This window comes from Micromonospora sp. NBRC 101691 (assembly GCF_030269285.1).
Lineage (GTDB): Bacteria > Actinomycetota > Actinomycetes > Mycobacteriales > Micromonosporaceae > Micromonospora > Micromonospora echinospora.
The window spans coordinates 1-57,671 of the sequence record NZ_BSTB01000030.1 but is presented as its reverse complement, the minus strand read 5'-3'; the positions used below and the strand labels follow the sequence as shown (position 1 = coordinate 57,671).

The window sequence follows — 57,671 nt, the reverse complement described above, 5'->3', positions numbered from 1 at the left end:
CCTCAACGTCGCCCTGCGCACCCTGGCCGACCCGGTGCACGGCCTCGGCGCGAGCCAGGCCGAGCTGGAGTGGGCGATCAACTCGTACACCCTGGTCTTCGCCGGGCTGCTGTTCAGCCTCGGCGTGCTCGGCGACCGCTACGGCCGACGGCGCTTCCTGCTGGCCGGACTCGCCGTCTTCGGGCTGGGTTCGCTGCTGTCGGCGTACGCCCGCGACCCGGTGCACCTGGTCCTGGCGCGGGCGGTGATGGGACTCGGCGGTGCGGCGATCATGCCGGCGACCCTGTCGGTCATCGCCAGCGTCTTCGACCCCCGCGAACGGCCCCGGGCGATCGGGTACTGGTCCGCCTCGGTCGGGCTCGCCGTGGCGGTCGGACCGGTCCTCGGCGGAATCCTGCTGACGCACTTCTGGTGGGGGTCGGTCTTCCTGGTCAACGTGCCGGTGGCGCTCGCCGGGCTGGTCGCCGGGGCGCTGCTGGTGCCCGAGTCGCGGGACCCCCGCCCCGGGCGGATCGACCTGCCCGGGGTCGCGCTCTCCGTGGTCGGCCTGGTCGCCCTCACCTGGGGGGTGATCGACGGCGGCGAGCACGGCTTCGACCGGCCGGTGGTCTGGGCGGCGGTGTCCACCGGACTGGCCGTGCTGGCCGTCTTCGGCTGGCACGAGCGGCGCACCGAGCATCCCGCGCTGGACGTCCGGCTGTTCCGGGTGCCCCGGTTCGCGGTCCCGGTGGCCCTGGTCGGCCTGGTCTTCTTCGCCGGAGCCGGGGTGATGTTCGTCAGCGCGTTCCACCTGCAACTGGTCCGGGGCCACTCACCCCTGTACACCGGCCTGCTCTTCCTGCCGTTGGCCCTGACCCAGCTCGTCCTCGCCCCGCGCAGCGCCACCCTGGTCCGCCGCTACGGCGCCCGGACGGTCTGCGGCGGCGGGCTGGGCCTGGTCGGGGTCGCGCTGGCGGGCTGGGCCCTGGTCGACGAGGCCACGCCGACCTGGGTGGTCGCCGTGCTGCTCGGGATCCAGGGCGTCGGGATGGCGCACATCACCGCCCCGGCCACCGAGTCGGTCCTGGCCGCGCTGCCCCGGGCGAAGGCCGGCGTCGGTTCGGCGGTCAGCAACACGGTACGGCAGGTGGGGGCCGCCCTCGGGGTCTCGGTGCTCGGCGCGGTGCTCGCCGCGGTCTACCGGGCCCGGGTCGCGCCGGCCACCACGGCGCTGCCCGACGGGGTCCGGGAGACGGCCGAGGGCTCCCTCGCCGGCGCGTACGGCGTCGCGCCCCGGCTCGGCGACGCCGCCGCCCTGCTGGCCGAGGCGGACCGCGCCTTCGTCGCCGCCCTGCACGTGGTGGCGCTGACCGCCGCCGCCGTGGCCGGTGTCGGGCTGCTGGCGGTGCTGCGCTGGATGCCCGGCCGCCCCGCCGTCGCCCCCGACCCGGGATCCCGCGACCCGGCGCATCCCGACCAGGGGAACCCCGACCAGGGGCATCCCGGTCCGGCGTCCCCCGACCCGGCGGGATCCGGTAATCCGGTTGCCGGCGTCCGTACCGTCGAGACGTGATCGACGTGTCCCGACCGGAACGGACGGAGTCGCTGGCCCTGCCGGACGGCCGGCGGCTGGCCTGGTCGGAGTGGGGACCGCCGGACGGACGGCCGGTGCTCCTGTGCGCCGGCGCGGCCATGAGCGGATCGCTGGGCTTCGGCGTCGACCTGCTGCCCCGGTCGGGGATGCGGCTGCTCGGCGTCGACCGGCCCGGTCTCGGTGGATCCACCGCACATCCCGGCCGGACCCTCGCCTCGTGGGTCGACGACTGCGCCCACCTCGTCGACCAGCGGGGGCTGACCGATCCCGTAGCCGTCGGCTTCTCGCAGGGCGCGCCGTTCGCGGTCGCGCTCGCCGGGGCCGGCCTGGTGCGGGCGCTGGCGGTCGTCGCCGGTCAGGACGACCTCGCCGCGCAGCGGGACCTGCTCGCTCCCGAGGTCGCCGCGCTGGTGGGCGACGTGCAACGGGACCCGGACGCCGTGGAGCGCCGCTTCGCCGGCCTCGCCACCGCCGACGGCATGTGGGAGCTGGTGATCGGGATGAGCGCGCCGCACGACCGGGCGCTCTACCAGCGGGACGACTTCGCCGCCGCCTACCGGCGGTGCCTGGCCGAGGGCTTCCGGCAGGGCGCCGCCGGCTACGCCCGGGACCTGCGGATCTGCCTCGGCCCCTGGCCGTACCCGCCGGAGCGGGTCGCCGTGCCGGTCGACCTCTGGTACGGGCGACGCGACGCCAGCGGGGTCCACTCACCGGACTTCGGGGTGGCCCTGGCCCGCCGCTTCCCCGACGCCCGGCACCACCTTCTCGACGACGAGGGTGGGTCGATCCTGTGGACCCGGGCCGGCGACATCCTCACCGCCCTGCGCGAACGGGCCGGCTGAGCGCCGGAGCCGGCCGTCACGACGCCGACGGAGGTGGCCGGCCTCAGCGGTCCGGGTCGCGCAGCCGGTGCAGGCGGAGCGCGAGTTGCACCTCCAGCGCCCGGTCCGGCTTCTGCCACTCCGCGCCGAGCAGTTGCCCGACCCGCTCCAGCCGTTGGGTGACCGTGTTGACGTGCACGTGCAGCTGCTCCGCCGCCCGGGCCAGACTGCCGCCGACCCCGAAGTACGCCTCCAGCGTCTTCACCAGCGCCGTTCCCCGCCGCGCGTCGTAGTCGACCACCGGGCCGACGGTGTCGGTGAGGAACCGGGCCACGTCCCGGTCGCCCTGGTCACCGACCGCGCCGAGGAGCAGCCCGACGAAACCCAGCTCCGCGGTGCTCGCCCCCTGACCGGTCCGGCCCAGCGCGCCCAGGGCGGTCAGGCAGCGGTCCGCCTCCCGGAACGTCACCGCCAGCGACGCCGGCCCGCGTGCCGGACCGCTGGCCCCGGCGGTCACCGGCCGGCCGGTCACCCGGGACAGGTCCCGGGCCACCGCCCGCGCGGCGGCGCCGGCGTCCTGGCCGGGCAGCATCAGCACCACCCGGCCGTCGCGCGCGGCGGCCAGCCCGCCCCGGGTCGAGGCGTACGTGGTGGCCCAGGAGACCACCCGCTGCCGCGCCGACCCGGTGGACGCGATCACGTCGTCGCCGACCGCCACCAGCACGTGCGCGGCGTCCAGGTCGACGCCGAGTCGCCGGCCCCGACTGCGCAGCGCCTCGGCGTCGGCCAGCGGCCGGGCGATCAGGTCGTCGAGCAGTTCGCCCCGGACCCGGCCCTCCGCCTCGGCGACGGTCCGGCTGAACAGCAGCAGCAGCGCGGTGACCAGGGCGGCCCGTTCGAGGATGCGCTGGTCGGCGTCGACCAGCTCGTCCTCGGGGCGCAGCACCAACGCGCCGAGGTTCTCCGCCCCGGCGACCACCGCCGCGTACCAGAGTCGGCCCCGCCGCACACTGCGTCCCTCGGTGCGCGACGCGGCCACCGCCTCCACCATGTCCGCGCGGTCCGGTTCGTCGATCTCACCGACCCGGGTCAGCAGGCGACCCTCGGCGTCCATCGCCAGCAGCGCGCCGTCGAGCACGTCGGTGACCGCCGCCGCGACGTCCTCCACCCCGCCGCCGCGCAGCACCAGCGCGGTCATCCGGTCGTGCGCCGCCGCCGCCCGCTCCACCGAGGCGCTGTGCGCCCGGATGGTGGTGTTCGCCGCCGACAGCTCGGCCAGCGCCGCCCGGGTCTCGGCGAGCAGGCGGGCGGTGTCGATGGCCACCGCGGCGTGCGCGGCGAGCGAGACCAGCAGGGCCACCTCCTCCCGGGCGAACGGCCGGGCGGAACGGTTCGCCGCGTAGAGCACCCCGATCGAGGTCGACCCGAGGCGCAGCGGCACGCCGAGGATCGCCACCAGGCCCTCCTCGCGGACCCCGGCGTCGATCTCGCCGGTGTGGTGGAAGCGCTCGTCCTCCGAGTAGTTGGCGGTGACGTAGGGGGTGCCGGACTGGGCCACCAGCCCGCCGAGCCCGGCGCCGATCGGCAGCCGCAGCCGCTGGAACCGGGCGGAGACCGACCCGTCGGTGACCCGCATGTACGTGTCGCCCCGGTCGTCGTCGTTGAGCGTCATGTAGGCGACGTCCGCGCCGAGCAGGGTCCGGGCCCGGTGCACGATGGCCCGCAGCACGTCGTCGGAGTCGCGTAGCCCGGCCAGGTCACTGGCGGTGTCGTAGAGCCCGGAGAGTTCGGTCTCCCGGCGGCGGCGGCGCTCCAGCAGCGCGCGGACCCGCAGCGCCACCACCTTCGCCTGCTCCAGCTCGGCGATCCGGTCGGCGGGCAGGCCGGCCGAGCGCGCGGCGACCAGCGGTCCCTCGAACTCGACGGCTGCGGCCTCCCGGGCGAGCAGTTCCAGGAACTCGATCGGCGACGACATGAGCGCCATTGTGCTGGTCACCCCTAGTTCGCCGTCCAGCCCCCGTCGAGGGCGATCGAGGATCCGGTGATGAACGCGGCCGGTGGGGAGCAGAGGTAGGCGACCAGTTCGGCGACCTCCTCCGGCTCGATCAGCCGCTTGATCGCCGCCCGCGCCAGCATGATCTTGTCGATCACCTCGTCCTCCCCGATGCCGTGCTGGGCCGCCTGCTCGGCGATCTGGTTCTCCACCAGCGGAGTACGCACGTACGCCGGGTTGACGCAGTTGGCGGTGACTCCGTGCGCCGCTCCCTCCAGCGCGACGACCTTGGACAACCCCTCCAGGGCGTGCTTGGCCGAGACGTACGCCGACTTGTACGGCGAGGCGCGCAGCCCGTGCACCGAGGAGATGTTGACGATGCGCCCCCAGCCCCGGGCGTACATGTGCGGCAGGGCCCGCCGCACGATGACGAACGGCGCCTCCACCATCACCCGGTGCAGGTGGGAGAAGCGTTCCACCGGGAACTCGGCCACCGGCGCGACGTACTGGAGGCCGGCGTTGTTGACCACGATGTCGACCTCGGCGTCGAGCCGGGCGACCGCCTCCGGGTCGGCCAGGTCGACGCCCTCGGCCCGGCCGCCCGTCTCGGCGGCGACCGCCTTGGCCGCCTCGACGTTGCGGTCCACCACGGTGACCGTCGCCCCGGCGGCGGCGAGCCGGACGGCACAGGCCCGGCCGATACCACTGCCACCACCGGTAACCAGGGCGGTACGACCGGTGAGGTCGACCTGGACTACGTGGGGGGAGACCACGGGTTCAGCCGTCATGGCGCAGAAGTTACGAGTTGCGTGGCCGATGGCACATGGTTGCCCCGCACATACTCCGATGTCCGACTATGTGGCCCGGGAGGTGGCCGGCGTGTCCCCGGCGGCGGGTGTCGGAGCCGAGCAGTAGGGTGTCGAACACACGTACTGCCGGTGCGTCGGGGAGGAGGCGGCGTGCGGGTGCTGGGCGTCGACCCGGGGCTGACCCGGTGCGGGGTCGGCGTGGTCGAGGGGGTGCCGGGGCGGCCCTGCACGCTGGTGGCGTACCACGTCGTGCGCACCGACCCGGACGACGAGCTGCCGCGCCGGCTGCTGCTGCTCGACCGGGCGCTGACCGAGCTGGTCGCCGAGCACCGGCCGGAGAGCGTCGCCGTGGAGCGGGTGTTCAGCCAGCACAACGTCCGCACCGTGATGGGCACCGCCCAGGCCAGCGGCATCGCGGTGCTCGCCGGCGCGCGTGCCGGCCTGCCCGTGCAGACGTACACCCCGAGCGAGGTGAAGGCGGCGATCACCGGCTCCGGTCAGGCGGACAAGGCGCAGATGACCGCCATGGTGACCCGGCTGCTGCGCCTGGCCGAGCCGCCGAAGCCGGCCGACGCCGCCGACGCGCTCGCCCTGGCCATCTGCCACATCTGGCGCGGCGGCACCCGCTCGAAGCTGGCCGCCGCCGCCGACCGGGTACGACGAGGAGGAGCACGATGATCGCCAGCGTGCGCGGCACGGTGACCGCGACCGGCCCGGACCACGCGGTGGTGGAGGTCGGCGGGGTCGGCCTGGCCGTGCAGTGCGCCCCCGGCACCCTCGCCGACCTACGGGTCGGCCAGGAGGCCCGGCTCGCCACCAGTCTGGTGGTCCGGGAGGACTCGCTGACCCTCTACGGCTTCGCCGACGACGACGCCAAGGCGCTGTTCGAGCTGCTCCAGACCGCCAGCGGGGTCGGTCCCCGGCTGGCCCAGGCGGTGCTCGCCGTGCACACCCCGGACGCGGTGCGCAGGGCCATCGCCAACGGCGACACCGCCGCGCTGACCCGGGTGCCGGGCATCGGCAAGAAGGGCGCCGAGCGCCTGGTCCTGGAGCTGCGGGACCGGATCGGTCCGGTCGCCGTCGGGCCCGACGGCGCGGCCGGGGTGACCAGCGGCAACTGGCCCGAGCAGGTCCGCCAGGCGCTGGTCGGGCTGGGCTGGACGGCCGGTCAGGCCGACCAGGCGGTGGCCGCCGTGGCGGAGACCGTGGACGGTCCGACCCCGCCCGTGCCGGTCCTGCTCAAGCAGGCGATCCGACTGCTCGGCCGGACCAGGTGACCGACGTGCGCGCGGACGGCCCCGGGGAGGGCACGCCATGACCGACGGTGGTCTCGTCTCGGCGTACGTCCAGGACGCGGAACGGGACCTGGAGGTGAGCGTCCGGCCGAAGCGGCTCGACGAGTTCATCGCCCAGGACCGCGTCCGTGACCAGCTCGACCTGCTGCTCAAGGGCGCGATGCGACGCGGCTCCCCACCCGACCACATCCTGCTCTCCGGGCCGCCCGGCCTGGGCAAGACCAGCCTGGCCAACATCGTCGCCGCCGAGCTGGGCTCGGGCATCCGGGTGACCAGCGGCCCGGCCATCGAGCGGTCCGGGGACCTGGCGGCGATCCTGACCAGCCTCGCCGAGGGCGACGTCCTCTTCATCGACGAGATCCACCGGATCGCCCGGCCGGCCGAGGAACTGCTCTACAGCGCCATGGAGGACTTCCGGGTCGACGTGGTGGTCGGCAAGGGGCCCGGTGCGACCGCCATCCCGCTGGACGTGGAGCCGTTCACCCTGGTCGGCGCGACCACCCGGTCCGGCCTGCTCACCGGGCCGATGCGGGACCGCTTCGGCTTCGTCGCCCACCTCGACTTCTACTCCCCGGCGGACCTGGAGACCCTGCTGCACCGCTCGGCGCGCATCCTCGGGGTGCCGATCACCGCCGACGGCGCGGCCGAGATCGCCGGGCGTTCCCGGGGCACGCCCCGGATCGCCAACCGGCTGCTGCGCCGGGTGCGCGACTTCGCCGAGGTCCGGGCCGACGGCGTGGTCACCGTGGAGACCGCCCGGGCCGCCCTGACCGTGTACGACGTGGACGCGCTGGGTCTGGACCGGCTGGACCGGGCGGTCCTGACCGCGCTGGTCGACTCGTTCCGGGGCGGACCGGTCGGGCTCTCCACCCTGGCGGTGGCGGTCGGCGAGCAGCCGGACACGGTCGAGGAGGTCTGTGAGCCGTTCCTGGTCCGGGCCGGTCTGCTGGCCCGGACGCCCCGGGGTCGGGTGGCGACGGAGGCGGCCTGGCACCATCTGGGGCGAACTCCACCGAATGGTACATTTGGTGGCAGCGCCCCTCCGGTGCCCGATCTCTTCTCCGTCGAGCCCGATCAGCCGTGATGTGAACGTGATCCGTGCGGCGTTCGGCGTTCTCAGGTGCAGGGATTAGACTCGCCGCGGTCTGTACAGGACGTGAGAACACGCCTCCGCTCCGGCGCCCCCCGTCGGGCCGGGAGCCAATGGGAAGGTCTTTACCGTGCTTTACGCAGCAGAGGGCGGTGGGGGAGCCGGCGGTCTGACGCCGATCCTGATGATCGCTCTGCTCTTCGGCGTCATGTACTTCATGATGATCCGCCCCCAGCAGAAGCGCCGCAAGGAAGCCGAGGCGATGCAGTCCGCCCTCGGCCCCGGTGACGAGGTGGTCACCATCGGCGGGCTCTACGGCACGGTCACCGGCGTCGCCGACGACACCGTCCTGCTCGAGGTCGCCCCGGGTGTCCAGACCCGGTACGCCCGCCCGGCCATCGCCCGCGTGGTCAGCCAGGCCGACCGGAGCGAGTCGACCGACCAGGTCATCGAGGACGCCGACGTCAAGGAGTGACCCGCGGGCCCCACGGGGCAGCGCGCGGATCGAAATAAGTGGATAGTAGGTCGACGTCGGTGTCGACCCGGACGAACGCGACGACGGCCCCGGGCCGGCTTCGTGCCCGTCCGGGCCGGCGCCGACGTACACCCTCGACACGTGTGGCCGGAACACCGGCCTGACCCTCGCCGCCGACCACCAGCGGCGCGACCGCAGCAGGGAGACAGGACAACCGTGGCACCACCTCAGGGACAGATGCGACCGGGGCGGCAGCTCGCCGTGCTCGGCGTCATCTTCGTCGTCCTCTATCTTTTGGTGTTCTTCGCGGGCGGTGCCAGCGGTGGCTGGAAGGACCGGCTCGAGCCCAAGCTCGGGCTGGACCTGGTCGGCGGCACCCGGCTCACGCTGGAGGCGACCAACACCGTCGACGGCCGTCCGCCGAGCGCGGAGAGCCTCGAAGAGGCCCGGACCATCATCGACAACCGGGTCAACGCGCTCGGTGTCGCCGAGGCCGAGGTGGTCACCGAGGGCGACCGGAACATCGTCATCTCGCTGCCCGGTGAGAACCGGGACCTGACCGAGGTGGGCAGCGCGGCCGAGCTGCGGTTCCGCAAGGTGCTCAAGGTCGCCGACGGCAGCGGCGCCGCCGCCACCCCGCCGCCGGCCACCCCGGCCCCGTCCGGCAGCCCCGCGCCGGCTCCCTCCGGCAGCGCCGCTCCCGCCCCGTCGGGCAGCGCCGCCCCGCAGGTCTCCGCCTCGCCGAGCACCGGCGGTCAGGGCGGCGGCGCGCCCGCCCCGTCCGGCAGCGCCAGCCCGGCCCCGAGCGCCTCGGCCAGCGCCCCCGCGCCGGGTGCCAGCGCCGAGCCGGCCCCGCAGGGCGTCGAGGAGCAGCGCAAGGCCGTCGAGCAGAAGGTCGGCGCCGCCGCGTGGCAGGCCGCCAACGGCCTCCAGGCCCCGGCCAACGTCGCCGCCGACCCGACGCTCGCCGAGCGGCTCAAGCCCTTCGGCACCCTGACCCCGCGCGAGGTCGCGGTGCTCCCGGCGACCGTGCAGTTCAACGTGCCGACGATCACCTGCGAGCAGCTCGACAAGCGGCCGGCCGGCTCGATCAGCGACCCGGAGCAGCAGGCGGTGGCCTGTGAGGCCGGCGCCAAGTACCTGCTCGACATCGCCAAGGTGCAGGGCACCGACGTCGAGGACGCCGACCCGGCCCTCGACCAGACCGGCCAGTGGGTGGTCAGCCTCAACTTCTCCGGCGACGGCCAGGGGAAGTGGACCGCGCTGACCCGGGAGGCCTTCAACAACGAGGGCCAGGCCTGCGACGCCACCGCGCTCGGTCAGGACGGCAAGTGCCGGGTGGCCGTGGTGCTCGACAACCAGGTGATCTCCTCGCCGGAGATCCAGGGCGTGCTCACCGGTGACTCGCAGATCACCGGCAGCTTCAACAACCGCACCGCCAGCGACCTGGCCAGCCAGCTCCGCTACGGCGCCCTGCCGGTGACCTTCGAGCCGCAGGAGCAGCAGAACGTCTCCGCCACCCTGGGCGAGAGCCACCTGCGGGCCGGTCTGCTCGCAGCCGGCATCGGCATGCTGCTGGTCATCGTCTACGCGTTCTTCTACTACCGCCTGCTCGGCTCGGTGATCTTCCTGAGCCTGGTGCTGTCCGCGCTGCTGGTCTTCGGCGCGCTGGTCTTCCTCGGCCGGCAGATCGGCTTCACGCTGACCCTCGCCGGCATCGCCGGCATGATCGTCTCGCTCGGCGTGGCGGCGGACTCCTTCGTCATCTACTTCGAGCGGCTCAAGGACGAGATCCGCGAGGGCCGCAGCCCGCGCAGCGCGGTGCCGCGCGCCTGGATCCGGGCCCGCCGGACGATCATCTCGGCGAACGCGATCACCATCCTGTCCGCCGTGGTGCTCTACATCGTCTCGGTCGGCGCGGTGAAGGGCTTCGCCTTCGCCCTGGGCCTGGCCACCGTGCTCGACCTGGTGGTGGTCTTCCTCTTCCGGCACCCGATCATGGCGATGTTCGCCCGCACCCGGGCCTTCCTGTCGCCCCGGGTGAGTGGCCTCGGCCGGGTGCTCCCGGCCAAGGGCGACGAGCAGCCGACCACCCGCAACCCGCGCGTCAAGGAGGCCTGAGATGGCTCGTAGTGGTCTTGCGACCCGGCTGTACCGGGGCGAGGCCGGTCTCGACGTCGTCGGCCGGCGCAAGCTCTGGTTCGGCGTCGCCGGGGTGCTCGTCCTGCTCGCCGTGCTCAGCTTCCTGGTGAGCGGCTTCAAGCTCGGCATCGAGTTCAGCGGTGGCAACTCGTTCCAGGTGCCGGCGAGCGTCGGTACCCTGGAGCGGACCGAGACGGTCACCGAGGAGGCGCTCGCCAGCGCCGGCGGCGGTGCCGAGCTGGTCACCGCGCAGGAGGTCGGTGGCCCGAGCGGCAACTTCTACGAGATGCGCACCTCGGAGCTGGACGCCGAGGAGGCCGAGGCGGTCAAGACCGCGTTGGCCGAGGAGTTCGGCCTCAACGCCGACCAGATCAGCGCCAACCGGGTCAGCTCGGCCTGGGGCAGCCAGGTCACCTCGCGCGCCGTCCTCGGTCTGTTCATCTTCGTCGCGCTGGTGACGGTCTACCTGGTCCTGCGCTTCGAGTGGCGGATGGCCGCCGCCGCGGTCGGCTCGCTCTTCCTCAACCTGGTGCTCACCGCGGGTATCTACTCGGCGATCGGCTTCGAGGTGACCCCCTCGACGGTGATCGGCTTCCTCACCATCCTCGGCTTCGCCCTCTACGACGTCGTGGTCGTCTTCGACAAGGTGCAGGAGAACGTCCGGGGGATCACCGCCAACAACAACCAGACGTACGGCGACGCCGCCAACCTGGCGGTCAACCAGAGCCTGATGCGGTCGCTGAACACCTCGGTGGTCGCGCTGCTGCCCGTCGGTGGTCTGCTCTTCATCGGTGCCGGCCTGCTGGGGGCGGGCACCCTGAAGGACCTCGGCCTGGTGCTCTTCGTCGGTATGGCGGTGGCCTTCCTGACCTCGATCCTGGTGGCCACCCCGCTGCTCGTGGTGCTGAAGAACCAGGAGCCGCGGATCCAGGCGCACAACAAGCGGGTGCTGGCCCGGCGCGGTGCGATCGCCCGGGGCGAGGGCACCCCGAAGGGGACCCCGAAGTCCACCGAGAGCGGCGACGAGCCGATCGACCCGGAGTCGGCGGCGCTGGCCGGCTCGGCTCCGAAGGTCGGCGCCCGTCCGGCCGGCAAGCGGCCCACCGGCGCGCGGGGCGGCCGTCCCGCCGGTGGCGGGGGCAACCGACCCGGCGGCAAGCGCCGCTGACCTGACGGGTGGGGCGTGACGCCCCACCCGCCGACTGGCGACGTTACGGCGTCCTTCATGCTGTGCGGGCAGCATTGAAGGACGCCGTGTCGTTGAAGGGGGCAAACGTGACGCAGACCCACACCGGGGTACGCGGGGACAGCGGTCCCGCCGTGGCCGAACTGGTGGCCGGTCGGGTACTCGACGTACCGGACTTCCCGAAGCCCGGGATCGTGTTCAAGGACCTGATGCCGCTCTTCGCCGACGGCGCGGTCTTCCGTGAGGTCGTCGACGGGATCGTGGCCCACCACGGGCGGGACTCCTTCGACGTGGTGGCCGGGATCGAGGCGCGCGGCTTCGTGGTGGCCGCCGCCATCGCGTACGCCACCGGTGTCGGGGTGGTGCCGGTACGCAAGGCCGGCAAGCTGCCCCGGGCCACCCATTCGGCCTCGTACGCGCTGGAGTACGGCGAGGCGACCCTGGAGGTGCACCAGGACGCGTTCACCGCCGGGCACCGCGTTCTGGTGGTCGACGACGTCCTCGCCACCGGGGGCACCGCAGGGGCCACCCTGGACCTGGTGGAGCGGGCCGGTGGCACGGTGTCCGGGTTCACCGTCCTGATGGAACTGGCCTTCCTCGGTGGCCGGCAACGGTTGGCGCCGCGTCCGGTCCATGCCCTGCTGACTGTTTGATCCGACGGCCCGTCGGACGGGCCCGGCGCGGGCCGTCCGGCGGAGCGGCACACCAGGTCCCCGGCGGGTAGCATTGCCCTTTGCTGACCGGAGGGTTACCCGCCGGGCGGCGTACTCGGGCGACCGGCTACGGTCGGCTCTTTCCGGCGAAGGGTGAGGAGGCCGGTGTCCTACGATGTCGTTCCTCCGGTGGAGGGCACGGTGCATCCGACAGGCGACGCGGACAACTCGGCGGCCGACCAGACCGGGATCGGCCCGACCCGGCTTCCCGACGGCAGTGCCCCGGCCGGCGGGTCCGGGCTGCCGGTGCCGCTGGGCGGCGACGGAACGGCCCCGATGGCCGGTTCGCTGGTGGCCGACGACCCGTCCGACCCGACGTCGGGCGGCGGGTTCGCCCTGGCCAACGCGCCCACCGGCCGGCGGGTCCGGGCCCGGCTGGCCCGGTTCAACGCGCCCTGGCAGACCTCCCAGGTCAGCGAGGTGCTGGAGCCGCTGATCTCCACCCACCGGGAGAACCACCCGAAGGCCGACGCCCGGCTCCTCCAGCGTGCCTTCGACATGGCCGCCCGCTGGCACTCCGGGCAGTACCGCAAGTCCGGTGACCCGTACATCACCCACCCGCTCGCGGTCGCCACCATCCTGGCGAACCTCGGCATGGACACCACCACCCTGGTGGCGGCGCTGCTGCACGACACCATCGAGGACACCGAGTACACCCTCGACCAGATGCGGGCCGACTTCGGCGGCGAGGTCGCGCTCCTGGTCGACGGGGTGACGAAGCTCGACAAGGTCAAGCTGGGCGACGCCGCGAAGGCGGAGACCATCCGCAAGATGGTGGTCGCCATGGCGAAGGACCCCCGGGTGCTGGTCATCAAGCTCGCCGACCGGCTGCACAACATGCGTACCCTCACCTTCCTGCCCCGCCCCAAGCAGGAGCAGAAGGCCAAGGAGACGCTGGAGATCCTGGCCCCGCTGGCCCACCGGCTGGGTATGAACACCATCAAGTGGGAGCTGGAGGACCTGGCCTTCGGCACGCTCTTCCCGAAGCGGTTCGAGGAGATCAACCGCCTGATCGGGGAGCACCAGCCGCAGCGCGAGGCGCTGCTGCGCCAGGTGACCCAGAAGGTGCAGACCGACCTGAAGGTCGCCAAGATCAAGGCCGAGGTCACCGGCCGGCCGAAGCACCTGTACTCGATCTACCAGAAGATGATCGTGCGGGGTCGGGACTTCAACGACATCTACGACCTGGTCGGGGTGCGGATCCTGGTCGACACGGTGCGGGACTGCTACGCCGCGCTGGGCGTGATCCACGCGAACTGGCAGCCGGTGCCGGGCCGGTTCAAGGACTACATCGCGATGCCCAAGTTCAACATGTACCAGTCGTTGCACACGACGGTCATCGGGCCGACCGGCAAGCCGGTCGAGATGCAGATCCGCACGTACGCCATGCACCGCACCGCCGAGTTCGGTATCGCGGCGCACTGGAAGTACAAGGAGCACAAGGGCACCCAGATCGTCGGCCCGCCGGCGCACATCGACGAGATGACCTGGCTTCGCCAGCTGCTGGACTGGCAGCGGGAGGCGGCCGACCCGAGCGAGTTCCTCGACGCGCTGCGCTTCGACCTGTCCAGCCAGGAGGTGTACGTCTTCACCCCGAAGGGGGACGTCATCCCGCTGCCGACCGGCTCGACGCCGGTGGACTTCGCGTACGCGGTGCACACCGAGGTGGGGCACAAGTGCATCGGGGCGCGGGTCAACGGCAAGCTGGTGCCGTTGGAGTCGACGCTCTCCAACGGCGACGTGATCGAGATCTTCACCTCGAAGTCCGACACCGCCGGCCCGACGCAGGACTGGCTCGGCTTCGTCAAGAGCCCCCGGGCGCGGACGAAGATCCGGCAGTACTTCAACAAGGAGCGGCGCGAGGAGGCGATCGAGGCCGGCAAGGACGCGATCGTCAAGGCGATGCGCAAGCAGGGCATGCCGTTGCAGCGGATGCTCACCTCGGACGCGCTGATGACCATCGCCCGGGACCTGCACCTGGCCGACGTGGCCTCGCTCTACGCCGCGGTGGGGGACAGCCAGGTCTCCGCGCAGTCGGTCGTGCAGAAGCTGATGGCCACGTACGGCGGCGAGGAGGGCGCGGTCGAGGACATCGCCGAGACGGCGGTGGCGACCCGGCCGCCGCGCAGCCGCGCGTCCAGCCACGATCCGGGTGTGGTGGTCCGGGGCGTGAGCGACGTCTGGATCAAGCTGGCCCGCTGCTGCACGCCGGTCCCGCCGGACGCGGTCTTCGGTTTCGTCACACGCTCCGGCGGCGTGAGCGTGCACCGGGACGACTGCGCCAACGCCGAGGACCTCAAGGAACAGGTGGAACGCGTGGTGGAGGTGAGCTGGAAGCTCACCTCGGCCTCCACGTTCCTGGTCGCCATCCAGGTGGAGGCCCTCGACCGGCACAAGCTCCTCGCCGACGTGACCCGGGTGCTCTCCGAGGAACGGGTGAACATCCTCTCCGCCACCGTCACCACCACCCGGGACCGGGTGGCGGTGAGCCGGTTCAGCTTCGAGATGGCCGACCCGAAGCACCTCGGTCACCTGCTGGCCGCCGTCCGCAAGGTCGACGGTGTCTTCGACGCGTACCGGGTGACCTCGGGCGCCTGACCCCACATCGCGGAAAGAAACACCCTGGTGGCGCTGACCAGGTGAGTCAGCGGCCGGTCCGGTGCTGCTCGCTGCCGCGCCGGCAGGAGCCGCTTCCGGGATGTACGCGAAACGCCCGCCGGACGGACCGGCGGGCGTTCGGCGGAGCGGGTGTGTCAGCTCTGGATCTCGCTCATGGTCAGCTTGTTGATGACGACCTCCTTCTTGGGGTGGCCGCCACCGGCCTGCTGGCCGAAGGCGTTGTCGTGCCCGGCCGCGCCGACCTGCTTGACGATGTCCATTCCCTGCGTGATCGTGCCGAGAACGGTGTAGTCCGGGCTGAGCTGCGAGTCGCCGTACACGATGAAGAACTGGCTGCCCGTGCTGCCCGGCTCGGCGGACTTGGCCATCGCGATGACGCCCTCCGGGTACGGCGGACGCTCGTCGGTGGGCAGGTTCTCCTCGGCGAACCGGTACTGCGGGCCGCCGGTGCCGTCGGTCTCCCGCCAGCCCTTGCCGGTGGCGCTCGGGTCACCGCACTGCAGCACCTTCAGCCCTTCGGTCACCAGCCGGTGGCACTTGCTGTTGTCGAAGAAGTTCTTGCTGGCCAGGTGGGTGAAGCTGGCCGCCGTGCAGGGCGTGTCGGCAAGGTTGACCTTGGCGGTGATCGGCCCCAGGTTGGTGTCGATCGTCATGGTCTGGGTGCCGACGTTCGGCTGCTGCGTACCGGGCAGGCCGACGTCCTTGGTCTGCGGCGACCGCTGGTCGGCCGGCGCCTCGTTCCAGACGCAGAGCGAGGTGCCGGCGGGCGTGGCGGTGGTGTCGGTGTCCTCGTCGTCGCCGAGGCTCGCGACGAGCCACACCGTGCCGGCGACCACGAGCAGCAGGGCCGCCCCCGCCCCGACGATCGCCTGCATCTGCCGGCGCTTGCGGGCCTTGGCCGCGCGCTCGGCCATCTCCCGCTCGAGTCGGGCCCGCGCCGCCGCGCGCTGCCGCTCTCTGGTGGACGTCACGGTCACTCCTCGTCGTGTCTCGGCGGTCAGTTGCCGCAGATGTGGTGTGGGCTGGTGGTCAGCCCGCGCTCGGAGTCGCCGACGGCGCTGCGGCCGGGCTGCTCGGAGCGGGGGCCGGCGACCCCGCCGGCGTCGTTGCCGACTCGCCGACGGTCAGGCTCTGGATCACCACGTCGGTCTTCGGCTTGACCTTCGCCCCCGACCCATTGTCCACGGTCTCCAGGGCGCCGACCTTCTCCACCACGTCGAGTCCACCGGTGACCTTCCCGATCACCGAGTACGCCGGCTCCGCCGGGTTGAAGTCCTTGAAGAAGATCAGGAACTGGCTGCTGTTGGCGCCGGGCGGGCTGGCGAGCATCGCCACCGTGCCCTTCGGGTACGCCGGGGGCTGGTCCGCGGCCGGGCTCGGCGACGGCGCGGCGGGGACGTTCTCGTCGTAGAACGAGTAGGTCGGCCCGCCGAGGCCGCTGCCGCTCGGGTCGCCGCAGCGCAGCGCGCCTTCGGTGGTGATCTCGTGGCACGTGGTGTTGTCGTAGAACGAGCGGCCCGCCAGGTGGCTGATGCTCGCGGCGGCGCACGGCGCGCCGGCCAGGTCCAGCTCGACGGTGATCGGGGCGCCCTGGTTGGTGGTGACCGTCATCGGGCGGGTGCCGGAGGTGGGCAGGCCCTTGGTGGGCGGTGTGCCGACGTCCTTGAGGTCGGCGTTGCCCTCGGCGTTCTGCGGCGTCCAGGCACAGACGTCCGGCTCGGCCAGGTTCTCCTCCGGATCCCGGTCGAAGCCACCGAGCGCCCAGACCGAACCGACCACGACGAGCGCGAGCACCACCCCGGCGCCGACACCCGCCTGGATCTGGCGGCGGCGCTTGGCGCGGGCGGCCCGCCGGGCCATCTGCCGGTCGAGCTTCTCCCGTGCGAGCTTGCGCTGCCGGTCCCTGCTGGAAGCCACCCGCGCTCCCCTTCCTCTACCCTGGTCGTCATGGCGGACGGGCGCCGGGCGCCGCCGGGCGCAAGTGCGCCACGCCACACGCCCGCAAGAGTGTACGGGTAGCGGCTGGGAATGTGGTGTACCAGGTCGGCCAAGGGTTCTATCGTCAACTTTCACTGGCCGTACGGCCATGCCCACCCGGGGTGGCCGCGACGACCCGCCCGGCTAGGCTGCTGACCGGGTAGGCATCGACGAGGAAGGGGAGCGGACGTGCTCGTGGCCGGCTTTCCCGCGGACGCCTTCGGCACCAACTGCTACGTGGTCGCCACCGCTCCGGGGGAGCAGTGCGTGGTGGTCGACCCGGGCATCGGCGTGCTCGACCGCCTCGACGCGCTGCTCGCCGAGCACCGCCTGCACCCGGCCGCCGTGCTGCTGACCCATGGTCACCTCGACCACACCTTCTCGGTCGCCCCGGTCTGCGGGGCGCGCGGCATCACCGCGTACGTCCACCCCGACGACCGGGAGCTGCTCGCCGACCCCGCCAAGGGCCTCTCGATGGACCTGCGCCAGCTCTTCGGCGGTCGCCTGCCGTACACCGAGCCGGAGGACGTCGCCGAGCTGACCGACGGCGCGACGCTCGCCCTCGCCGGGTTGGAGATCACCGTCGACCACGCCCCGGGCCATACCGGCGGGTCGGTGCTGTTCCGGATGCCCGGCGCCGGCTCGCCCTGGGAGGCCGAACAGATCTGCCTCTCCGGTGACGTGCTCTTCGCCGGCTCGATCGGTCGCACCGACCTGCCGGGCGGCAGCATGCCCGCGATGGTGACCAGCCTCCGGGAGAAGATCCTCCCGCTGGCCGACGACACCGTCGTGCTGCCCGGCCACGGCCCCGCGACCACCATCGGTCGCGAGCGTGTGAGCAACCCGTACCTCGTCGAGGCCGGCGGCGCGAGCCCGGCCGCCCCCACCCGGGGCTGGTAGTCCCCGCACCCGCGCGGCGCGCGGGCGGTCCACGTCGTCCCGCACCACGCGCGGGAGTTCAAGGAGCACCCATGAGCAAGCCCACGCCCATCTCCGGCTTCCCGGAGTGGACGCCGTCGCAGCGCATGATCGAGCAGTACGTCCTCGACCGGCTCCGTGACACCTTCGAGCTGTACGGTTTCGCCCCGCTGGAGACCCGCGCCGTCGAGCCGCTGGACCAGTTGCTGCGCAAGGGGGAGACCTCCAAGGAGGTCTACGTGATCCGGCGGCTGCACGAGGAGGAGGGTGCCGCCCCCACCGCCGACGACACCCTCGGCCTGCACTTCGACCTGACCGTGCCGTTCGCCCGGTACGTGCTGGAGAACGCCGGCAAGCTCCAGTTCCCGTTCCGCCGCTACCAGATCCAGAAGGTGTGGCGGGGCGAGCGTCCGCAGGAGGGGCGCTACCGGGAGTTCCTCCAGGCCGACATCGACATCGTCGACCGGGACGACCTCGCCGCGCACCACGAGGCGGAGATGCCGCTGGTGATCGGGGACGCGCTCGGTGGCCTGCCGATCCCGCCGGTGCGGATCCAGGTCAACAACCGCAAGGTCTGCGAGGGCTTCTACCTCGGCCTGGGGCTGACCGACCCGGAGGCGGCGCTGCGCGCGGTGGACAAGCTCGACAAGATCGGCCCGGACAAGGTGGCCGAGCTGCTGGTCGCCAGCGCCGGGGCGACCGAGGCGCAGGCCAAGGCGTGTCTGGCCCTGGCGCAGATCAGCGCTCCGGACGCCGCGTTCGCCGCCGAGGTGCGCGCCCTCGGGGTCTCCCACCCGCTGCTCGACGCCGGGATCGAGGAGCTGACCCGGGTGGTGGAGACCGCCGCGGCGCACGCGCCCGGTCTCTGCGTGGCCGACCTGCGGATCGCCCGGGGGCTGGACTACTACACCGGCACCGTCTACGAGACCCAGTTGCAGGGCTTCGAGCGGTTCGGCTCCATCTGCTCGGGCGGTCGGTACGACAACCTGGCCGCCTCCGGCGCGAACCGGTTCCCGGGGGTGGGCATCTCGATCGGGGTGAGCCGTCTGCTCGGCCTGCTCTTCGGCGCGGACCGGCTGACCGTCTCGCGGAGCGTGCCGACCTGCGTGCTGGTGGCGGTGCCGACCGAGGAGCGGCGGACGGAGACCGACCGGATCGCGCAGGCGCTGCGCGGTCGCGGCATCCCGTGCGAGGTGTCGCCGACCGCCGCGAAGTTCGGCAAGCAGATCCGGTACGCCGAGCGGCGCGGCATCCCGTACGTCTGGTTCCCGGGGGTCGACGGGGCGCCGGACGAGGTCAAGGACATCCGCTCGGGCGAGCAGGTGACCGCCGACGCGGGGGAGTGGACCCCGCCCCGGGCCGACCTGAAGCCGCTGGTCAGCTAGGACGTTACTGGCGCGTACGCGATAGAGTCCCTACGGTGGCGTAGGTTACGCCACCGTAGGGAGAACTCGTGACCGCCAGCACCGCTCTCAGCCAGACCGCCCTGCTCATGGAACTCGAGCCCGTCGTCGAGAAGAACCTGAACCGCCACCTGAGCGTGGCGAAGGAGTGGTTCCCGCACGAGTACGTGCCGTGGAGCGAGGGACGCACCTTCGACGGGCCGCTGGGCGGGGACGCCTGGTCGGAGTCGGACTCGAAGCTGCCCGAGATCGCCCGGACCGCGCTGGTCGTCAACCTGCTCACCGAGGACAACCTCCCGTCGTACCACCACCAGATCGCCACCCTGTTCGGCCCGGACGGGGCCTGGGGCACCTGGGTGGGGCGCTGGACGGCGGAGGAGGGCCGGCACGGCACCGCGATCCGGGACTACCTGACGGTGACCCGGGCGGTGGACCCGGTGGCCCTGGAGCGGGCCCGGATGACGCACATGACGGAGGGCTACTCCAACAACCACGACCACGAGATCCTGCACACGCTGGCGTACGTGTCGTTCCAGGAGTTGGCGACCCGGATCTCGCACCGCAACACCGGCAAGGTGACCGGCGACCCGATGTGCGAGGCGCTGCTGGCCAAGGTGGCCGCCGACGAGAACCTGCACATGGTCTTCTACCGCAACCTGCTCGCCGCGGCGTTCGAGCTGGCCCCGGGGCAGGCGATGCGCGCGGTGGCCGACGTGCTGGCCGACTTCCAGATGCCCGGCGCCGGCATCGAGGGCTTCGCCCGCAAGTCGGTGGCGATCGCCCTGGCCGGCATCTACGACCTGCGTCAGCACCGTGACGAGGTGGTGGTCCCGGTGCTGCGGCAGTGGGACGTGTTCAACCTCTCCGGGCTCGACGCCGACGGCGAGATCGCTCGCGAGCAGGTCGCCGCCCAGCTGGACACGCTCGAGCGGCAGGCGTCCCGGTTCGAGGAGCGCCGCGCGGCCCGCGCCGCCCGGCGCGCCGCCACCTCCTGACCCGCCGCGCGTCACCTTTCGCCGCCGCTCGTCCCGGACGTCCCGGCCGCCCCGTGTGGCCGGGAACGGGCGACGGCACGGCGGTGGCCGGTCAGGCCGGCGGCGGAACGGCCGGCGCGCCGGGCAGGTCGAACAGGAGGCAGGTGGAGGTGGCGTGGGCGACCAGGCGTCCCCGCGTGTCGGTCAGCCGGGCCTCGGCCAGGGCGGTGCGGCGGCCGCGTTGCAGCACGGTGCCCTCACAGCGCAGCAGGCCGGAGTCGACCGTGGCCGGGCGGAGGAACCTCGCGTTCAGGTCGAGTGAGGTGTAACCGACCCCGGCCGGCAGGGTGGTGTGCACGGCGCACGCGGCGGCGGTGTCGAGGAGGGTCGAGATGACCCCGCCGTGCACGGTGCCGAGCGGGTTGTAGTGGAACTCCTGGGGGGTCAGTTCGACGGCCACCCACCCCTCCTCGGCCTCCATCCGGGCCATGTCCATCAGCTGCATCACCGGCGGTGGAGCCAGCTCACCGGCGATCATCGCCCGGAGCAGCTCCAGCCCGCCGAGTCGTCCGAGGTGGTCGACGCCGACGGTCGGGTCCGACCAGGAGAAGGTGCGGCTGCGTGTCGATTCCTGGGTCTGTGTCACGGACTCAGCCTCGCAGCTCCGCGAGCCGTACCGGGAGCCGGGTGCCCGGGTGCCCGGGTGCGGCACGAGTACCGCCTGACCCGGCTGGGCGTCGACCTGGTGCCGAGGCCCGGTCCGGGGGCGCGTCACCGGGTCGACTGAGGGCCGGTTCGTGGGCGTGACCAGAGTGTATAGACGATCTTCCCTGTCAACAATGTTGCCGTGTTATGACCCAGGTGATCGGTGCGCCGGCTCTTGCAGATGAACTTAGATATGTGAATACTTCAGCTCATCCGATCGGCTTCCCCCAGGTCGGTCCGGTGCTCCCGGGTAACGCCGAACGGCGTGCCCCCGCCTCTCTTTGGAGGATGTTCATGCGACCCACGAGGTCTACGCTCCGCCGCGCCGCCACCGTCGCCGTGGCCGGCACCATGGTCGCCGGCTCGCTCCTCGGCGCGCCCGCCCAGGCCGCCCCCGTCTCGCCTGCCTCCCCCGACGCCGCCACCAGCCTGGCCGAGCGCCTCGGTGACCGTTCCGCCGGTGCCTACCTCGACGCTGCCGGCAAGATGGTCGTCACCGTCACCGACGCCTCGGCCGCCCGCCAGGTCACCGCCGCCGGCGCCACTCCGAAGATCGTCAAGCGGGGCGCCGCCGAGCTGGCCCGCGCCACCGCCGAACTGGACCGCTTCGCCAAGATCCCGGGCACCGCCTGGTGGACCGACCCGGTCAGCAACCAGGTCGTGGTCTCCGTCGACAGCACCATCACCGGCGCCAAGCTGGAGAAGGTGCAGACCGTCGCCGCCAAGTTCAACGGCACGGTCCGCGTCGAGCGGGAGGCCGGCGTGCTGAGCACCCGGATCTCCGGCGGCCAGGCCATCTACGCCGGTGGTGGCGGTCGTTGCTCGCTGGGCTTCAACGTCCGCAGCGGCACCACCTACTCCTTCGTGACCGCCGGCCACTGCACCAACATCTCGGCGAGCTGGTACAGCAACTCGGCCCAGACCAGCCTGCTGGGCAGCCGGACCGGCACCAGCTTCCCGGGCAACGACTACGGGATCGTCCGGCACAACAACTCGGCCAACGCGACGGGCAACGTCTCCCTCTACAACGGCACCTTCCGCGACATCACCGGCTCCGGCAACGCCGTCGTCGGCCAGTCGGCGCAGCGTTCCGGCAGCACCACCGGTCTGCGCAGCGGCTCGGTGACCGCGCTCAACGCCACCGTCAACTACGCCGAGGGCACGGTCACCGGCCTGATCCGCACCAACATCTGCGCCGAGCCGGGCGACAGTGGCGGCTCGCTGTTCAGCGGCGGCACCGCCCTGGGCCTGACCTCCGGCGGCAGCGGCAACTGCCGCACCGGTGGCACCACCTTCTTCCAGCCCGTGACCGAGGTGCTCAGCCGCTACGGGGTCGCCGTCTTCTGATCCCGCCTGCGGGATGATCCGGTAACGGAACCCTGAAAAACGGGCCGTCGGCACGCCGACGGCCCGTTTTCCGTGCGCACGACCCGGCGTACCTGGTCACGCACCGGGTACCGTGCGCCCGGTGAGCGTCTCCGCACCGAGCACGTCGGCCTGGGCCCCGCTGCGGCTGGCCGCCTTCCGCAGCCTCTGGCTCGCCGTGCTGGCCAGCAACGTCGGCACCTGGATGCAGACCGTCGGGGCACAGTGGCTCCTGGTCGACCAGCCCGGGGCGGCCACCCTGGTGGCCCTGGTACAGACCGCGAGCATGCTGCCGGTGCTCCTGCTCGCGCTGCCGGCCGGCGCGCTGGCCGACACCTTCGACCGCCGTCGGCTGCTCATCGCCGTCCAGTGCTTCCTGGCCGCGACGGGCGTCCTGCTCGCCGGGCTGACCGCCGTCGGCCGGATGCCCCCGGCGCTGCTGCTCACCCTCACCTTCGCCATCGGCGTCGGACAGGCGCTGACCCTGCCCGCCTGGCAGGCGGTCATCCCCGAACTGGTGCCCCGGGAACAGCTCGTCTCGGCCTCCGCGCTCGGCTCGATCAGCATCAACCTGGCCCGCGCCGTCGGACCCGCGGTCGCCGGGGTGCTGGTGGCGCAGGCCGGCGTCGCGGTGGTCTTCGGTCTGAACGCCCTCTCCTTCGCGGTCTTCGCGGTGGCCCTGCTGAGGTGGCGGCCGGAACATCCCGGGGGCGACCCGATGCCGGAGCGGTTCACCGCCGCGCTGCGCGCCGGTGGCCGCTACGTCCGGCACTCCCCGGTGGTCCGTCGGATCCTGCTGCGCGCCGCCCTCTTCGTGGTGCCGGGCAGCGCGCTCTGGGCGCTGCTGCCGCTGGTCGCCAGCCGCCGGCTCGCCCTGGGCTCCAGCGGGTACGGCGTCCTGCTCGCCGCCCTCGGCCTGGGCGCGGTGGCCGGCGCGGTCGTCCTGCCCCGGCTCCGGCGTCTGCTCTCCGACAGCCAGCTCCTGCTCGCCGCCGGGCTGGTCTTCGGTGGCACGCTGCTCGTGCTCGCCCTGGTGCCCCGGGCGCTGCCGGTCACCGTGGCGCTGGTCCCCGCCGGGATGGCCTGGATGACCGTGATGTCCAGCGTCAACGCGGCGATGCAGCTCTTCCTGCCCGCCTGGGTGCGCGCCCGGGGGCTGTCCATCTACCAGATGGTCTTCGCCGGTGGGCAGGCGCTCGGCGCGCTCGCCTGGGGCGCCCTCGGCGCGCTGGCCGGGCTGGAGGCCGCGCTGGTGACGGCCGGCGTGGCGATGGCGGTGTGCGCGGCGAGCGTGCTGCTCTGGCCGTTGCGGGACACGCGGGGCGTGAACCGGGAACCGGCGGTCTACTGGCCGGAGCCGCACCTGACGCTGGCCGCGCACCCGCGTACCGGCCCGGTGGTGGTGACGGTCGCGTACACCGTGCCGCCGGAGCGGCAGGAGGCGTTCGTCGAGGCGATGCGGGCGGTGGGGCGGTCCCGGCGGCGTACCGGGGCGATCCGCTGGGGACTGTTCCGGGCCGGCGAACGGGAGCACGGGTTCGTCGAGGTCTACCAGGTCCCGTCCTGGGAGGAACACCTGCGCCAGCACACCGGGCGGCTCACCGGGGCCGACCGGGCGGCCGAGGAACGCGCCCGCGCCCTCGTCGACGGTGACCCCGAGGTCACCCACCTGCTCCCGGCCGCTCCGGACTGACCGGGGCGGCGCGGCAGCGCAGCGTCAGCGCGACCAGCAGCGGAACGAGCGCCTCCGCGCCCGCGGCCACCCGCTCGGCCAGTCCGATCCGGGGACCGCCGGTGACCAGCTCCAGCACGAACCACCCGACGAGCACCAGGAGCACCCCGGCCGTGCCCGTTCCCCACCGGCCCGGTGCGGCCAGGGCCGGCCAGAGGGCCAGCGCGCCGAAGGCGACGGCGGCGGCGAGTCCGTGCGCGGCGGAGGAACCGTGCTCGGCCGGCAACGGGAAGGCGGCCACGGCGACCGTGGCGACGCCGCCGAGCGCGAGAACCAGGCGACCGGTGGCGCGCAGCGGACGCAGCCCGGCCGCGGTCACACAGTGGCAGGCCCCGAGCCCCAGCAGAGCGACGGTCATGATCCACCGGTCGGTGGCGTCGCGCGCCGCGAGGGCGCTGATCGTGCCGGCCACCTGGTCGAAACCGCCGGGCTGGCGGGCCGCGCCGAGCGTCCAGCCGCCGACCAGGAGAACCGGGGCGGCGGTGGCGGAGAACAGGACCCAGCGGGGTATGGCGCGCACCTGTCGGACCGTACCGGGCCCGAGCGGCGGGACACCTCCGCAGGGCCGGTCCGTACCGCTGCGTCGCCGCCCCGGACGGCCCCTGCCGCGGTGCGGTCAGCGGCGGACCTCCACTCCCCGGGCCTCCAGGCGGTCCAGGACGTCGGGGTCGTCGAGCTGCGCCAGGCCGACGTCCAGGTCGCGCAGCGCCGGCAGCGACTCCAACGTCCCCGCCGCCGTGCAGTGGCCGGTCAGGAACAGCTTCGACAGGGTCGGGTGGCCGGTCAGCGGGGTCAGGTCCAACGGGGCCGGATGGTAGCCGTGGCCGTCCAGGTCCAGGGACTCAAGGCCGGACAGCGCCTGGATGCCCTCCAGCGACGACACGTTGTAGTCGTCGGACTCGCCGCCCGTGTCGATGTCCAGGGTCTGCTCGACGAGCATGTAGATGTCGTTGCCGCCGTCGAAGTCCAGGTCGGTGATGGCCGCGGCGGCGGCGGACGGCACCGCGACGGCGTGCAGGAGGTCCAGCGACGCCGCCAGGCGCGGGCCCGGGCCCGGATAGCCGTCGTCCGGGCTGTCCGGGCCGGTCGACTCGATGATCGCCGTGAGGTCCTCCTCGGCGATGACGTCGTTGTCGAGGAGGGCGTTCAGGACGCCCAGGTGCAGGCCGCGGTCGGCGAAGACGATGGTCATGGGGTGGACAGTAGCCTGTCCCGGGGACAGTTCCCGAGGTGGAACGGGTCGTCGTCGGCGCAGGGCGTTGGAGCGGCAGCGGTCCACGGTCGACCGGTTCGCCCGTGCCGTTCCGGCCGGAAGCCGCCCGGTGCCGGTCCGCACCGGGCGCCCCTGACACAATGCGAGGGGTAGAACTGGACCGCAGATGAGGAGACGCAAGTCGTGATCCGTACCCATGACGCCGGCGGCCTGCGCGCGGCGGACGCCGGCACCACGGTGACGCTCGCCGGTTGGGTCGCCCGCCGGCGCGACCACGGCGGTGTCATCTTCGTCGACCTGCGCGACGGTTCCGGTGTGGTCCAGGTGGTCTTCCGCGAGGAGGACGCGCACGCGCTGCGCAACGAGTTCTGCGTCAAGGTCACCGGTGAGGTGACCCGCCGCCCCGAGGGCAACGAGAACCCGGAGCTGCCGACCGGTGAGATCGAGGTGACCGCGAGCGCGCTGGAGGTGCTCTCCGAGGCCGCGCCGTTGCCGCTCCCGGTGGACGACCAGGTCGAGGCGGGCGACGACGTCCGGCTCCGCTACCGCTACCTGGACCTGCGGCGCAGCGGCCCGGCGAACGCGATGCGGCTGCGCTCCCGGGCCAACCAGCTCGCCCGGAAGGTGCTGCACGAGCGGGACTTCCTGGAGATCGAGACGCCGACGCTGACCCGGTCGACGCCCGAGGGCGCGCGGGACTTCCTGGTGCCGGTCCGGCTCCAGCCGGGCAGCTGGTACGCCCTGCCGCAGTCCCCGCAGCTGTTCAAGCAGCTGCTGATGGTCGGCGGCATGGAGCGGTACTACCAGATCGCCCGCTGCTACCGGGACGAGGACTTCCGCGCCGACCGGCAGCCGGAGTTCACCCAGCTCGACATCGAGATGTCCTTCGTCACCGAGGACGACGTGATCGACCTCGGTGAGGCGATCGTCGCGGAGCTGTGGCGGGACCTCGCCGGGCACGAGATCTCCCGGCCGATCCCGCGGATCACCTGGCACGACGCGATGGCCCGGTACGGCTCGGACAAGCCGGACCTGCGCTACGGCGTCGAGCTGACCGAGCTGACCGGGTACCTGCGCGGCACCGCGTTCCGGGTCTTCGCCGGCGCGATCGACGCGGGCGGGTACGTCGGTGCGGTGGTCATGCCGGGCGGCGCGGCGCAGAGCCGCAAGGAGCTGGACGGCTGGCAGGACTGGGCCAAGGCGCGCGGCGCGAAGGGCCTGGCGTACGTGGTGCTCGACGCCGAGACCGGCGAGCCGCGTGGCCCGGTGGCGAAGAACCTCTCCGCCGAGCACCTGGCCGGGCTGGCCGACGCGGTCGGCGCGAAGCCCGGTGACGCGATCTTCTTCGCCGCCAGCCCGAACACCCGGGAGGCGCAGGAACTGCTCGGCGCGGCCCGGGTGGAGATCGCCAAGCGGTCCAACCTGGTCGACGAGAGCGCCTGGGCGTTCTGCTGGGTGGTCGACGCGCCGATGTTCGAGCGCACCGACGAGGGCGGCTGGACGGCCGTGCACCACCCGTTCACCTCGCCGAACGCCGAGTGGGTGGACCGGTTCGAGGAGGCCCCCGACCGGGCCCTGGCGTACGCCTACGACATCGTCTGCAACGGCAACGAGATCGGTGGCGGTTCGGTCCGTATCCACCGGGGTGACGTGCAGCGGCGGGTATTCGACCTGCTCGGCATCACCCCCGAGGAGGCGCAGGACAAGTTCGGCTTCCTGCTGGAGGCGTTCAAGTACGGCCCGCCGCCGCACGGCGGCATCGCGTTCGGCTGGGACCGGGTGTGCATGCTGCTCGCCGGGGCGGACTCGATCCGTGAGGTGATCGCCTTCCCGAAGACCCGGGGCGGTTTCGACCCGCTGACCGGGGCGCCGACGCCGATCACCGGGCAGCAGCGCGCCGAGGCCGGCATCGACGCCAAGCCGAAGGCTCCGGCCGTCGCACACACCGGCACCGCCGGCCCGGCCGCCCCGGTGGCCGACCCGACCTGATCCGCGGCAACGACGAGAGCCGGGGTGGACGACGTCCACCCCGGCTCTTCCGGGTCCACCGCCGGCCACGTCCCGGCGCGGTCCTCCTCGGGCGGTCAGCTCTCCGTGGATCGCTTCTGGGCGGCGATCACCTTGTTCAGCCGTTCCATCCGGGTGGCCAGGCTCATCATGCCCTCCAGCCGGAACGCCGGCGGGCGTCGACCGTCGACGTCGGAGAAGCCGTACCGCTCGGCGAGGTCGCCGCAGGCGAGGACCTGACCGGACTCCTCCCGCACCGACGGGTCGGCCAGCAGGTGGGCGATCGCCCGGCCCACGTACTCGGCGGAGTGGACCACCGCGGCCGGGCCGCTGCCCAGCGCCGACCAGGCCGCCTCGACCCGCTCGGTGCGGACGAAGCCCGGGTGCAGGCCGAGCGAGGTGATCTGGGTCTTGCGCAGGTCACCGGCCATCGCCCGGCTCAGCCGGTCGGAGGCGGCCTTGAACATGTCGTACGCCGCCTGGCCGAGGTAGGTGTCCCCGTCGGTGTAGCTGATGGTGACCAGCAGGCCGGCGTCGCGGGGGAGCATCAGCCCCACCGCGTGCCGGCTGGCGGTGAACTGCGCCCGTACCGAGGCCGCGTACGCGTCGTACCGCCACATCGGCTGCTGCCAGAACGGGGCGTCGAAGCGGGCCTCGTCGGACCGCTCGTAGCCGCTCCAGGCGTTGTTGACCAGCAGGTCGAGCCGGCCGTCCTGCTCGGTGGCGATCCGCTCGAACAGCGCGGCGACCTGCGCGTCGTCGTGGTGGTCGCAGCGCACCGCGATGCCCTGCCCGCCCCGCTTGGTGACCTCGTCGGCGGTGTCGTCGACCGTGCCGGGGAGACCTTCGGTGCTCCCGTCGGTCCGGGTGCTGCGCCCGGTGACGTAGACCGTCGCCCCGGCGTCGCCCAGGGCCAGGGCGACGCCCCGGCCCACCCCCCGGCTGCCGCCGGTGACCACCGCGACGCTGCCGGCCAGGGCCGGCGGTTCCCACCGGCCGTCGCCGGTCGTCTGCTCGGTTGCTTCAGGCACCCTGCTCGCTCCAGTACTCGAGGCTTCGTCGGTAGGCGTCCCGGTCGGAGACGTGCGGCAGGCCGTACCGGCTGCGCAGCTCGTCCAGGGAGGACGGAAGGGCCCCGCCCGCGCACGCGGTCACCTCGCTGACGTCGGCGAGGACCTCCACGTACCGGCGGGACATCGGCGGCAGGGCGTCCAGCTCCGCCGGGGTCAGCTCGTCGGGGTGCACCACCCGGGGCGGGGTGACGGTCCGGCCCCGGCGGGCGGCGTGCGCGACGCAGATCTCCACCGCCTCGTCGACGGTCATCGCCTCCTTGCCGTAGGTCACCCAGTACTCCCGGCCGTGGTCGCCCGCGTCCATCGCGGCGATGGTGGCCCGGGAGAGGGTGTCCTGCGGGACGATGTCCACCAGGTTGCCCGGGTGCGCCGGGAAGACCTTCGCCCGGCCCCGGCAGATCCAGTCCGACATGAGCTGCACGATCTGCCCGCGCGAGGTCAGCCCGGTCGCCGCGTCGCCGATCAGGTTCGTCGGCCGGAAGATGACGTACGGCACGCCGGAGGCCCGCAGCAGCTCCTCGGCGGCGAGCTTCGAGCGGACGTACGCGGTGACCACGTTCGTCTCGCGCAGCGGCAGCGGGGCGGAGTCGGCCAGCGCGTGCACGAACGAGGTGCTCTGGTGGTAGATCGCCGCGTCGGCCCGACGCGCCAGCTCGATCACCTCGCGGGTGCCGTCGACGTTGGTGCGCTGGTACCGCTCGGCCGACTGCCCCCAGTCGGTCAGCCCGCCGGAGTGGATGATCGCGCCGGTGCGGGCGACCAGGTCGGCGTAGCCGTCGTCGTCGAGACCGAGGCGCGGGCGGGCCAGGTCGACCCGCAGCATCTCCACCCCGGGACCGGCCACCGTGCCGGAGTTGACCAGGCACAGGACCGGTCGGCCGCCCAGCTCGCGCACGATGGACTGACCGACCACACCGGACGCCCCGGTGAGGACGATGGTCTTCTGCCGGCTCATCCGCGCCGGTCCTTCCACTCGTAGACCCGGGACAGCACCTGGAACCCGGCGAAGCTGATCGGCTCCGGCGGGAAGGTCGGCCGGCGCGCGTCGACCAGGGCCAGTGTCGAGTAGTCGGTCTTCTCGCCGAGGACCAGGTCGCGCAGGATCCGGCCACCGGTGTGGGTGGCGGCGATGCCGTTGCCGCAGTAGCCGTACCCGTAGTGCAGGCCGGGCCGGAGCGTCCCGAAGTGCGGCATCATGTCCCGGGTGATGTCGATGACCCCGCCGTAGGCGAACTCGAACCGCACGTCCCGCCAGGCTGGGAAGAACCGGGCGAACGACCCGGTCAGCTCCCGGTAGATCGCCGGGTTCCGCATGTGTGCCCGGTCGAACGGGCTGCGCGGGTAGTAGTACGCCCGCCCGCCGGCCCACATGACCCGGTTGTCGGCGGTGAACCGGCCGCAGTGCAGGAAGGTCTTCGCCTCGACAAGGCCCTCCCGTCCGGGCCAGTGCACCCGGCCGAGCTGCTCGTCGGTGAGCGGCTCGCTGATCAGCACGTAGCTCCACATCGGCAGGACCCGCCGCTGGAAGCCGGCGAAGGTGTACTGCGACGCGCTGGTCGCCAGCACCACCTGCGGGGCCCGGACCCGCCCGGCGGCGGTCACCACCGTGTGCGGCGCACCGGCGGTCGCCGCCGGCTCGACCCGCTGGACCGGCGTGCGTTCGTGGATGGCCACGCCCGCCGCGCGCAGCGTCCGGGCCAGGCCCCGGGCCAGCTTGTACGGATTGACCAGAGCCCCGCCGACCCGGACCGCCCCTCTGATCTCGGGGGAGTCGACGTAGGCGCGGGCCTCCGCCGCGTCCATGATCTTGGTGTCGCTGCCCAGCTTGAGGGCGAGCTGCCGGTCGTGCTCCAGGCGGGCGAGCTGCCCGTCGTTGAGCGCCACCATCAGGTAGTCGTTCGCCTCGTACTCGGCGTCGACCTTCTCCCGGCGGCAGAACCGGCCGATCTCCAGGATGGACCGCCCGACGGTCGCCGACGCCTTGCCGGCCGCCTCCGCCCCGTAGATGCGGATGAGCTGGTCCAGGTCCTTGCCGAGGGTGGGGGTGACGAAGCCGTCGGCGGTGCCGGAGGCCGCGCCCCCGGCGAGACCCGCGTCGAGCAGGCGCACGGAAAGCTCCGGGCGGGCCTTCTTCAGCGAGTACGCGGTCCACATGCCGGTGAACCCGGCACCGACGACGGCGACGTCGCAGTCGACGTCGCCGGTCAGGGCGTCCTGTGGTTCGGCGGCCTCGGTGGTCTGCCAGTAGACCTCATGTCGATAGTTCGGCACAGCACTCCAATCGCTGACCCGTCGCCGACGACGCCTCAGACCGCTTCGAGGACCAGTCGGGCCAGCCCGAGGTGACGGCGTTCGAAGTGTCCGACGGTGGCGGAGAGGTACCGCTCGTACTCGGCGACCTGCTCCTCGCCCACCAGTTCCAGGGCCCGCTCCCGGTTGCGCTCCAGGCCGGCCAGCCACTGCGCGCAGGTCCGCGCGTAGTGGTCCGGGTCGTTGCGGACCGACACCACGTCGAAGATCCGTTCACTCGCCTGGAGGACCTCGGACAGCGCCGGGATCTCGGACTCGGTGAAGATCCGCTCGATGATGAAAAGCAGGTCGGCGACGGTCTGCCGGTCCATCCGGACGTTGTTGCCCTTGATGTTGGTCTGGATGGCGATCCGCCCACCGGGGCGCAGCCAGCCCCGGGCCCGGGTGAAGAACTCGCGGTACGCGGCGACGCGTGCCGTCCGGGTGAGTCCCTCGCGGGCGAAGTGCTCGAACGCGCCGATCGAGATGATCGCGTCGTACGGCTCGGTCGGGGTGTGGTCCAGCCAGTTCTGGACGTGCACCTCGATCCCGTCCGACGCGCGTGCCCGGACCCACTCGGCCTGCGAGTCGCTGAGCGTCAGCCCGACGACCTGCTCCACCCCGTGCGCGCCGACCAGGCGCTCCATCAGGCCGCCCCAGCCGCATCCGACGTCGAGCACCCGCCGCGCGCCGGTCGCCCGGGCCCCCTCGGCGAGGTAGTCGAACTTGCGGAGCTGGGCGGCGTCGAGGTCGTCCTCCGGGCCCGACCACATGGCGCAGCTGTAGGCCATCGACTGACCGAGCCAGAGCGCGTAGAAGTCGTTCGAAAGGTCGTAGTGCTGCTGGATGGCGTCCATGGACGCGCCGTCGTAGCGGCCGGTGCCGCTGTCGGCCCCGGCCGCCGGGGCGTCGGCCAGCGGTGCGTGGACGGACACGGCCTACGCCCGGAGCTGGGCCGTGGAGTTGGCCAGGTCGACCAGGTCACCGATGGTCTTCACGTCCGCCGCGCGGGACGGGTCGAACTCGATGTCGAGCTGGTCCTCGATGCCGTAGACGATGTCGGCCACCTGGAGGCTGGACAGTCCCAGGTCGTCGAAGGCCGTCTGCGCGCCGAGCGTGGTCTCGTTGGCGTTCTTTCCACGCAGTTTCTTCTGCACCATTTCGCAGACCTGTTCAACAGTAATCACTGCGTAACTCCTCGTGCACGTGGTGTGATTGCGCTTTCGACAGCGAGGGGTGTCACTGACCGCCGCGTCGAGAATGCGTATCGCCGGCCCTCGGAAGGTCGGTCCGCTGGATCATGCCACAGTGGACGAGATCGGGCGACCCTCCATTGCTGCCTTGTGTGCGGACGAATGCCCGTGCATGATGGGCACCCTTGGGGGGACATAGGCTTCGAGGTACCGCGGGGGCCATGCATTATGGACAGACCGTACCGGGTAGTCGATTATCTGATCAGATCGTTGCACCAAGTCGGGGTGCGTCACATATTCGGCGTCGGTGGCGCCAACATTGAGGATCTGTACGACGCGGCGCACCATTGCGACGGGGCGGTCCGCGCGGTGGTGGCCAAGCACGAGTTCTCGGCCGCCGCGATGGCCGACGGGTACGCCCGTACCACCGGCCGGCTCGCGGTGGCCGTCTCCACCTCCGGCGCGGGGGCGATGAACCTGGTCCCCGGAGTGGCCGAGGCGTACGCCTCCCGGGTGCCGCTGCTGGCCGTGGTGGGGCAGCCGCCCCGTCCGCTGGAGGGTCGGGGGGCCTTCCAGGACACCAGTGGTCTGGCCGGCTCGTTCGACGCGTCCCGGCTGTTCTCGACGATCAGCCGGTACTGCGCGCGGGTCGACGACCCGGCGGACGTCGCCCCGGCGCTGGCCGATGCGCTCACCGCCACCCGGGCGCTGCCCGGTGGGCCGGCGGTGCTGCTGCTGCCGAAGGACGTGCAGCAGGCCGTCCTCGTCGACCCGCCCCCGATCGACGAGCTGCTGGCCGCCCGGCAGACGCCGGTCGCCGCCTCGGCGACGCGGGAGCGCGCCGCCGACCGGCTGGCGGACCTGGCCGGCGAGCCGGTGCTGGTGATCGCCGGGGACGAGGTGGCCCGCCGGGGCGCCCGTGCCGAGCTGGCCGAGTTCGTCGCCGCGCTGGACGCCCGGGTCGCCGTCGTGCCGGACGGCAAGGACGTCTTCGACAACCACGACCCCCGCTTCGTCGGGGTGGCCGGGGTGATCGGGCACCCGAGCGTCACCGACGCGCTGCGCCGGGCCCGGCTCTGCGTGCTGGTCGGCACCCGGCTGCCGGTGATGGCCCGGGGTGGGCTGGACGCCCTGCTCGCCGGCACCGAGCTGGTCAGCTTCGGGGCCGAGCCGGCCTTTCCCGACCCGGACGCGCTGCACGTGGACGGCGACCTGCGCGCCGAGCTGCGGGCGGTCACCGCGCGGCTGCGCGCCGCCCGGCCGACGCCAGCGCCTCCGGCCCGCGCCGACCTGCGCTTCCTCACCGTGCCGCCGTTCGAGGGGGAGGGCATGCGGCTGCGCGACGCGGTCGAGGCGATCGGCGCGGCCGTGCCGGACGGCGCGACCGTCGTCGCCGACGCGGGCAACGCCGCCGCCGGCGTCATCCACTACGTGGCCACGCCACGCGACGGGCGGTTCGTCGTCGCGCTGGGCATGGGCGGCATGGGGCACAGCCTCGGCGCGGGCATCGGGGCCGCCCTCGGCACCGGCGCGCGCAGCTACGTGGTGATCGGCGACGGTGGGTTCCTGATGCACGGCATGGAGATCCACACCGCGGTCGAACACGCCCTGCCGGTGACGTTCGTGGTCGTCAACAACAACGCGCACGGCATGTGCGTCACCCGCGAGCAGCTCTACTACGACGACGCGTACACGTTCAACGAGTTCCGGCCGACCGACCTGGCCGCCGGGATCCGGGGCATGTTCCCGACCCTGCCGGTCACCCACGCCCGTACGCCGGACGAGCTCCGAGCGGCCCTGGCCGCGTCCGGGGAGACCCGGTCGCCGGCCGTGGTCTGCGTCGACGTGAGTCCGCGGGAGATCCCACCGTTCGTACCGTTCCTCAACCATCTCGACACCGTCAGTCCCCAAGGAGCACCTCATGACCAGCCCGTCGTCGCCGTTGGCTGACATCCCGAACCTGCTGCGCTGCGAGACCACCCCCCGCGAGGCGGCTCTGGCCAAGGCCGCGGAGATGACCCACGCGGTCTACCCGCACGACGCGGTGTACGGGCAGTTCTGCACCGTGCAGGACTACATCGACTGCCCGCCGGAGGACGTCTTCGACTACCTCTCGGACCTGCGCAACCTCGACGAGTGGACGTACAGCACCCGGCACTTCGAGCCGGTCCCCGGCGCCACCGACGGGCTGCACGTCGGCTGGGACACCCTGGCCGACGACACCCGCATCTACGCGAAGGTGGTCGCCCACCGGGAGTCGCTGAGCGTCGACTACCACTGCGCCTGGGACCAGGGCGACGAGCTGTGGATGATCTACATCAACCGGATCATCCCGGCCGAGCTGGTGCTGAAGAAGCCCGGCTCGGTGCTGGTCTGGACCAACTGCCGCCACCCCTACTACGACGACAACCCGAACAAGCACCTGGTCGCCGATCCGAACCGGGTCTGGGTGGGGGACATGTGGCCGCTGTTCTACGCCGGCCACCGCGCCGAGCTGGACAACCTCAAGGCGATCCTGGAGTACCGGCACAGCCGGGGCATCCCGGTGACCGGCCACGTGGTGCGTGAGGGAGTCCCGGCATGACCGTCCCGGTCAGCCTGGTCGAGGTCAACAGCGCCCTGCCGGAGAACCGGGTCGCCACCGACTTCTACCGCGGCGCGGACGCCGCGCTGGACGACAGCGTGATGTTCAAGTCGCCGAAGTACCGCCGGCACATGGGGCCGGACGAGACCGCGGCCGACCTGATCGTCAAGGCCGCCCGGCCGGTGCTGGACCGGGCGAAGGAGCGCGGTGACGGGCCGGTGGACCTGCTCATCACCAACGTGCTCCTGCCCGACCTGCCGTTCACCGGCGCCGGGGCGGAGGTGGCCCACCGGCTCGGCGAGCGCCCGGACTGGGTGCTCGACGTGCACAATGGCGGTTGCGTCTCCTTCGTCTACATGCTCAAGCTCGCCAGGCAGATCATGCAGTCCGGCGGGGCGAGGACCGCGCTGCTGTGCAACGTGCAGAACAGCGCCGGCCAGGTCTTCACCCAGCCGACCATCCGTACCAAGTCGCACGCGCCGGTGCCGGGCGACGGCTGCGGGGTCGGCTACCTGCGGATCGGGGACGAGTCCCCGATCATCGACGTGGAGATCCGCCAGTACGTCGAGTACGCCACCGACGTCGGCCTGGCCTTCGACGACGACCGCAAGTACTGGCAGCCCGGGCAGAGCGAGATGGACGTCAGCTTCACCGACTCCAAGGTCGCGAAGATCATCGGCCGGGGCAACCAACTCGTCCCTCAGGTGGTCACCGCGCTCTGCGACCGGATCGGTGTCCGTACGCCGGACATCGACGTGCTGGTCACCAACCAGCCGAACCGGATGTTCCTGCGCAACTGGCGGGAGGCGTTGCAGCTCAAGCCGGAGCGGCACCTGGACACCTTCGACGAGTACGGCAACCTCTTCGGCGCCGCCGTGCCGATCACGTTGACCGAGGCCGTCCGGGACGGTCGGGTGCGCCCGGGCGACCTGCTGGTCCTCGCCGGCTTCGCGCACGCCGGGGACATGGCCGGCGCCGCCGCCGTCCGCTGGCAGGCCGGCGGCTGACCGCCGGCTCCGACGACGAAGCCGGGGTGGGGAAGCGATTCCCCACCCCGGCTTCCGCGCGTCCCGGCAGCGACCTCAGCGGACGGTGACCCGGGCCAGCGGACGCCACGCGTCGGACGCCAGCAGCGCCCGGCACCGGAACCGCTGGATCTTGCCACTGGGCGTCTTCGGCAGCGTGCCCTTCTCCAGGAAGACGCACTCGGCCAGCGGCACCCCGGCCTTGGTCATCGCGATCGCCGCCGCCTCGTCGGCGAAGGCCCGGTAGTCGTTGCTGCGGCTCTTCAGCTCCACGAGCAGCACCAACTCGCTCCGGCCGTCCTCGGCGACGTCGACGATCACCGCGCAGCCCTTGCGGACCGTCTCCAGCCCGTCGATCGTGCTCTCGATCTCCCGCGCGTACACGTTGCGCCCGCCGACCTGGAGCAGGTCGTCGGAGCGACCCACCACGTACAGCTCCCCGTCGTGCAGGAAGCCCAGGTCACCGGTGCGCAGCCGGCCGTCGACGAACCGGGCGGCGGTGCGCTCCGGGTCGGCGAAGTACCCGCTGGCGAGACTGGGCGAGGCGATGCGGATCTCGGAGAGGCGACCCGGTTCGGCGACGTCCACCTCGACCCCGTCGCACGGCCGGCCGGTGGAGACCACCCGGGTCGCCGCCGGGTCGTCGGCCGCGCACGCCACCACCTCGCCGTCGGCGAGCCGGTTACCGTCGACGTCGAGGAAGCGCGGCGCCTCGTCGTGCGGGCAGGCCGTGACCGCCAGGGTCGCCTCGGCCAGTCCGTACGCCGGCATCAGCGCCTCCTCCCGGAGCCCGTGCGGACCGAACGCGGCCACCGTGCGCCGCAGCGCCTCCCACTCCACCCGCTCCGCCCCGACCACGCAGACCCGCAGCCGCAGCGGGGCGGCCAGCGCGCCGCTGCCCTGCCCCCGGGCGGCCAGGTGCAGCGCGGTGCTGGTGCCGGCGGTCATGGTCGCGCCGTACTCGGCCATGTCCCGGAACCAGGTCCGGGGCGACATCATGAACCGCTCCGGGGTGGAGAGCACCAGCCCGAAGTCGTGCGCCCAGGCGTAGAGCAGGCAGCCGAACATGCCCATGTCGTGGGAGAGCGGCAGCCAGGAGGCGACCGTCTCCTCCCCGGGCACTCCGCCGGCCATGGCCAGGATCATCTCCAGCTGCCGGCCGACGGCCCGGGTGGTCAGTGCGCACCCCTTGGGCACGCTGGTGCTGCCCGAGGAGTACTGCACGAACGCCAGCCCGTCGGCCTCCGGCGGGGTCTCGTCGATCCGGCCGTCACCGGCCAGCGACTGCCAGGACCGTACCGCCAGTCGACGGTGCAGCGACTCGGGCAGCAGCGGGGCCAGCTTCTCGTCGGCCAGCAGCACCGGCGCGTCGAGATTGGCGACCAGGGTCTCCAGGTGCCCGGCGTACTCCTGCCGGTCCATGCCCCGGGTGGGCACCGGCAGCGACGCGACGGCCCCGCCGGCCAGCCAGACCCCGAGCAGGCCACGGACCGCCTCCGGGGAGTTGTCCAGGATGGCGGCCACCTGCCGGCCGGGACGCACCCCGGCGCGGCGGAGGGTGGCCGCCGCGCCCCGGGCGTCGGCGACCACCTCCGGCCACGGTGTCGTGGTGAATCCGTTGCCGGCCCAGGCGTGCAGCCGGCCCCGGCCCCCGGCTCCGGTCAGTCGCTCCCACAGTTGCATGGCGTCCCCCTCCGGGCCGGTTCGGCGGTCGGTGTCCTCATTCGACGTCGGTGACCGAGACCAGCTCGGACGCGCGCCGACGCTCGGACAGCGGCGGGGCCGCCGGCCCGGTCAGCAGCTCCTCGGCGGTGGTGGCCGGGGTCTGGTCCGGCCTGACGTTGCCGACCAGGCTCACCCCGCCCTCGCGCATGGCCAGCCGCTCCGGGTCGATCCGGATCACGTGGGTGGCCAGGCCGACCTTCTCCAGCGACCAGATGAAGACGGCGCTGATGTCCACCTCCCACCACTTCATGCCGTGCCGGGCCGAGCGGGGGAAGGCGTGGTGGTTGTTGTGCCACGCCTCGCCGAACGAGGGGATGGCCAGCCAGGCCACGTTGCGGGAGTGGTCCAGGGTGCCGAAGCGGCGGCGGCCGAAGTAGTGCCCGACCGAGTTGACCGCGTAGGTCATGTGGTTGACCAGGAAGAGCCGGACCAGGCCGCCCCAGAGCGCGCCGGTCAGCGCGCCGGTCAGCGTGCCGGTGAGGGCGAGCCCGATCAGGCCGGGCAGCACGATGCCGGCGGCTACGACCAGCACGAACTTCTCGCTGATCCAGCGCAGCGCCTTGTCGCGGACCAGGTCCGGGCAGTACCGCATCGGCTCCGACCTGAGGTCGACGTCGAAGAGCCAGCCGAGGTGCGCGTGCCACAGCCCCCGGAGGATGCCCTTGACGCCGGGCTCGAAGCCCAGGTGCGGGCTGTGCGGGTCGCCCTCGCGGTCGGCGACCCGGTGGTGCCGGCGGTGGTGCGCGGCCCAGATGATCGGCGGCCCCTGTCCGGCCATCGCCCCGGCCGTGGCCAGGGCGAGGTAGATCGGTCGGGCCGTCCGGAAGGAGCGGTGGGTCAGCAACCGGTGGTAGCCGGTGGAGATGCCGAAGGCGCAGATCGTGTACATGACCACCAGGGCCACGAGATCCGACCAGCCGAACAGCCTGTTCCAGAGCAGGACCATCGCCACCACGACGCCGATCAGCGGCGCCACGGACGCGGTCAGGATGAACCAGCGGTGTTCTCTGCCGTCCATGTACCTACCTCTTGGTCTATGGGTTCGAGTGGTGTGATCGGGGTGCGTCCGGCGTTCCGCCGACTCGGCCGGACGCCAGGGCGCGTATCGGTGCCGGCTGTTCGCCGACGTCCCGGTGGAGCGGGCGGAACCGGGGCGGGAATACGGTCGCCGGGCACGGCGGAATGCCACCCCGACAACCTTCGGTGTCGACCGGATCACCGAGTGTCATGCGCGCTGTCATCCGACGGCCCCCCGTCCTCGGCTCGCGCGGCAAACCGGTACCGCACTTTATCGAAAGTGGATCGTATAGACCATGGCTTGCCGAGTGGACGATCCACTCTGGACCTGCCAATCCCCGTCTGATCCGTCCGATTGAATATGTGCTGTCAGAAACGTAGGCCTCCGGCGGAATCCCGTCGACTCGGTCCACTGGCGACACACGAGTCGGGGCAAAGGGGATTGTGACGCCGGCATGGGTCAATAGCTGATACGGTCGGCATGCGTTCGGTGCCGTCGCAGCAAGGAGACGAACATGTCCAGTCAGCCAGCCGTCGGACTTCCCTCCGGTCACCTCACGATGCGGCTCGCGCACCGGGCGATGTTGCGTGACCTGGGTCGTATCTCGGCCACGGCTACCGGCCTGTCCCGCACGCCCGACCCGGCGCGCGCGGCGGCCCTGACCGACTACGCCGACCGGATCCTCCAGATCATCGAACACCACCACGAGGGCGAGGACGAGTTCTTCTGGCCGATGCTGCGTGAACGCGGGGCCGGCGAGGACGTGCTCACCCTGATGACCGAGGAGCACGCCGAGCTGCTCGGCCACCTCAAGGACGTCCGGGGGCGGCTGGTCGCCCTCGACCGTGCCCCCACCTCCGCCTGGGCCGAGTTCGGCGCGGCGGTGCAGCGGCTGCGCGACTCGCTCGCCGCGCACTGCGCCGACGAGGAGCACGAGTTGACCGACCGGCTGGCCCCGGCCCTGGACGCCTCCGCGTGGAGCCGTTTCGAGCGCAACATGCTCAAGACCGCGCCGAAGTGGACGCTCGGGTTCATGCCGCCCTGGCTGGACTCGGTGGCCGGACCGGACGAGCGGGCCGGTGTGCCGGCCCGCCCGGTGGCCAAGCTCATGGCCGGCTCGCTGCGCCGCCGCCAGCAGCGCGCCTTCGGTGACTGACCCGCGCCGGAGACAACCCCGCGAGTCGACCGGGCAGCTCCGAGCGGCCGTCCGGTCGACCACCGCCGACCGGTCCGACGACCATCCGCGCCCCACCACCCCGGCTCCGGCCGGTGCCGTCCCGACCGCCCGGGCATCGGGCGGGACCCCCACCACCCACTGAGCACTGCTGAGGAGTCGTGATGGTGCAAGCCGCCGTGCCCGAACGGGACCAGATGTTGAGCCGGGGGCGGGTCGCGCTCCTGCTCGCCATCACCTGCGGCGCCCAACTGCTCGTCATCTTCGACGAGACGGTGGTCAACCTGGCCCTGCCGTCGATCCGGACCGACCTGGAGTTCAGCACCTCCTCGCTGGCCTGGGTGGTCGACGCGTACATGCTGCTCTTCGGCGGGTTCCTGCTGCTCGGCGGCCGGGGCGCCGACCTGTTCGGCCGGCAGCGGATGTTCCTCATCGGGCTGGTCGTCTTCGTCGGCGCGTCGCTGGGCGGTGGGCTCGCCCAGTCCGACACCGCGCTGATCGTCGCCCGGGGCGTGCAGGGCTTCGGCGCGGCGCTGCTCAGTCCGGCCGCGCTGAGCATCCTGGTCACCGCCTTCACCAACGCCGACCAGCGGGGCAAGGCGCTCGGTGTCTGGGGTGGCCTCTCCGGCATCGCCGGCACCACCGGCGTGCTCCTCGGCGGTCTGATCACCGACACCATCGGCTGGCGCTGGGTCTTCTTCATCAACGTCCCGGTCGGCGCGGTGCTGCTCGCCCTCGCCCTGGTCGGCCTGCGGGGCGGTGTCGACCTGGACGCGGCGACCGGTCCGCGCCGGCTGGACGGCTTCGGCGCGGCCACCATCACCGGTGGTCTGCTGCTGCTCGTCTACACCATGCTGAACACCTCGCACCGGGAGTGGAGCGACCCGCTGACCATCGGTGGCCTGGCCGGCGCGGTGGTGCTGATCGCGATCTTCGTGTGGTGGGAGAAGCGTGCCCCGGAGCCGCTGCTGCGCCTCGGCATCCTGGCCAACCGGCAGATCGCGGTGGCGAACATCCTCACCGTGCTGGCCGCCTCGGCGCTCTACGGCACCTTTTTCTTCCTCAGCCTCTACATGCAGGTGATCAACGGCTGGTCGCCGATCCGGGCCGGCCTGTCCTGGGCGCCGCTCGGCCTCACCATGGCGGTCTTCGCCGGGGCGGCCATGCAGCTCACCCCGAAACTGGGCACCCGGAACCTGATCATGGTCGGTCTGGCGCTGGTCGGCGTCGGCCAGGTGCTGCTGCTGCGCAGCACCGTCGACGGCTCGTACGTCAGCGAACTCCTCCCCACCCTGATCCTCTCCGGCGCGGGCTTCGGCCTGGCCCTGGTGCCGCTGGTGGTCGCGGCGGTCAGCGGCGCCGCCCGGGAGGAGAGCGGCATCGCCTCCGGCCTGATGAACACCGCCCAGCAGGTGGGTGGCGCGGTCGGCCTCGCGGTCCTGGTCACCGTCGCCAACGAGCGGCTCTCCGGCCGGATCGGTGAGGGCCCCCAGAACCCGTCCGTGCTGCTCGACGGCCTGCACGCGGCCTTCCTGGTGGCGGCGATCCTGACCGCCGTCGCCGTGCTGGCCACCCTCTTCCTGCCCAGCACCCGCGCCAAGGTCGACATGGCGGCGATCCACGGCGGCTGACCCACCCACGGACCGACGCGGCGGGCCGGACCGGGAACCCCCGGTGCGGCCCGCCGCCGGTGTAGACAGGAGCACACGCAGATGGGCCACTACCGCAGCGACCTGCGGGACCTGGAGTTCGACCTCTTCGAGGTCTTCGGGATCGAGGAGTTCCTCGGCGCCGGCGGCTACCCCGATTTGGACGCCGACACCGTCCGGCAGATCCTCGCCGAGGTGGACCGCTCCGCCCGCGAGGAGCTGGCGGACGCGTTCACCGAGGGCGACCGGCACCCGCCGGTGTTCGACCCGGCCACGCACACCGCGCCGCTGCCCCCGGCGTTCGCCAAGGCGTACCGGGCGTTCCTCGACGCCGGGTTCTGGCGGCTCGGCGACCTGGCCCCGGAGCTGGGCGGCACGCCGGCGCCCCGGATGCTCTGGCGGGCGATCGGCGAGCTGGTGATGGGCGCCAACCCGGCGGTCTGGATCTACGCCTCCGGCCCGCCCCTGGCCAACGTGCTCTGGCACGAGGGGACGGCGGAGCAGAAGCGGTGGGCCCGGATCTTCGTGGACCGCCAGTGGGGTTCCACCATGGCGCTGACCGAGGCAGACGCCGGCTCGGACGTCGGCGCGGGGCGCACCCGGGCGGTGCCGCAGCCGGACGGCTCATGGCACCTGGAGGGCGTCAAGCGGTTCATCACCTCCGGCGAGCACGACCTCACCGAGAACATCGTGCACTACGTGCTGGCCCGTCCGGTGGGCGTCGAGGGCGCCGGTGGCCCCGGCACCAAGGGGCTCTCCCTGTTCGTGGTGCCGAAGTTCCACTTCGACCAGGAGACCGGTGAGCTGGGCGCGCGCAACGGTGCCTTCGCCACGAACGTCGAGGAGAAGATGGGGCTGAAGGTCTCCAACACCTGTGAGCTGACCTTCGGCCAGCACGGCGTGCCGGCGGTCGGCTGGCTGGTGGGGGAGCGGCACGACGGCATCCGGCAGATGTTCCGGATCATCGAGTACGCCCGGATGATGGTCGGCACGAAGGCCATCGCCACGCTCTCCACCGGCTACCGCAACGCGTTGGCGTACGCCCGGGAGCGGGTGCAGGGCGCGGACCTGACCCGGATGGCCGACAAGACCGCCCCCCGGGTACGGATCGTCGCCCACCCCGACGTACGTCGGTCGCTGATGCTCCAGAAGGCGTACGCCGAGGGACTGCGTGCCCTGCTCGTCTACACCGGCCGCTGGCAGGACCGGATGGTCCACGGGCCGGACGCCGACCTGGCCGCCCGGGTCAACGACCTGCTCCTGCCCCTGGTCAAGGGGGTCGGCTCGGAGCGGGCGTACGAGATGCTCGGCCACGAGTCGTTGCAGACCATCGGCGGCTCCGGCTACCTGACCGACTACCCGCTGGAGCAGTACGTCCGGGACGCCAAGATCGACACCCTGTACGAGGGAACCACCGCGATCCAGAGCCTCGACCTGGTGTTCCGCAAGATCGCCAAGGACCAGGGGGTGGCGCTGATGGCCCTGGCCGGCGAGATCGGCGTGTTCGTCGGCGCCGAGGCCGACGACTCGTTCGCCGCCGAGCGGGTCGCGCTGGGCCGGGCGGTCACCGACGTGCAGGGCTGCCTCGGCGCGATGCTGGAGTGGCTGGGCGCCGCGCAGGGCGGCGAACCCCGTCAGCTCTACCTGGTCGGGTTGCACAGCCGGCGGTTGCTGCTGGCCCTCGGTGACCTGCTCGTGGGCTGGCTGCTGCTCCGCCGGGCCGAGGTCGCCACGGGGGCCCTGGACCGGGGCGGCCTCTCCGCCGCCGACCGGGCCTTCTACACCGGCAAGGTGGCGGTGGCCCGGTTCTTCGCCCGGGAGGTGCTGCCCCGGCTCACCGCCGACCGGAAGATCGTCCAGGCCGCGTGCCCCGACCTGATGGACGTCCCCGAGGAGGCGTTCTGATCCACCGCCGGACCACCCGGCCGGTGGTGGCGGCCACCGTCTGGTGGGCCGACCTGGGCCTGCTGCGCCGGTGGCACCACGGGGTGCTGGACGACACCGAGCGGCGACGGCTCGCCGGGATCGTCCACCCCCGGCACCGGCGGCAGTCCACCCTGGGTGCGGTACTGCTGCGGCTGGCCGTCGCGCACCACCGTGGCGTGCCGGCCGACCGGCTCCGGGTGGTCCGCGGGTGTCCGAGCTGCCCGGAGCCGCACGGCCGACCCCGGCTGCCGGAGCACCCGCTGACGGTCTCCGTCTCGCACTCCGGGCGGCGGGTGGTGGTCGCGGTCAGCCACCGGGGCGAGGTCGGGGTGGACGTGGAACGCCGCGACCCCGACCGCGTCCCGGCCGAGCTGGCGCTCTGGTGCCGGCGCGAGGCGGTGGTCAAGGCGACCGGGGACGGCCTGCGGGTCCGCGTCCGGGACGTCCGGATCAGCCCGCCACCCGGGCCGTTCCGGCTGCTGGGGTACCCCGGGCGACCGGACCTGCGGGCCCGGCTGTGGGACCTGCGCGCCGGCCCCGGCTACCTCGGCGCGGCGGCGTTGCTCGACCCGGACGTCCCGGCCGGGTCCGGCCTGCTCGTGGAACGTGGTGCCGCGACCCTGCTCACCGGCCGACCCCGGTCACCTGGTCCGGGGTGGCGCAGGGCCGGGCGGCGGCCACGGCGACGGGTGATCGGGCGGGCCGGGGCGATGCACAACTCTTGTGCATAACTTCTGTGCACGCTTATTGTGCAACGGTGACGAACGAGCAGAGCGGCGGGCCGGTCGGCGTCCGCCTGGATTCCCGGCAGGCCCGGGTGCTGGCCCACCCACTGCGCATCCGGCTCATCGGCGCGCTGCGCACCGACGGCCCGGCCACCGCCACCACCCTCGCCCAGGCGTTGGACACCAACACCGGGGCGACCAGCTACCACCTGCGTCAGCTCGCCGAGGTGGGGCTGGTGACCGAGGAGCCCGACCGGGGCTCGGGCCGGCAGCGCTGGTGGCGGGCGGCGCACGAGCTCACCAGCTTCGAGCCCAGCGACTACGACGACGACCCGGACGCCCGCGCGGCGATCGAGTGGATCCAGGGCGACCACGTGCGCTGGGTGACGGAGCAGGCCGAGCGCTGGCTCGCCGAGCGGGCGACGTACTCCCCGCAGTGGCGGGACGCGTCCGGCATCAGTGACGGCTTCCTGACCATCGGCCCGGAGCGGTTGCAGGCACTCACCCAGGAGATCGGGAACCTGATCCTCCGTTACCGCGCCGAGACGCCCCCCGACGAGACCGACGCCCGGCCGGTCCACGTCGTCTACGCGACTCTCCCCGCAGCCCACCCGGTGTCGGAGCGGGACCGGTGAGCGCGGTGCTCACCGCCGATCAGGTCCGGCGGCGTTACCTGTTCCTGCACGGGCTCCGCTGGCTCCCGGTCGGCCTGCTGATCCCGGTCATGATCCTGCTGATGCAGGAACGCGGCCTCACCCTCGCGCAGATCGGGCTGGTCACCGCCGTCCAGGGCATCGTCGTGCTGCTGCTGGAACTGCCCACCGGCGGGCTCGCCGACGCCCTCGGCCGGCGGCCGCTGCTGCTCACCTCCGCCGTGGTCAGCCTCGCCTCGCTGGCCCTGTTCGCGGTCGCCGACTCGTTCGCCCTCTTCGTCGTGGTCTGGCTGCTCCAGGGCGTCCACCGGGCGCTGGACAGCGGCCCGCTGGAATCCTGGTACGTCGACGCGACCCTGGCCGCCGACCCCGACGCCCAGTACGAGAAGGGGCTCGGTCATGGTGGGACGGTCGTCGGGGTGGCGATCAGCGCCGGTGCGCTGCTCGGTGGCGGGCTGGTCGCGCTCGGCCCGGTCGGTCCGGTGAGCGCGCTGACCACACCGGTGCTGCTCGCCGTCGTCCTGCAAATGGTCGCCCTGGTGGCGCTCGGCATTCTTCTGGTCGAAGCACCTCGGGCGCGGGGCCGGGGGGCGCTGCGGGCATCGGTCGCCGAGGCTCCCCGGAAGGTCGGGCAGGCGGTCGGGCTGCTGCGTCGCTCCCGGGTGCTGCTCGCCCTGGTCGCGGTGGAACTCTTCTGGGGTTTCGGCATGATCGCCTTCGAGGCCCTCCTGCCGGTCCGCCTGGCCGAGGTGGCCGGCGACGCGGACCGGGCGGCGACCCTGCTCGGCCCGGCGAACTCGGTGGCCTGGCTCGCCTCGGCGGCCGGCGCCGCCCTCACCCCGCTGCTGATCCGATGGTGGGGGGCCGCGCCCAGTGCCGCCGCACTGCGGATTCTGCAGGGGGCGACCGTGCTCGGCATGGGGCTGTTCGCCGGGCCGGTCGGCGTGCTGGTGGCCTACCTGGCCTGCTACACGGTGCACGGGGCCTCCAACCCGCTGCACACCGGGCTGCTGCACCGACAGGTCGACGGCCCGTACCGGACGGTGGTGCTCTCGCTGAACTCGATGGTGGCGATGCCGGCCGGCGCACTGGGCGGGATCGTGCTCACCGCCCTGGCGGACACCACCAGCGTCAGCACGGCGATGCTGGTCGGCGCGGTGGTGCTGGCCGTGGCCGCGCCGCTCTACCTGCCCGCCTGGCGGGCCGCCCGACGGATCCCGGCCACCCCCGCCGAGCCCACCCCGACCGCCGACTCCGCCGTGGCGGCCGGGCCCGCTCCCGTCGGCATGACCGGTGGTGCCGACGCTGTGGAGCTGCCCGCGCGGACGGGGCAGCTCCGCAGCGCCCCGGACCCGACGCCGTGAAGGCCCTCAGTGGAGCCGCACCGAGCTGCGGGCAAGGGAGTGGGTGAAGCCGAGTCGCCGGTAGAGGCGCAGTGCGCCGACGTTGTGGGTGTAGACGCCGAGCGCCACGTGGTCGTACCGGGCGAAGAGGGCACGGGCCATGCCGACGGTCAGCGCCGCGCCCAGGCCGCGCCCCCGCTCGGTGGGCGCGACGGTCAGGCCGGCGAGGAAGCCGATCTCGCCCTGGCTGCGGTCCGCCCCGGCGGCGACCAGCCGGTCACCGGCCCGGATGCCGTACCAGTCGACCACCCGTGGATCGCCGGGCGGTGAGGTGCTGCCCGGGTAGGCCTCGTCGACCAGCGCGGTGAGCGCCGGAAGGTCGGCCCTGGTGAGGCGGACCACCCGTTCCTCGCCGGGCTGGTGTGGCGGCGGGGCGGTGGCCCAGAGGAAGTCCCAGTCGTTGTGCTGGACGACCGGCAGTCGTCCGGCCAGGTCCGCCGGGTCGAGCCGGGGCAGGTGCAGCCACTGTCCGGCCCGTACGACCCCCTCGGCGAGCAGCGCCGCGAAGAGGTCGACCGCCGGCCCGGGTGCGCCGAACGCCCCGCCGGCCGGGCCCCGCTCGGCGGGGAGCAGCCACGCCGTGGTGCCGTCGCGCAGCCACGCCCGCGGCTCGTCGTCCCGGCCGAGAACGTGCCGGGCGTACGGGTGGTGACCGGTGGCCGCCAGAACCGCCGCCCGCCCGTGTACCGCCCGCGCTGACCCGATCATGCCGCCAGCCTAGCCAGGACGCGGATGCCGTCCACCCTGGAGATTGGCGATCGGACCGATCGGGTACATCACGGCCGACGTACCCGACCCCTGACCGGAGGACCGACATGCTCGCCATCGCCGCGGCCATCGTTTTCGGTTTCGCCCTGCTCATCGACCTGCTCAACAACAACTTCGGCGCGCCCGACCTGTTCAACTGGAACACCCTGGTCCTGATCGGCCTGCTCCTGCTCTCGCTCTACCTGGCCGGCGTCGGCCGTGGTCCGCGCGGTGCGGGCGGCGGGGGTGGCGGCCGGTGGTACCGGGGCCGCCGCCCGGGGCGTGGCTGACCGCTTCCGATCATCACCGGCCCGTCCCGCGCCGCGATTCCGGCGTCGCGGGACCGGGCCGGTACTGTCTTCGTGATGGAGTCCGACGCCCTGTTCACTCTCGGTGACCCCGCGGAAGCGCCGCGCGCGCCCGCCGGGTTCGGCGGCGCGTCCGCCGGGGTCGACGGCTTCGACACCGTCGGGGCCGACGCGCCGTTGCCGGTGCGGATGCGTCCGGCGAACCTCGACGAACTGGTCGGTCAGGAGCACCTGCTCGCCCCCGGTTCGCCGCTGCGGCAACTGGTCGGCGGCGCGACCCCGATGTCGGTGATCCTCTGGGGACCGCCGGGCTGCGGCAAGACCACCATCGCCCACCTGGTGGCCCGGGCCACCGACCGTCGGTTCGTCGCGATGTCCGCGCTCACCGCCGGGGTCAAGGACGTCCGCGCGGTCATCGAGACCGCCCGTCGGCAACGCCGCTCCGGCGGCCCACCCACCGTGCTCTTCATCGACGAGGTGCACCGGTTCAGCAAGACCCAGCAGGACTCGTTGCTCGCCGCGGTCGAGGACCGGACGGTCACCCTGCTCGCGGCGACCACCGAGAACCCGTACTTCTCGGTCATCTCGCCCCTGCTGTCCCGCTGCGTGCTGCTGACCCTGCAACCACTCACCGAGGACGCGGTCCGGGGCCTGCTCCGTCGCGCGGTCACCGACGAGCGGGGCCTGGGCGGTGCGCCCACCCTCGCCCCCGAGGCCGAGGACCACCTGGTCCGCCTCGCCGGCGGCGACGTCCGCAAGGCGCTCACCGCCCTGGAGGCGGCCGCCGCCTCGGCCACGGCGCTCGGGGTCGACCGGATCGACCTGGCCACCGCCGAACAGGCGGTCGACGTGGCGGCGGTCCGCTACGACCGGGCCGGCGACGCCCACTACGACGTCACCAGCGCCTTCATCAAGAGCATGCGCGGTTCCGACGTCGACGCGGCGCTGCACTGGCTGGCCCGGATGCTGGTCGCCGGTGAGGACGCCCGGTTCGTCGCGCGCCGGCTGGTCATCTTCGCCAGCGAGGACGTGGGCATGGCCGATCCGTCCGCGTTGAGCGTGGCCACCGCCGCCGCGCACGCCGTGGAGTACGTCGGACTTCCCGAGGCCCAGCTCAACCTCGCCCAGGCGGTCATCCACCTGGCCACCGCGCCGAAGTCCAACTCGGCGACCACCGCGATCGGAGCGGCGATCGGGGACGTCCGGGCCGGCCGGGGTGGGCCGGTGCCCCGCGCCCTGCGCGACGCCCACTACTCCGGCGCCCGGGGGCTGGGGCACGGCACCGGCTACCGCTACCCCCACGACGACCAGCGCGGTGTGGTCACCCAGCAGTACGTCCCGGACGACCTGGTCGGCACCGACTACTACCGGCCCACCGAACACGGCGCGGAGCGTGCGGTGGCCACCCGGCTGCCGCTGCTGCGCCGCATCGTCCGGGGCCGGGCCACCTCGGTCGCCGACCCACCGGTGGACGCCGGACGGGGCACGACGGACGCGACCGGCGTCCCGGCGGATGAGGGCGGCGCGGACGCCGCCAGGAAGGGTCACCAGTGAGACCTCGTGGTGCGGATCGGCCGGAGGACGGCCCCGACGAGCGGCGGGACCCCAAGGCCAGGGGACGCCGCTGGGGACGCGGCCGGTCCGACGCGGAACCGGAGGAGCCGGTCGGCGGCGAGGAACTGGGCTGGATCGACGACCTGCGTACCGCCAAGCGGCAGCGCAGCGAACTCGGCCCGGAAGCCGGAGCGCGGGAGACAGGCGAGCCGGCGCCACCCCCCGGTCCCCGGCCACCTGTCGCGCCGCCCCCGCCGGCAGGTGCGGTGCCCGGTCCGGCGGGGCCGCCACGCCCCGGTGACCTGACGGCGGCGCTCCCGCCCGGCGCTCCCGCCCGGCGGCCCGGGCGTCCGGACGGTCCGTGGCCGGGCGCCGCCGTTCCCACGTCGCGCCCCGGCCCCGAGACGGCGCCTCCGGTCCGTCCCGGCCACGAGGTTCCGCCGTCCGGTCGCTCCGGCCACGAGGTTCCGTCGCCGGTTCGTTCCGGTCCGGAGGCTCAGCCGCCGGTCCGCCCGGGACACGGAGTGCCACCGGCGGCCGACCGGACGAGCCGCCCGCCGGGTGCGCCCGAACCGGCCCCACGGACGGCGCCCGGCTTCCCACCTCCTCCCGCCGGCCGGGTCCCCGTCGAGGGGACGGCCGGCGTGGCGCGTCCTCCCGTCCCCGACGAGCGTCCGCCGGCCCGGCGACGCGTGCCGGAGCAGGGCACCGCGCCGGTTCCGGCCTCGGGTAACGCCCCGCCGGTTCCGCTGTCGGGTAACGCCCCACCGGTGCCGGCCTCGGGCAACGCTCCCGTTCCGCGGTCGGGCAACGCCCCGCCGGTTCCGGCGTCGGCCGCGTCCGGGCCGGTGGCCCCGGGACCCCTGACCCCCGGGCCGGGTGAGCGGAACGACCCGCCGCCCGCCGCCGGTCGGCGACGTGCCGCCGACCACGACGACGACCGTGCGGCCGGACGTCGTCGTCCCGCCGGACCGGACGACGACCGGTCGGTGGGGCGACGTCGGGCCGCCGACCCGGCCGAGCCCGGCCGACCGGCGACCGGGTCGGCCCGTCCGCCGGTGCCCGGTCCGGCGGGACCGGCCCTGGACCCGCATACCGTTCCGCCGGCCCGGGGTGCCGCCCGGTCCGGTCCGGTGGCCCAGCCGCCACGTCCCGGACCGGAGTCCGCCACCCCGGCGCGCGGCGCGGCCCGCCCCGGTCCCGTTCCCCCCGTTCCCGGCCCGGGCCGGCCGGCCGGACCGGGAGCCGTGCCGCATGGGCCGGGTGCCGTGCCGCCACCCGGATCTGGTGTCGTGCCGCCGCACGGGCCTGGTGTCGTACCGCCACCCGGGCCCGGTGTCGTGCCGCCGCACGGGCCTGGTGTCGTGCCGCCGCACGCAGCGGGCACCCCCGTCCGGCCGGCACCGGGTGCCCCGGTACCCGGACCACGGGTGATGCCCGGCGAGCCGCCCGCCGGCCCGGCGCGCGGCGCGGCCCGTCCCCCGGCCCCGGTCGATCCGGACCCGCGGGAGGTGACCCGTCCCGGGGGCGGTCCGGCTGGCCCCGCCGTCGGAGCGCCGTCCGGTGCGCCGGCCGTCGACCCGTCCGCCGGTCCGCGTCCGCCGACCGTCCCGGGCCGTGCCCCGGTCGCGCCGACGTCCGGCCCGCCGACCGTGGCCCGGGCCGCCGCGTCGGTCGCCCGACCCGTGTCCGGCCGGGCCACCCCGCCCGGTGGAGAGCCCGAACGACCCGGCGGCGTACCGCCCGTCCGTGACCAGGAGCGTGCCGGGACCGCCGCCGTCCCGTCCGGGCACGACCGGCCCGGCGAGCCGGGTGGCCGGCCGGGTGGACATCCGACGGCCCGGGCCGCCGTGGTGCCGCCGGAGAACCCACCGCCGTTGCGCAGCGCCGTCGGGATCGAACCGTCCGACGACGACGGTGCCCGAACCGGTGGGCCGCTCCGCGTCGCCCGTTCCGAACTGCGCCGGCAGATGCGGGAACGCCGCCGGCTCCGACTCGGTGTGCTGGTCGCGGTGAGCGTGCTCCTGCTCGGCGCGGTGCCGACCTTCTTCGCCGTCCGGGCGCTCAGCCGTGACCCGGTCTTCGGCTCCCTGGACGAGTTGCAGGTGCCGGCCTGGGCCGCGACGGAGACCGTCGACAACGTCAGTGGCAGCCGCTGGTGCCTCCAGGACTGCCGGCTGCGGGAACGCAGCGCGTCCTCGGACCGTTCACCGGAGGAGACCGCGCCGGAGTACGAGCGGGCGTTGTCGGCCGCCGGCTGGCAGCGGTGGCAGGTGACCCGCTGCCCGGAGCAGCCCGCCCCGGGGCAGTACACCTGCTGGCGACGGGACGAGCTGACCCTCGACCTCTGGGTCCGTCCGCCGACGTGTGTGCCGCCGCCGATCGACGGCCAACCGGCGGTTCCGCCGTCGCCGCTGTCGTCGCCCACCGCAGCCGGTGACTGCACCGGATCGTTGGTGTCGTTGAAGGTCCGCAACGCCATCGACGACGACCGCACCCGGCCGCAGCCGAGCACGGACCCGTCGCTCACCGGTGAGGATCCGTTCCCCACCTTCACCGACGACCCGCTCGACGATCTGACACCCTCACCGTCCTGAGCCGCCGTCCATCACTGACGGTAGGGTCTGGGGCTGGCGGACCGGCTGCCGGTCATGCCGCTGGTGGCCGCGCTCGCCGCTGGTGCTCGACCAGGACGGCGTCCGGCACACCGGTGACGGGTACGACGGTCGCACGTTCCGCCGACGACGGGTCGGCGGAACACTGCTTAGGGAGGACACGCGTGGAGCTTGGAGAGGTCGCGGCGCTGGTGGCGGCGATCGCGTTCGCGATGCTGGTGCTGATCCTGACGCTGCCCATCCTGCGCCTGCGGCACACCGTGGACGCCACGACCCGCATGATCAACGACCTCAACGAGCAGACCAGGCCGTTGCTGGGCAACGTCAACACCACGGTGGAGAACGTCAACACGGCCCTGACCCAGGTGCAGACCTCGCTCGACGGGGTGAACCTCCAGCTCGCCAAGGTCGACACCATGACCAGCCACGCGCAGAACGTCACCGCCAACGTGGCGAACCTGGCCACCGTGGTCTCCGCCGCCGCCGCGAACCCGCTGGTCAAGGTCGCCGCCTTCGGGTACGGCGTGCGCAAGGCCGCCTCCGCGCGCCGGCACGCCGAGACCGAGCGCGAGGTGCGCGACACCATCAAGCAGCAGCGTCGCGCCGCCAGGCGTGGCGACCGCTGAGCCGGTAGCGGGAGGAAGAGACATGAGGCGTCTGTTCTGGCTCGGCATCGGGCTCGCCGTCGGCGTGGTGGTGGTCCGCAAGGCCACCCGGACCGCGCACGCGTACACCCCGCAGGGCATCGCCGGTTCGCTGACCGAATCCGCTGGCGGACTGCTGGAGTCGCTGCGTAGCTTCGTGGAGGACGTCCGGATCGGGATGGCCGAACGCGAACAGGAGATCCACGAGGCGTTCGCCCGGGGCGAGGCGTTCGACGACCAGTTCGCCGAGCTGCGGGAGGACCCGCGCATCGGCGACCGAGAGATCTTTCCGGAGGAACCCCAGCGATGAAGACGGCGGAGATCAAGCGGCGGTATCTCGCCCACTTCGAGGCGAACGGCCACGCCGTGGTGCCGTCCGCTCCGCTGCCCGCCATCAGCGATCCGAACCTGCTGTTCGTCAACGCCGGCATGGTGCAGTTCGTCCCGTACTTCCTGGGGCAGCAGACCCCGCCGTACCCGCGGGCGGTCAGTGTCCAGAAGTGCATCCGGACGCCGGACATCGACGAGGTCGGCAAGACCAGCCGGCACGGCACGTTCTTCCAGATGAACGGCAACTTCTCCTTCGGTGACTACTTCAAGGCCGGGGCGATCCCGCTCGCCTGGGAGTTGTCCACCAAGCCGGTCGCCGAGGGCGGCTTCGGGCTCGACCCGGAGCGGGTCTGGCCCACCGTCTACCTCGACGACGACGAGGCGTACGACATCTGGCGGTCGGTCGGCGTGCCGGCGGAGCGGATCGTTCGCCGGGGCAAGAAGGACAACTACTGGTCGATGGGCATCCCCGGCCCGGCCGGCCCCTGCTCGGAGCTGTTCTACGACCGGGGCCCCGCCTACGGGCGGGAGGGCGGTCCGGAGGTCGACGAGGACCGCTACCTGGAGTTCTGGAACCTCGTCTTCATGCAGTACGAGATCGCGGACGTGACCAGCAAGGAGCACTTCCGGATCGTCGGCGACCTGCCGAAGAAGAACATCGACACCGGCATGGGGCTGGAGCGGATCGCCTCCATCCTCCAGGGCGTCGACAACCTCTACGAGATCGACGAGGTCCGGCCGATCCTCGACCGGGCCAGCGAGCTGTCCGGCAAGCGGTACGGCGCGCACTCCGGCCAGGTGGCCGCCGAGTCGCACCCGGACGACGTCCGGCTGCGGGTGGTCGCCGACCACGTGCGGACCGCGCTGATGCTCATCGGTGACGGGGTGACCCCGAGCAACGAGGGGCGCGGCTACGTGCTGCGCCGGATCATGCGCCGGGCGATCCGGGCGATGCGGCTGCTGGGCTACCAGGACCGGGCGCTGCCGGAGCTGCTGCCGGTGGCCCGGGACTGCATGTCCCCGTCGTACCCGGAACTGGCCACCGAGTTCGACCGGATCTCGCAGTACGCGTACGCGGAGGAGGACGCCTTCCTCTCCACCCTGCGCGCCGGCACCACGATCCTGGACACCGCGATCAGCGAGACGAAGCGGGCCGGGAAGCCGGCGCTCTCCGGGGACAAGGCGTTCCAGCTGCACGACACGTACGGCTTCCCGATCGACCTGACCCTGGAGATCGCCGCCGAGCAGGGGCTGACCGTCGACGCCGAGGGCTTCCGCCGGCTGATGGCCGACCAGCGGTCCCGGGCGAAGGCCGACGCGAAGGCCCGCAAGACCGGGCACACCGACCTGTCCGCGTACCGGTCGGTGCTGGACGGCGGCGGCCCGGTGACCTTCACCGGGTACACCGAGACCTCGCGTGAGGCGAGGGTCCGGGCGCTGCTCTCCGGCGGCGCGCCGGTCGCCGCGGCCGTCGAGGGGGACACCATCGAGCTGGTGCTCGACACGACCCCGTTCTACGCCGAGGGCGGCGGGCAACAGCCCGACCAGGGGCTGATCACCGTCGGCGGCGGCGAGGTCGAGGTCTTCGACGTCCAGCAGCCGGTGCCCGGCCTGGTGGTGCACCGGGCGCGGGTGCGCCGGGGCGAGGTGCGTTCCGGCGAGACCGGCTTCGCCGAGATCGACGTGACCCGGCGGCGGGCGATCTCCCGGTCGCACACCGCCACCCACCTGGTGCACCAGACCATGCGCAACTTCCTCGGCGAGTCGGCGACGCAGGCCGGTTCGCTGAACGCCCCGGGTCGACTGCGGTTCGACTTCAACACCCCGACCGGTGTCGCGCCGAGCGTGCTGCACGACGTGGAGCAGCAGGTCAACGAGGTGCTCCTGGCCGACCTGGAGGTGCACGCCTTCGTCACCTCGCTGGAGGAGGCCCGCCGGATCGGCGCCATGGCGCTCTTCGGCGAGAAGTACGGCGACGAGGTGCGGGTCGTCGAGGTCGGCGACTACGCCCGGGAGCTGTGCGGCGGCACGCACGTCGACCGGTCCGGGCAGCTCGGCCTGGTGAAGATCCTCTCCGAGGCGTCGATCGGGTCCGGGGTGCGCCGGGTCGAGGCGCTGGTCGGCATGGACGCGTTCCGCTTCCTGGCCAAGGAGCACCTGCTCGTCGCCCGGCTGGCCGAGCTGTACCGGGTGCCCAGCGACCAGGTGGCCGACCGGGTGGAGCAGACCGTCAGCCAGCTCCGCGACGCCGAGCGGGAGCTGGAGAAGCTCCGGGCCCAGTTGGTGCTCGGCGGAGCGGCGGCGCTCGCCGCGCAGGCGAAGGACGTGCGCGGCGTCGCGTACGTCGGCACCGAGGCGCCGGAGGGCGCGGCCGGCAACGACGTGCGGACCCTTGCCCAGGAGATCCGGGGCCGGATCGACGCGGCACGGCCGGCGGTGGTCGCGGTGACGGCCCGAGCCAACGGCAAGGCGTCCCTGGTGGTGGCGGTGAACGGCGCGGCGCGCAGCCGGGGCCTGGCCGCGAACGACCTGGTCAAGGCGGCCTTCTCCGGTCGGGGCGGGGGCAGTCCCGACCTGGCCCAGGGCGGCGGCCTGCCGGCGGCCGAGGCGCCGAACCTGCTGCTCACCGTGGAGAAGGCGATCAGCGAGGCATAACGTCCCCGACGAGGTGCACCAGGGCGGGCCGCATGGTCCGCCCTGGTGCGTTCTGCCGCCGGGAGCCCGGGGTACGTTGTCCGGCGGTGTGCATCCAGCCGGTGCGGTCAGTCGCAGGGAGTGAACCCGATTGAGTGAATTCGCGCGGGGCGTCCGCCTCGGGGTGGACGTCGGCCAGGTCCGCGTCGGTGTGTCGATCTGCGATCCGGACGGCATCCTGGCCACCCCGCTGGTCACCCTCGCCCGCGACCTGACCAGCGCGGACGACACCGTTCCCGGCGACGTGGCCGAGCTGCGCCGGCTCGTCGCCGAGCACGGGGCGGTCGAGGTGGTGGTGGGGCTCCCGGTGAACCTGGCCGGGAAGCACGGACCGGCCGCCGTACACGCCAGGTCGTACGCGGACCGTTTGGCTGATGTAATAGCGCCTGTTCCGGTGACGCTCACTGACGAGAGGATGTCGACCGTGGTGGCTAGTCGTAGGCTGGCCGAGCGGGGCGTCCGGGGAAAACGGCAACGGGCGGTGGTCGACCAGGCCGCCGCGGTGGAGATTCTGCAGAGCTGGCTAGAGGCGCAGCGGAGGCGGACGTAATGATCGACGATCTGGACCTCGGTTTCGACGAACGCGACCGGGGCGAGAAGGGCAAGCACCGGCGCAGTGCCATGCGCAAGCGCAAGGGCAAGTCCGGTGGTGGGGGCCGCACGGTCCTCGCCCTCCTGCTGGCGTTCGTCCTGCTCGGCGCGATCGGCGGCGGTGCCTTCTACGGCTTCGACCGGGTGCAGAGCTACTTCGTCACCCCCGACTACGACGGCGCCGGCACCGGCGAGCTGACCGTCGAGGTCAAGCAGGGCGCGTTGATCGCCGACATCGCCAACGTGCTCTACAGCGCGGGCGTGGTCAAGAGCGCCCAGGCGTTCATCGACGCCGCCGAGGAGAACTCGCGCAGCAAGAACATCCAGCCCGGCACCTACAAGGTGCGCAAGCAGATGAGCGGCGAGAGCGCCCTCGGCATGCTCCTCGACCTCAAGAACAAGATCGTCAACGGGATCACCATCCCCGAGGGGCGCAGCGCCAAGCAGACGTACAAGCTCCTGTCGGAGAAGACCCAGATCCCGGTGGAGGACTTCGAGGCGGCGGCGAAGGACCCGGAGGCGCTCGGCGTCCCGGACTGGTGGTTCACCCGCAACGACGGCAAGAAGGTCGTCAAGTCGATCGAGGGCTTCCTCTACCCGGACACCTACGAGGTGCCGCCGAAGGCGACCGCCGAGGTGATCCTCAAGGAGATGGTGGCGAACTTCCTCACCGTCACCGGCAAGATGCAGTTCGCCGAGCGGGTGCAGAAGGAGCGCGGCGGGATCAGCCCGTACGAGGCCCTGATCGTCGCCTCGCTCGCCCAGGCCGAGGCGGGCAACAAGGACGACCTCGGCAAGGTCGCTCGGGTGGCCTACAACCGGGTCTACGGTGACTTCGACTGCAATTGCCTGGAGATGGACGTCACGGTCAACTACTACCTGGAGTCGACCGGTCAGCGGACCAAGTCGTCCAAGGAGATGACCGCCGCCGACATGGACAACCCGAAGAACCCGTACAACCGCAAGCTGCCAGGTCTGGTGCCCACTCCGATCAACAACCCGGGCAAGGACGCGATGGAGGGAGCGATGGACCCGCCGGAGGGGAAGTGGCTCTTCTTCGTGGCGATCGACAAGGAGGGGCACTCCGCCTTCGCCGAGACCTACGAGGAACAGCTCCGTAACGAGGCCAAGGCGAAGGAAGCTGGCATCATCTGAGCTTCGGTCGACGATCGGGTTCACCCTGGATCAGGGTGAACCCGATCTGTCTTTTGTGGGGAAGCGTGGTCGTGAAGGGTTGATCCATCACTTTCTGCTCGATAGGCTTCTACTGTCCGTATTCAAAATGGTGGCGAATGGGGAGAAGTATGCGCGTCGGGAAGTGGTCAGCGAGAGCAGGAGCAGTTGCAACGACCGCAGGAGCGCTGGTGGCCTTCGCTGCGGTACCGGCGCAGGCTGCCGAGATCAGCTTGAGCACCACAGGAGCCGCAGGGCGCGCGGTCTACATCGCGAATGGTGACTGGGACCTGTTCGCCCGCGACACGCTAACCGACAGCCACTGCGCCCGCTGGCAGGAGAGGGCACCGGGTAGCAGTACGTGGAACTACAAGGGGAACTCCATCTGCACCGCCACCGAGGGCTGGGCGGCGTTCGCACGGTCCGGCTACTCCTACCGGATCTGCCGCACTGGTATCGGTAACTGCTCGACGGTGAGTACGCTGCCCTGAGTCAAAGGGACACGCGTTGAGGTGAGGGAGTGACGTGACAGCGCGCCGAGCGGCGGTGGTCGGTACGCCGATCGCGCACTCCCTCTCCCCGGCGATCCACAACGCCGGGTACGCGGCGGCCGGGCTGAGCGGATGGTCGTACACCCGGATCGAGTGCGACGCGGCCGGGCTGCCCGGCCTGGTCGCCGGGCTCGGGCCGGAGTGGGCCGGCCTGTCGGTGACCATGCCGGGCAAGGAGGCCGCGCTCACCGTGGCCGCCGAGGTGTCGCCGGTCGCCGCCGCCGTCGGGGCCGCCAACACGCTGGTCCACCGCCCGGACGGCACCTGGTACGCGGACAACACCGACGTGGTGGGCATGGTCGAGGTGCTGACCGCCGCCGGAGTCTCCCCGGGGGCCACGGTCACCGTGCTCGGTGCCGGGGGCACCGCCCGGGCGGCGGTCGCGGCGGCGGCGCGGCTGGCCGCGAAGTCGGTGACCGTGGCGGCCCGCCGCCCCGAGGCGGTCGCCGAGCTGCGTCCGGTGGCCGGGGCGCTCGGCGTGCCGATGGTCGCCGCCCCGTGGGCCGAGGCCGCCGCGCACCTCGACGCCGACGTGGTGGTCTCCACCCTGCCGAAGGGAGCCGCCGACCCGTTCGCCGAGGTGGCCGCCTGGCGGCCCGGGACGGTCTGCTTCGACGCGCTCTACGACCCGTGGCCGACCCCGTTGGCCGCGTCCGCGCAGGCGGCCGGCTGCCCGGTGGTCTCCGGGCTCGACCTGCTGCTGGCCCAGGCCGTCGGCCAGTTCGAGCACTTCACCGGCGTCACCGCGCCGGTCGAGGCGATGCGCGTGGCCCTCGCCGCCGCCCGCTGACCCGCTCCGGGCTCGGTGCAATCGACTCCGGTTCGGCGATACGGGGCCATCCCCCGCGCGGGACAGCCCCGTATCGGCGAACTCGTGATCGTGGGGCGGCGGTCAGGCTCCTGCGGCTGACTTGAGGTCGGCGGCGCGGTCGGTGTTCTCCCAGGTCAACTCGGGTAGGTCCCGGCCGAAGTGGCCGTACGCGGCGGTCTGCCGGTAGATCGGCCGGAGCAGGTCCA

General features: G+C 72.9%; 49 protein-coding genes and 1 pseudogene (1 of these 50 running past the window's edge). 35 read left to right on the top strand and 15 right to left on the bottom strand.

Annotated features, from left to right (window positions below; all coding sequences use genetic code 11):
- Both QSK20_RS30555 and QSK20_RS30550 read left to right on the top strand, forming a co-directional pair.
- On the top strand, positions 1 to 1,552 hold the 3' portion of the coding sequence (locus QSK20_RS30555; RefSeq protein WP_285792082.1) for an MFS transporter. The gene continues 95 nt to the left of window position 1, outside the view; only the last 1,552 of its 1,647 coding nucleotides appear in the window; its start codon lies beyond the left edge, outside the window; its stop codon occupies positions 1,550 to 1,552.
- On the top strand, positions 1,549 to 2,415 hold the full coding sequence (locus QSK20_RS30550; protein WP_502889079.1) for an alpha/beta fold hydrolase: 867 nt from the start codon (positions 1,549 to 1,551) through the stop codon (positions 2,413 to 2,415). The genes QSK20_RS30555 and QSK20_RS30550 overlap by 4 nt, the downstream gene beginning before the upstream one ends.
- Before the next feature lie 43 nt (positions 2,416 to 2,458).
- Here QSK20_RS30550 and QSK20_RS30545 read toward each other — a convergent pair whose 3' ends face one another.
- Positions 2,459 to 4,378, bottom strand: coding sequence for a helix-turn-helix domain-containing protein (locus tag QSK20_RS30545; protein ID WP_285792099.1), 1,920 nt, complete (start codon positions 4,376 to 4,378; stop codon positions 2,459 to 2,461).
- Between the two features lie 14 nt (positions 4,379 to 4,392).
- A complete protein-coding gene (locus QSK20_RS30540) occupies positions 4,393 to 5,175 on the bottom strand; it encodes a 3-hydroxybutyrate dehydrogenase (protein WP_285792081.1) in 783 nt (260 codons plus the stop codon).
- 171 nt (positions 5,176 to 5,346) lie between these two features.
- Between QSK20_RS30540 and ruvC the strand changes: the two genes are divergently transcribed.
- The 8 genes and pseudogenes from ruvC to QSK20_RS30500 form a co-directional block, all read left to right on the top strand.
- Positions 5,347 to 5,874: a crossover junction endodeoxyribonuclease RuvC gene (ruvC, locus tag QSK20_RS30535; RefSeq protein ID WP_091644911.1), complete on the top strand. Its 528-nt coding sequence runs from the start codon at positions 5,347 to 5,349 to the stop codon at positions 5,872 to 5,874.
- On the top strand, positions 5,871 to 6,473 hold the full coding sequence (gene ruvA, locus QSK20_RS30530; protein WP_285792080.1) for a Holliday junction branch migration protein RuvA: 603 nt from the start codon (positions 5,871 to 5,873) through the stop codon (positions 6,471 to 6,473). Before ruvC ends, ruvA begins: the two co-directional genes overlap by 4 nt.
- Positions 6,474 to 6,510: 37 nt before the next feature.
- Positions 6,511 to 7,575: a Holliday junction branch migration DNA helicase RuvB gene (gene ruvB / locus QSK20_RS30525; RefSeq protein ID WP_285792079.1), complete on the top strand. Its 1,065-nt coding sequence runs from the start codon at positions 6,511 to 6,513 to the stop codon at positions 7,573 to 7,575.
- A 136-nt stretch (positions 7,576 to 7,711) separates the two neighbouring features.
- Entirely contained in the window at positions 7,712 to 8,056 is a 345-nt protein-coding gene (gene yajC / locus QSK20_RS30520; RefSeq protein WP_285792078.1) for a preprotein translocase subunit YajC, read from the top strand.
- 216 nt (positions 8,057 to 8,272) lie between these two features.
- Positions 8,273 to 10,177 carry a protein translocase subunit SecD gene (gene secD, locus QSK20_RS30515; RefSeq protein WP_285792077.1) on the top strand — a complete coding sequence of 635 codons (1,905 nt, stop codon included), beginning with the start codon at positions 8,273 to 8,275 and terminating at the stop codon, positions 10,175 to 10,177.
- A gap of 1 nt (position 10,178) precedes the next feature.
- On the top strand, positions 10,179 to 11,366 hold the full coding sequence (secF, locus tag QSK20_RS30510) for a protein translocase subunit SecF (protein WP_285792076.1): 1,188 nt from the start codon (positions 10,179 to 10,181) through the stop codon (positions 11,364 to 11,366).
- 107 nt (positions 11,367 to 11,473) lie between these two features.
- Positions 11,474 to 12,037 (top strand): adenine phosphoribosyltransferase, encoded by a 564-nt coding sequence (locus QSK20_RS30505; protein ID WP_088984995.1) that lies wholly within the window; start codon positions 11,474 to 11,476, stop codon positions 12,035 to 12,037.
- A gap of 375 nt (positions 12,038 to 12,412) precedes the next feature.
- Positions 12,413 to 14,695: pseudogene (locus tag QSK20_RS30500) on the top strand (RelA/SpoT family protein); the annotation flags it as partial.
- 155 nt (positions 14,696 to 14,850) lie between these two features.
- Here QSK20_RS30500 and QSK20_RS30495 read toward each other — a convergent pair.
- Together QSK20_RS30495 and QSK20_RS30490 are read right to left on the bottom strand one after the other, a co-directional pair.
- Positions 14,851 to 15,687, bottom strand: a complete 837-nt coding sequence (locus tag QSK20_RS30495) for a peptidylprolyl isomerase (protein ID WP_285792074.1) — start codon at positions 15,685 to 15,687, stop codon at positions 14,851 to 14,853.
- Between the two features lie 58 nt (positions 15,688 to 15,745).
- Positions 15,746 to 16,633 carry a peptidylprolyl isomerase gene (locus tag QSK20_RS30490; RefSeq protein ID WP_285792073.1) on the bottom strand — a complete coding sequence of 296 codons (888 nt, stop codon included), beginning with the start codon at positions 16,631 to 16,633 and terminating at the stop codon, positions 15,746 to 15,748.
- A gap of 249 nt (positions 16,634 to 16,882) precedes the next feature.
- Between QSK20_RS30490 and QSK20_RS30485 the strand changes: the two genes are divergently transcribed.
- From QSK20_RS30485 to QSK20_RS30475, 3 genes are all read left to right on the top strand, one after another.
- Positions 16,883 to 17,593: an MBL fold metallo-hydrolase gene (locus QSK20_RS30485; protein WP_285792072.1), complete on the top strand. Its 711-nt coding sequence runs from the start codon at positions 16,883 to 16,885 to the stop codon at positions 17,591 to 17,593.
- A gap of 71 nt (positions 17,594 to 17,664) precedes the next feature.
- Complete coding sequence (gene hisS, locus QSK20_RS30480; protein WP_285792071.1) at positions 17,665 to 18,996, top strand: histidine--tRNA ligase; 1,332 nt, start codon at positions 17,665 to 17,667, stop codon at positions 18,994 to 18,996.
- Between the two features lie 107 nt (positions 18,997 to 19,103).
- The gene (locus tag QSK20_RS30475) at positions 19,104 to 20,009 is read left to right on the top strand and encodes an acyl-ACP desaturase (protein WP_285792098.1); all 906 of its coding nucleotides are present in this window, start codon (positions 19,104 to 19,106) and stop codon (positions 20,007 to 20,009) included.
- A gap of 91 nt (positions 20,010 to 20,100) precedes the next feature.
- Here the strand turns inward: QSK20_RS30475 and QSK20_RS30470 are convergent, their stop codons facing one another.
- Positions 20,101 to 20,634, bottom strand: a complete 534-nt coding sequence (locus QSK20_RS30470; protein WP_285792070.1) for a PaaI family thioesterase — start codon at positions 20,632 to 20,634, stop codon at positions 20,101 to 20,103.
- A 353-nt stretch (positions 20,635 to 20,987) separates the two neighbouring features.
- Here QSK20_RS30470 and QSK20_RS30465 point away from each other — a divergent pair, with 353 nt between their 5' ends.
- Together QSK20_RS30465 and QSK20_RS30460 are read left to right on the top strand one after the other, a co-directional pair.
- Positions 20,988 to 22,040, top strand: a complete 1,053-nt coding sequence (locus QSK20_RS30465) for a S1 family peptidase (RefSeq protein WP_285792069.1) — start codon at positions 20,988 to 20,990, stop codon at positions 22,038 to 22,040.
- A 121-nt stretch (positions 22,041 to 22,161) separates the two neighbouring features.
- Entirely contained in the window at positions 22,162 to 23,751 is a 1,590-nt protein-coding gene (locus QSK20_RS30460) for an MFS transporter (protein WP_285792068.1), read from the top strand.
- Here the strand turns inward: QSK20_RS30460 and QSK20_RS30455 are convergent.
- Both QSK20_RS30455 and QSK20_RS30450 read right to left on the bottom strand, forming a co-directional pair.
- Positions 23,720 to 24,310 (bottom strand): DUF998 domain-containing protein, encoded by a 591-nt coding sequence (locus tag QSK20_RS30455; protein ID WP_285792067.1) that lies wholly within the window; start codon positions 24,308 to 24,310, stop codon positions 23,720 to 23,722. The two genes, QSK20_RS30460 and QSK20_RS30455, sit on opposite strands and share 32 nt — an antisense overlap.
- A 96-nt stretch (positions 24,311 to 24,406) precedes the next feature.
- Positions 24,407 to 24,982 carry a DUF6892 domain-containing protein gene (locus QSK20_RS30450; protein ID WP_285792066.1) on the bottom strand — a complete coding sequence of 192 codons (576 nt, stop codon included), beginning with the start codon at positions 24,980 to 24,982 and terminating at the stop codon, positions 24,407 to 24,409.
- A gap of 204 nt (positions 24,983 to 25,186) precedes the next feature.
- Here QSK20_RS30450 and aspS point away from each other — a divergent pair, with 204 nt between their 5' ends.
- Positions 25,187 to 26,992: an aspartate--tRNA ligase gene (gene aspS, locus QSK20_RS30445; RefSeq protein ID WP_285792064.1), complete on the top strand. Its 1,806-nt coding sequence runs from the start codon at positions 25,187 to 25,189 to the stop codon at positions 26,990 to 26,992.
- 95 nt (positions 26,993 to 27,087) lie between these two features.
- Here the strand turns inward: aspS and QSK20_RS30440 are convergent, their stop codons facing one another.
- From QSK20_RS30440 to QSK20_RS30420, 5 genes are read right to left on the bottom strand one after another with little or no spacing between them, the layout of a single operon-like run.
- Positions 27,088 to 28,041 carry an SDR family NAD(P)-dependent oxidoreductase gene (locus QSK20_RS30440; RefSeq protein WP_285792063.1) on the bottom strand — a complete coding sequence of 318 codons (954 nt, stop codon included), beginning with the start codon at positions 28,039 to 28,041 and terminating at the stop codon, positions 27,088 to 27,090.
- A complete protein-coding gene (locus QSK20_RS30435; RefSeq protein WP_285792062.1) occupies positions 28,034 to 29,038 on the bottom strand; it encodes an SDR family oxidoreductase in 1,005 nt (334 codons plus the stop codon). The genes QSK20_RS30440 and QSK20_RS30435 overlap by 8 nt, the downstream gene beginning before the upstream one ends.
- Entirely contained in the window at positions 29,035 to 30,354 is a 1,320-nt protein-coding gene (locus tag QSK20_RS30430) for an NAD(P)/FAD-dependent oxidoreductase (protein WP_285792061.1), read from the bottom strand. The genes QSK20_RS30435 and QSK20_RS30430 overlap by 4 nt, the downstream gene beginning before the upstream one ends.
- A 35-nt stretch (positions 30,355 to 30,389) precedes the next feature.
- Positions 30,390 to 31,307 (bottom strand): SAM-dependent methyltransferase, encoded by a 918-nt coding sequence (locus QSK20_RS30425; protein ID WP_285792060.1) that lies wholly within the window; start codon positions 31,305 to 31,307, stop codon positions 30,390 to 30,392.
- A 3-nt stretch (positions 31,308 to 31,310) separates the two neighbouring features.
- Complete coding sequence (locus tag QSK20_RS30420; RefSeq protein ID WP_285792059.1) at positions 31,311 to 31,559, bottom strand: acyl carrier protein; 249 nt, start codon at positions 31,557 to 31,559, stop codon at positions 31,311 to 31,313.
- 234 nt (positions 31,560 to 31,793) lie between these two features.
- Between QSK20_RS30420 and QSK20_RS30415 the strand changes: the two genes are divergently transcribed.
- Genes QSK20_RS30415 through QSK20_RS30405 form a run of 3 tightly spaced genes read left to right on the top strand, consistent with a single transcriptional unit; the run spans position 31,794 to position 35,156 of the window.
- Positions 31,794 to 33,515, top strand: a complete 1,722-nt coding sequence (locus tag QSK20_RS30415) for a thiamine pyrophosphate-binding protein (protein WP_285792058.1) — start codon at positions 31,794 to 31,796, stop codon at positions 33,513 to 33,515.
- Positions 33,487 to 34,149: an SRPBCC family protein gene (locus QSK20_RS30410; RefSeq protein ID WP_285792057.1), complete on the top strand. Its 663-nt coding sequence runs from the start codon at positions 33,487 to 33,489 to the stop codon at positions 34,147 to 34,149. Before QSK20_RS30415 ends, QSK20_RS30410 begins: the two co-directional genes overlap by 29 nt.
- Positions 34,146 to 35,156: a 3-oxoacyl-ACP synthase III family protein gene (locus tag QSK20_RS30405; protein WP_285792056.1), complete on the top strand. Its 1,011-nt coding sequence runs from the start codon at positions 34,146 to 34,148 to the stop codon at positions 35,154 to 35,156. The genes QSK20_RS30410 and QSK20_RS30405 overlap by 4 nt, the downstream gene beginning before the upstream one ends.
- Before the next feature lie 75 nt (positions 35,157 to 35,231).
- Here the strand turns inward: QSK20_RS30405 and QSK20_RS30400 are convergent, their stop codons facing one another.
- Complete coding sequence (locus QSK20_RS30400; protein ID WP_285792055.1) at positions 35,232 to 36,857, bottom strand: AMP-binding protein; 1,626 nt, start codon at positions 36,855 to 36,857, stop codon at positions 35,232 to 35,234.
- A gap of 37 nt (positions 36,858 to 36,894) precedes the next feature.
- Positions 36,895 to 37,917, bottom strand: a complete 1,023-nt coding sequence (locus tag QSK20_RS30395) for an acyl-CoA desaturase (RefSeq protein ID WP_285792054.1) — start codon at positions 37,915 to 37,917, stop codon at positions 36,895 to 36,897.
- A 514-nt stretch (positions 37,918 to 38,431) separates the two neighbouring features.
- On the opposite strand from QSK20_RS30395, the gene QSK20_RS30390 reads away from it, so the two are divergent.
- The 6 genes from QSK20_RS30390 (at position 38,432) to QSK20_RS30365 (ending at position 45,408) form a co-directional block, all read left to right on the top strand.
- Positions 38,432 to 39,073 (top strand): hemerythrin domain-containing protein, encoded by a 642-nt coding sequence (locus tag QSK20_RS30390; protein WP_285792053.1) that lies wholly within the window; start codon positions 38,432 to 38,434, stop codon positions 39,071 to 39,073.
- Positions 39,074 to 39,255: 182 nt separating this feature from the next.
- Positions 39,256 to 40,722 carry an MFS transporter gene (locus QSK20_RS30385; RefSeq protein ID WP_285792052.1) on the top strand — a complete coding sequence of 489 codons (1,467 nt, stop codon included), beginning with the start codon at positions 39,256 to 39,258 and terminating at the stop codon, positions 40,720 to 40,722.
- An 81-nt stretch (positions 40,723 to 40,803) separates the two neighbouring features.
- The gene (locus tag QSK20_RS30380) at positions 40,804 to 42,645 is read left to right on the top strand and encodes an acyl-CoA dehydrogenase (RefSeq protein WP_285792051.1); all 1,842 of its coding nucleotides are present in this window, start codon (positions 40,804 to 40,806) and stop codon (positions 42,643 to 42,645) included.
- 26 nt (positions 42,646 to 42,671) lie between these two features.
- Positions 42,672 to 43,397 (top strand): 4'-phosphopantetheinyl transferase family protein, encoded by a 726-nt coding sequence (locus QSK20_RS30375; RefSeq protein WP_285792050.1) that lies wholly within the window; start codon positions 42,672 to 42,674, stop codon positions 43,395 to 43,397.
- A 26-nt stretch (positions 43,398 to 43,423) separates the two neighbouring features.
- On the top strand, positions 43,424 to 44,026 hold the full coding sequence (locus QSK20_RS30370) for an ArsR/SmtB family transcription factor (protein ID WP_285792049.1): 603 nt from the start codon (positions 43,424 to 43,426) through the stop codon (positions 44,024 to 44,026).
- Positions 44,023 to 45,408 (top strand): MFS transporter, encoded by a 1,386-nt coding sequence (locus QSK20_RS30365; protein ID WP_285792048.1) that lies wholly within the window; start codon positions 44,023 to 44,025, stop codon positions 45,406 to 45,408. The genes QSK20_RS30370 and QSK20_RS30365 overlap by 4 nt, the downstream gene beginning before the upstream one ends.
- Before the next feature lie 6 nt (positions 45,409 to 45,414).
- Here the strand turns inward: QSK20_RS30365 and QSK20_RS30360 are convergent, their stop codons facing one another.
- Positions 45,415 to 46,155 (bottom strand): GNAT family N-acetyltransferase, encoded by a 741-nt coding sequence (locus QSK20_RS30360; protein ID WP_285792047.1) that lies wholly within the window; start codon positions 46,153 to 46,155, stop codon positions 45,415 to 45,417.
- Positions 46,156 to 46,262: 107 nt separating this feature from the next.
- On the opposite strand from QSK20_RS30360, the gene QSK20_RS30355 reads away from it, so the two are divergent.
- From QSK20_RS30355 to QSK20_RS30310, 10 genes are all read left to right on the top strand, one after another.
- Entirely contained in the window at positions 46,263 to 46,484 is a 222-nt protein-coding gene (locus tag QSK20_RS30355; protein ID WP_088984969.1) for a hypothetical protein, read from the top strand.
- Positions 46,485 to 46,559: 75 nt separating this feature from the next.
- Entirely contained in the window at positions 46,560 to 48,056 is a 1,497-nt protein-coding gene (locus QSK20_RS30350) for a replication-associated recombination protein A (RefSeq protein WP_285792046.1), read from the top strand.
- A 1,970-nt stretch (positions 48,057 to 50,026) separates the two neighbouring features.
- Positions 50,027 to 50,653, top strand: a complete 627-nt coding sequence (locus tag QSK20_RS30345) for a hypothetical protein (RefSeq protein ID WP_285792097.1) — start codon at positions 50,027 to 50,029, stop codon at positions 50,651 to 50,653.
- A 182-nt stretch (positions 50,654 to 50,835) separates the two neighbouring features.
- Positions 50,836 to 51,297 (top strand): DUF948 domain-containing protein, encoded by a 462-nt coding sequence (locus QSK20_RS30340; RefSeq protein WP_285792045.1) that lies wholly within the window; start codon positions 50,836 to 50,838, stop codon positions 51,295 to 51,297.
- A gap of 22 nt (positions 51,298 to 51,319) precedes the next feature.
- Positions 51,320 to 51,625, top strand: coding sequence for a hypothetical protein (locus QSK20_RS30335; protein WP_145833247.1), 306 nt, complete (start codon positions 51,320 to 51,322; stop codon positions 51,623 to 51,625).
- Positions 51,622 to 54,300, top strand: coding sequence for an alanine--tRNA ligase (gene alaS / locus QSK20_RS30330; RefSeq protein ID WP_285792044.1), 2,679 nt, complete (start codon positions 51,622 to 51,624; stop codon positions 54,298 to 54,300). Before QSK20_RS30335 ends, alaS begins: the two co-directional genes overlap by 4 nt.
- Before the next feature lie 130 nt (positions 54,301 to 54,430).
- Positions 54,431 to 54,889: a Holliday junction resolvase RuvX gene (gene ruvX / locus QSK20_RS30325; RefSeq protein ID WP_285792043.1), complete on the top strand. Its 459-nt coding sequence runs from the start codon at positions 54,431 to 54,433 to the stop codon at positions 54,887 to 54,889.
- Positions 54,889 to 56,085 (top strand): endolytic transglycosylase MltG, encoded by a 1,197-nt coding sequence (gene mltG / locus QSK20_RS30320; protein ID WP_285792042.1) that lies wholly within the window; start codon positions 54,889 to 54,891, stop codon positions 56,083 to 56,085. The genes ruvX and mltG overlap by 1 nt, the downstream gene beginning before the upstream one ends.
- Positions 56,086 to 56,294: 209 nt before the next feature.
- On the top strand, positions 56,295 to 56,594 hold the full coding sequence (locus tag QSK20_RS30315) for a hypothetical protein (protein ID WP_285792041.1): 300 nt from the start codon (positions 56,295 to 56,297) through the stop codon (positions 56,592 to 56,594).
- A gap of 34 nt (positions 56,595 to 56,628) precedes the next feature.
- Positions 56,629 to 57,444, top strand: coding sequence for a shikimate dehydrogenase (locus tag QSK20_RS30310; protein WP_285792040.1), 816 nt, complete (start codon positions 56,629 to 56,631; stop codon positions 57,442 to 57,444).
- Positions 57,445 to 57,671: the final 227 nt, after the last annotated feature.

Bases quoted from the DNA above. Each gene is read 5' to 3' on its own strand.
- QSK20_RS30545 (WP_285792099.1), bottom strand. From the start codon at position 4,378: ATGGCGCTCATGTCGTCGCCGATCGAGTTCCTGGAACTGCTCGCCCGG.
- QSK20_RS30540 (WP_285792081.1), bottom strand. From the start codon at position 5,175: ATGACGGCTGAACCCGTGGTCTCCCCCCACGTAGTCCAGGTCGACCTC.
- ruvA (WP_285792080.1), top strand. From the start codon at position 5,871: ATGATCGCCAGCGTGCGCGGCACGGTGACCGCGACCGGCCCGGACCAC.
- ruvB (WP_285792079.1), top strand. From the start codon at position 6,511: ATGACCGACGGTGGTCTCGTCTCGGCGTACGTCCAGGACGCGGAACGG.
- secF (WP_285792076.1), top strand. From the start codon at position 10,179: ATGGCTCGTAGTGGTCTTGCGACCCGGCTGTACCGGGGCGAGGCCGGT.
- hisS (WP_285792071.1), top strand. From the start codon at position 17,665: ATGAGCAAGCCCACGCCCATCTCCGGCTTCCCGGAGTGGACGCCGTCG.
- QSK20_RS30475 (WP_285792098.1), top strand. From the start codon at position 19,104: ATGGAACTCGAGCCCGTCGTCGAGAAGAACCTGAACCGCCACCTGAGC.
- QSK20_RS30465 (WP_285792069.1), top strand. From the start codon at position 20,988: ATGCGACCCACGAGGTCTACGCTCCGCCGCGCCGCCACCGTCGCCGTG.
- QSK20_RS30450 (WP_285792066.1), bottom strand. From the start codon at position 24,982: ATGACCATCGTCTTCGCCGACCGCGGCCTGCACCTGGGCGTCCTGAAC.
- QSK20_RS30435 (WP_285792062.1), bottom strand. From the start codon at position 29,038: ATGAGCCGGCAGAAGACCATCGTCCTCACCGGGGCGTCCGGTGTGGTC.
- QSK20_RS30415 (WP_285792058.1), top strand. From the start codon at position 31,794: ATGGACAGACCGTACCGGGTAGTCGATTATCTGATCAGATCGTTGCAC.
- QSK20_RS30410 (WP_285792057.1), top strand. From the start codon at position 33,487: ATGACCAGCCCGTCGTCGCCGTTGGCTGACATCCCGAACCTGCTGCGC.
- QSK20_RS30405 (WP_285792056.1), top strand. From the start codon at position 34,146: ATGACCGTCCCGGTCAGCCTGGTCGAGGTCAACAGCGCCCTGCCGGAG.
- QSK20_RS30400 (WP_285792055.1), bottom strand. From the start codon at position 36,857: ATGCAACTGTGGGAGCGACTGACCGGAGCCGGGGGCCGGGGCCGGCTG.
- QSK20_RS30395 (WP_285792054.1), bottom strand. From the start codon at position 37,917: ATGGACGGCAGAGAACACCGCTGGTTCATCCTGACCGCGTCCGTGGCG.
- QSK20_RS30390 (WP_285792053.1), top strand. From the start codon at position 38,432: ATGTCCAGTCAGCCAGCCGTCGGACTTCCCTCCGGTCACCTCACGATG.
- QSK20_RS30385 (WP_285792052.1), top strand. From the start codon at position 39,256: ATGGTGCAAGCCGCCGTGCCCGAACGGGACCAGATGTTGAGCCGGGGG.
- QSK20_RS30380 (WP_285792051.1), top strand. From the start codon at position 40,804: ATGGGCCACTACCGCAGCGACCTGCGGGACCTGGAGTTCGACCTCTTC.
- QSK20_RS30360 (WP_285792047.1), bottom strand. From the start codon at position 46,155: ATGATCGGGTCAGCGCGGGCGGTACACGGGCGGGCGGCGGTTCTGGCG.
- QSK20_RS30355 (WP_088984969.1), top strand. From the start codon at position 46,263: ATGCTCGCCATCGCCGCGGCCATCGTTTTCGGTTTCGCCCTGCTCATC.
- QSK20_RS30350 (WP_285792046.1), top strand. From the start codon at position 46,560: ATGGAGTCCGACGCCCTGTTCACTCTCGGTGACCCCGCGGAAGCGCCG.
- QSK20_RS30345 (WP_285792097.1), top strand. From the start codon at position 50,027: ATGCGGGAACGCCGCCGGCTCCGACTCGGTGTGCTGGTCGCGGTGAGC.
- QSK20_RS30335 (WP_145833247.1), top strand. From the start codon at position 51,320: ATGAGGCGTCTGTTCTGGCTCGGCATCGGGCTCGCCGTCGGCGTGGTG.
- alaS (WP_285792044.1), top strand. From the start codon at position 51,622: ATGAAGACGGCGGAGATCAAGCGGCGGTATCTCGCCCACTTCGAGGCG.
- mltG (WP_285792042.1), top strand. From the start codon at position 54,889: ATGATCGACGATCTGGACCTCGGTTTCGACGAACGCGACCGGGGCGAG.